Annotated in this window: 48 protein-coding genes and 4 pseudogenes (2 of these 52 running past the window's edge); 34 read left to right on the forward strand and 18 right to left on the reverse strand. The window is 70.4% G+C overall.

Features of this window, described 5'->3' with window-relative positions:
* Window positions 1-835, forward strand: partial view of a SulP family inorganic anion transporter gene (locus ACLJTM_RS20410; RefSeq protein ID WP_411105091.1) — the 3' portion only. It extends 629 nt beyond the left edge of the window; only the last 835 of its 1,464 coding nucleotides appear in the window; its start codon lies off the left edge, out of view; the stop codon is at window positions 833-835.
* A gap of 384 nt (window positions 836-1,219) precedes the next feature.
* Here ACLJTM_RS20410 and ACLJTM_RS20415 read toward each other — a convergent pair whose 3' ends face one another.
* Window positions 1,220-2,224: an NADP-dependent oxidoreductase gene (locus tag ACLJTM_RS20415; RefSeq protein ID WP_411105092.1), complete on the reverse strand. Its 1,005-nt coding sequence runs from the start codon at window positions 2,222-2,224 to the stop codon at window positions 1,220-1,222.
* A 582-nt stretch (window positions 2,225-2,806) separates the two neighbouring features.
* Window positions 2,807-3,499, reverse strand: coding sequence for an SDR family oxidoreductase (locus ACLJTM_RS20420; RefSeq protein ID WP_411105093.1), 693 nt, complete (start codon window positions 3,497-3,499; stop codon window positions 2,807-2,809).
* 125 nt (window positions 3,500-3,624) lie between these two features.
* On the opposite strand from ACLJTM_RS20420, the gene ACLJTM_RS20425 reads away from it, so the two are divergent.
* Complete coding sequence (locus ACLJTM_RS20425; RefSeq protein ID WP_411105094.1) at window positions 3,625-4,236, forward strand: TetR/AcrR family transcriptional regulator; 612 nt, start codon at window positions 3,625-3,627, stop codon at window positions 4,234-4,236.
* Between the two features lie 879 nt (window positions 4,237-5,115).
* Window positions 5,116-5,829, forward strand: a complete 714-nt coding sequence (locus ACLJTM_RS20430; RefSeq protein ID WP_411105095.1) for a hypothetical protein — start codon at window positions 5,116-5,118, stop codon at window positions 5,827-5,829.
* A gap of 520 nt (window positions 5,830-6,349) precedes the next feature.
* Here ACLJTM_RS20430 and ACLJTM_RS20435 read toward each other — a convergent pair.
* Complete coding sequence (locus ACLJTM_RS20435) at window positions 6,350-6,784, reverse strand: DUF6892 domain-containing protein (RefSeq protein ID WP_411105096.1); 435 nt, start codon at window positions 6,782-6,784, stop codon at window positions 6,350-6,352.
* A gap of 595 nt (window positions 6,785-7,379) precedes the next feature.
* Between ACLJTM_RS20435 and ACLJTM_RS20440 the strand changes: the two genes are divergently transcribed.
* A complete protein-coding gene (locus ACLJTM_RS20440) occupies window positions 7,380-8,390 on the forward strand; it encodes a quinone oxidoreductase family protein (protein ID WP_411105097.1) in 1,011 nt (336 codons plus the stop codon).
* Window positions 8,391-8,993: 603 nt separating this feature from the next.
* Complete coding sequence (locus ACLJTM_RS20445) at window positions 8,994-9,410, forward strand: hypothetical protein (RefSeq protein ID WP_411105098.1); 417 nt, start codon at window positions 8,994-8,996, stop codon at window positions 9,408-9,410.
* A 150-nt stretch (window positions 9,411-9,560) separates the two neighbouring features.
* Here ACLJTM_RS20445 and ACLJTM_RS20450 read toward each other — a convergent pair whose 3' ends face one another.
* The 4 genes from ACLJTM_RS20450 to ACLJTM_RS20465 form a co-directional block, all read right to left on the reverse strand.
* On the reverse strand, window positions 9,561-10,145 hold the full coding sequence (locus ACLJTM_RS20450; RefSeq protein WP_411105099.1) for a DinB family protein: 585 nt from the start codon (window positions 10,143-10,145) through the stop codon (window positions 9,561-9,563).
* 137 nt (window positions 10,146-10,282) lie between these two features.
* The gene (locus tag ACLJTM_RS20455; RefSeq protein WP_411105310.1) at window positions 10,283-10,879 is read right to left on the reverse strand and encodes a hypothetical protein; all 597 of its coding nucleotides are present in this window, start codon (window positions 10,877-10,879) and stop codon (window positions 10,283-10,285) included.
* Window positions 10,786-11,406 carry an ATP-binding protein gene (locus tag ACLJTM_RS20460; RefSeq protein ID WP_411105100.1) on the reverse strand — a complete coding sequence of 207 codons (621 nt, stop codon included), beginning with the start codon at window positions 11,404-11,406 and terminating at the stop codon, window positions 10,786-10,788. The genes ACLJTM_RS20455 and ACLJTM_RS20460 overlap by 94 nt, the downstream gene beginning before the upstream one ends.
* A gap of 624 nt (window positions 11,407-12,030) precedes the next feature.
* Window positions 12,031-12,900, reverse strand: a complete 870-nt coding sequence (locus ACLJTM_RS20465) for an alpha/beta fold hydrolase (protein ID WP_411105101.1) — start codon at window positions 12,898-12,900, stop codon at window positions 12,031-12,033.
* 85 nt (window positions 12,901-12,985) lie between these two features.
* Between ACLJTM_RS20465 and ACLJTM_RS20470 the strand changes: the two genes are divergently transcribed.
* The 8 genes and pseudogenes from ACLJTM_RS20470 (at window position 12,986) to ACLJTM_RS20505 (ending at window position 26,008) form a co-directional block, all read left to right on the forward strand.
* Window positions 12,986-13,420, forward strand: a complete 435-nt coding sequence (locus ACLJTM_RS20470; RefSeq protein WP_411105311.1) for a MarR family winged helix-turn-helix transcriptional regulator — start codon at window positions 12,986-12,988, stop codon at window positions 13,418-13,420.
* Between the two features lie 804 nt (window positions 13,421-14,224).
* Window positions 14,225-14,452, forward strand: a complete 228-nt coding sequence (locus ACLJTM_RS20475) for a hypothetical protein (RefSeq protein ID WP_411105102.1) — start codon at window positions 14,225-14,227, stop codon at window positions 14,450-14,452.
* A gap of 82 nt (window positions 14,453-14,534) precedes the next feature.
* Window positions 14,535-16,337 carry an ABC transporter ATP-binding protein gene (locus tag ACLJTM_RS20480; protein ID WP_411105103.1) on the forward strand — a complete coding sequence of 601 codons (1,803 nt, stop codon included), beginning with the start codon at window positions 14,535-14,537 and terminating at the stop codon, window positions 16,335-16,337.
* Window positions 16,338-16,904: 567 nt separating this feature from the next.
* On the forward strand, window positions 16,905-18,515 hold the full coding sequence (locus ACLJTM_RS20485) for a sigma-70 family RNA polymerase sigma factor (protein WP_411105104.1): 1,611 nt from the start codon (window positions 16,905-16,907) through the stop codon (window positions 18,513-18,515).
* A 356-nt stretch (window positions 18,516-18,871) separates the two neighbouring features.
* Window positions 18,872-21,247, forward strand: a complete 2,376-nt coding sequence (locus ACLJTM_RS20490; RefSeq protein WP_411105105.1) for a non-reducing end alpha-L-arabinofuranosidase family hydrolase — start codon at window positions 18,872-18,874, stop codon at window positions 21,245-21,247.
* A 41-nt stretch (window positions 21,248-21,288) separates the two neighbouring features.
* A pseudogene (locus tag ACLJTM_RS20495) lies at window positions 21,289-23,902 on the forward strand (RICIN domain-containing protein).
* Between the two features lie 313 nt (window positions 23,903-24,215).
* The gene (locus ACLJTM_RS20500) at window positions 24,216-24,890 is read left to right on the forward strand and encodes a response regulator (protein ID WP_411105106.1); all 675 of its coding nucleotides are present in this window, start codon (window positions 24,216-24,218) and stop codon (window positions 24,888-24,890) included.
* Window positions 24,887-26,008, forward strand: a complete 1,122-nt coding sequence (locus ACLJTM_RS20505; protein ID WP_411105107.1) for a sensor histidine kinase — start codon at window positions 24,887-24,889, stop codon at window positions 26,006-26,008. Before ACLJTM_RS20500 ends, ACLJTM_RS20505 begins: the two co-directional genes overlap by 4 nt.
* Here the strand turns inward: ACLJTM_RS20505 and ACLJTM_RS20510 are convergent.
* Window positions 25,982-26,131: a transposase gene (locus ACLJTM_RS20510; protein WP_411105108.1), complete on the reverse strand. Its 150-nt coding sequence runs from the start codon at window positions 26,129-26,131 to the stop codon at window positions 25,982-25,984. The two genes, ACLJTM_RS20505 and ACLJTM_RS20510, sit on opposite strands and share 27 nt — an antisense overlap.
* 99 nt (window positions 26,132-26,230) lie before the next feature.
* Here ACLJTM_RS20510 and ACLJTM_RS20515 point away from each other — a divergent pair, with 99 nt between their 5' ends.
* From ACLJTM_RS20515 to ACLJTM_RS20530, 4 genes and pseudogenes are all read left to right on the forward strand, one after another.
* Complete coding sequence (locus ACLJTM_RS20515; RefSeq protein WP_411105110.1) at window positions 26,231-26,638, forward strand: DUF6193 family natural product biosynthesis protein; 408 nt, start codon at window positions 26,231-26,233, stop codon at window positions 26,636-26,638.
* A 637-nt stretch (window positions 26,639-27,275) separates the two neighbouring features.
* Window positions 27,276-27,761 (forward strand): hypothetical protein, encoded by a 486-nt coding sequence (locus tag ACLJTM_RS20520; protein ID WP_411105111.1) that lies wholly within the window; start codon window positions 27,276-27,278, stop codon window positions 27,759-27,761.
* A 22-nt stretch (window positions 27,762-27,783) separates the two neighbouring features.
* Window positions 27,784-28,674 carry a hypothetical protein gene (locus tag ACLJTM_RS20525; RefSeq protein ID WP_411105327.1) on the forward strand — a complete coding sequence of 297 codons (891 nt, stop codon included), beginning with the start codon at window positions 27,784-27,786 and terminating at the stop codon, window positions 28,672-28,674.
* 509 nt (window positions 28,675-29,183) lie between these two features.
* Window positions 29,184-29,704, forward strand: a pseudogene (locus tag ACLJTM_RS20530) (IS5 family transposase); the annotation flags it as partial.
* Here ACLJTM_RS20530 and ACLJTM_RS20535 read toward each other — a convergent pair.
* Window positions 29,631-30,032 (reverse strand): hypothetical protein, encoded by a 402-nt coding sequence (locus tag ACLJTM_RS20535; protein WP_411105112.1) that lies wholly within the window; start codon window positions 30,030-30,032, stop codon window positions 29,631-29,633. The pseudogene ACLJTM_RS20530 and the gene ACLJTM_RS20535 overlap by 74 nt on opposite strands.
* A 507-nt stretch (window positions 30,033-30,539) precedes the next feature.
* On the opposite strand from ACLJTM_RS20535, the gene ACLJTM_RS20540 reads away from it, so the two are divergent.
* The 8 genes from ACLJTM_RS20540 (at window position 30,540) to ACLJTM_RS20575 (ending at window position 42,073) form a co-directional block, all read left to right on the forward strand.
* A complete protein-coding gene (locus tag ACLJTM_RS20540; protein WP_411105113.1) occupies window positions 30,540-30,725 on the forward strand; it encodes a thiazolylpeptide-type bacteriocin in 186 nt (61 codons plus the stop codon).
* A 235-nt stretch (window positions 30,726-30,960) separates the two neighbouring features.
* Window positions 30,961-31,158 (forward strand): thiazolylpeptide-type bacteriocin, encoded by a 198-nt coding sequence (locus ACLJTM_RS20545; protein WP_411105114.1) that lies wholly within the window; start codon window positions 30,961-30,963, stop codon window positions 31,156-31,158.
* Between the two features lie 109 nt (window positions 31,159-31,267).
* Complete coding sequence (locus ACLJTM_RS20550; protein ID WP_411105115.1) at window positions 31,268-34,081, forward strand: lantibiotic dehydratase; 2,814 nt, start codon at window positions 31,268-31,270, stop codon at window positions 34,079-34,081.
* An 89-nt stretch (window positions 34,082-34,170) separates the two neighbouring features.
* Window positions 34,171-35,592 carry a lantibiotic dehydratase C-terminal domain-containing protein gene (locus ACLJTM_RS20555; protein ID WP_411105116.1) on the forward strand — a complete coding sequence of 474 codons (1,422 nt, stop codon included), beginning with the start codon at window positions 34,171-34,173 and terminating at the stop codon, window positions 35,590-35,592.
* On the forward strand, window positions 35,589-37,379 hold the full coding sequence (locus tag ACLJTM_RS20560) for a hypothetical protein (protein ID WP_411105117.1): 1,791 nt from the start codon (window positions 35,589-35,591) through the stop codon (window positions 37,377-37,379). Before ACLJTM_RS20555 ends, ACLJTM_RS20560 begins: the two co-directional genes overlap by 4 nt.
* Window positions 37,376-39,511: a TOMM precursor leader peptide-binding protein gene (locus ACLJTM_RS20565; RefSeq protein WP_411105118.1), complete on the forward strand. Its 2,136-nt coding sequence runs from the start codon at window positions 37,376-37,378 to the stop codon at window positions 39,509-39,511. Before ACLJTM_RS20560 ends, ACLJTM_RS20565 begins: the two co-directional genes overlap by 4 nt.
* Before the next feature lie 16 nt (window positions 39,512-39,527).
* On the forward strand, window positions 39,528-41,306 hold the full coding sequence (locus tag ACLJTM_RS20570; protein WP_411105119.1) for a thiopeptide-type bacteriocin biosynthesis protein: 1,779 nt from the start codon (window positions 39,528-39,530) through the stop codon (window positions 41,304-41,306).
* A 422-nt stretch (window positions 41,307-41,728) separates the two neighbouring features.
* Entirely contained in the window at window positions 41,729-42,073 is a 345-nt protein-coding gene (locus tag ACLJTM_RS20575; protein ID WP_411105120.1) for a hypothetical protein, read from the forward strand.
* 486 nt (window positions 42,074-42,559) lie between these two features.
* Here ACLJTM_RS20575 and ACLJTM_RS20580 read toward each other — a convergent pair whose 3' ends face one another.
* From ACLJTM_RS20580 to ACLJTM_RS20590, 3 genes are all read right to left on the reverse strand, one after another.
* Complete coding sequence (locus ACLJTM_RS20580) at window positions 42,560-43,486, reverse strand: ribosome-inactivating family protein (protein ID WP_411105121.1); 927 nt, start codon at window positions 43,484-43,486, stop codon at window positions 42,560-42,562.
* A gap of 616 nt (window positions 43,487-44,102) precedes the next feature.
* Window positions 44,103-44,414 (reverse strand): hypothetical protein, encoded by a 312-nt coding sequence (locus ACLJTM_RS20585; protein ID WP_411105122.1) that lies wholly within the window; start codon window positions 44,412-44,414, stop codon window positions 44,103-44,105.
* The gene (locus ACLJTM_RS20590; RefSeq protein WP_411105123.1) at window positions 44,411-44,716 is read right to left on the reverse strand and encodes a hypothetical protein; all 306 of its coding nucleotides are present in this window, start codon (window positions 44,714-44,716) and stop codon (window positions 44,411-44,413) included. Before ACLJTM_RS20590 ends, ACLJTM_RS20585 begins: the two co-directional genes overlap by 4 nt.
* 364 nt (window positions 44,717-45,080) lie before the next feature.
* On the opposite strand from ACLJTM_RS20590, the gene ACLJTM_RS20595 reads away from it, so the two are divergent.
* Entirely contained in the window at window positions 45,081-46,196 is a 1,116-nt protein-coding gene (locus ACLJTM_RS20595; protein ID WP_411105125.1) for a hypothetical protein, read from the forward strand.
* Window positions 46,197-46,623: 427 nt separating this feature from the next.
* Here the strand turns inward: ACLJTM_RS20595 and ACLJTM_RS20600 are convergent.
* Together ACLJTM_RS20600 and ACLJTM_RS20605 are read right to left on the reverse strand one after the other, a co-directional pair.
* Window positions 46,624-47,414: pseudogene (locus ACLJTM_RS20600) on the reverse strand (Helicase associated domain protein); the annotation flags it as partial.
* 463 nt (window positions 47,415-47,877) lie between these two features.
* Window positions 47,878-48,324: a DUF4352 domain-containing protein gene (locus tag ACLJTM_RS20605; protein WP_411105126.1), complete on the reverse strand. Its 447-nt coding sequence runs from the start codon at window positions 48,322-48,324 to the stop codon at window positions 47,878-47,880.
* Between the two features lie 730 nt (window positions 48,325-49,054).
* On the opposite strand from ACLJTM_RS20605, the gene ACLJTM_RS20610 reads away from it, so the two are divergent.
* The 7 genes and pseudogenes from ACLJTM_RS20610 to ACLJTM_RS20640 form a co-directional block, all read left to right on the forward strand.
* The gene (locus ACLJTM_RS20610) at window positions 49,055-49,591 is read left to right on the forward strand and encodes a hypothetical protein (protein ID WP_411105127.1); all 537 of its coding nucleotides are present in this window, start codon (window positions 49,055-49,057) and stop codon (window positions 49,589-49,591) included.
* A gap of 292 nt (window positions 49,592-49,883) precedes the next feature.
* A complete protein-coding gene (locus ACLJTM_RS20615; RefSeq protein WP_411105312.1) occupies window positions 49,884-50,438 on the forward strand; it encodes a DUF6193 family natural product biosynthesis protein in 555 nt (184 codons plus the stop codon).
* Window positions 50,439-51,108: 670 nt separating this feature from the next.
* Complete coding sequence (locus ACLJTM_RS20620; RefSeq protein WP_411105128.1) at window positions 51,109-51,237, forward strand: hypothetical protein; 129 nt, start codon at window positions 51,109-51,111, stop codon at window positions 51,235-51,237.
* 104 nt (window positions 51,238-51,341) lie between these two features.
* Entirely contained in the window at window positions 51,342-51,542 is a 201-nt protein-coding gene (locus tag ACLJTM_RS20625; protein WP_411105129.1) for a hypothetical protein, read from the forward strand.
* A gap of 105 nt (window positions 51,543-51,647) precedes the next feature.
* Window positions 51,648-52,265, forward strand: coding sequence for a hypothetical protein (locus ACLJTM_RS20630; protein WP_411105130.1), 618 nt, complete (start codon window positions 51,648-51,650; stop codon window positions 52,263-52,265).
* Window positions 52,266-52,616: 351 nt separating this feature from the next.
* Entirely contained in the window at window positions 52,617-52,973 is a 357-nt protein-coding gene (locus tag ACLJTM_RS20635) for an STAS domain-containing protein (protein WP_411105131.1), read from the forward strand.
* 197 nt (window positions 52,974-53,170) lie between these two features.
* Window positions 53,171-53,509: pseudogene (locus ACLJTM_RS20640) on the forward strand (transposase); the annotation flags it as partial.
* A gap of 319 nt (window positions 53,510-53,828) precedes the next feature.
* Here ACLJTM_RS20640 and ACLJTM_RS20645 read toward each other — a convergent pair.
* The gene (locus ACLJTM_RS20645) at window positions 53,829-54,380 is read right to left on the reverse strand and encodes a hypothetical protein (protein WP_411105313.1); all 552 of its coding nucleotides are present in this window, start codon (window positions 54,378-54,380) and stop codon (window positions 53,829-53,831) included.
* A 308-nt stretch (window positions 54,381-54,688) separates the two neighbouring features.
* Window positions 54,689-55,057, reverse strand: coding sequence for a hypothetical protein (locus ACLJTM_RS20650; RefSeq protein WP_411105132.1), 369 nt, complete (start codon window positions 55,055-55,057; stop codon window positions 54,689-54,691).
* 142 nt (window positions 55,058-55,199) lie between these two features.
* On the opposite strand from ACLJTM_RS20650, the gene ACLJTM_RS20655 reads away from it, so the two are divergent.
* A complete protein-coding gene (locus ACLJTM_RS20655; protein WP_411105133.1) occupies window positions 55,200-55,820 on the forward strand; it encodes a DUF4262 domain-containing protein in 621 nt (206 codons plus the stop codon).
* A gap of 60 nt (window positions 55,821-55,880) precedes the next feature.
* Here ACLJTM_RS20655 and ACLJTM_RS20660 read toward each other — a convergent pair whose 3' ends face one another.
* Together ACLJTM_RS20660 and ACLJTM_RS20665 are read right to left on the reverse strand one after the other, a co-directional pair.
* Window positions 55,881-57,212, reverse strand: coding sequence for a lanthionine synthetase C family protein (locus ACLJTM_RS20660; protein WP_411105134.1), 1,332 nt, complete (start codon window positions 57,210-57,212; stop codon window positions 55,881-55,883).
* Window positions 57,213-57,217: 5 nt separating this feature from the next.
* Window positions 57,218-57,529, reverse strand: the 3' end of a protein-coding gene (locus tag ACLJTM_RS20665; protein ID WP_411105135.1) for a lantibiotic dehydratase. It continues 2,748 nt past the right edge of the window; only the last 312 of its 3,060 coding nucleotides appear in the window; its start codon lies beyond the right edge, outside the window; it ends in the stop codon at window positions 57,218-57,220.

A 57,529-nucleotide genomic window follows, 5' to 3' on the forward strand; every position in this document is an offset into this window, starting at 1 on the left:
GCTGCCGGTGGCCACGGTGCAGGTGCAGGGATTGCTCGGCGCGATCCAGCCGCCTGGAGCCGACGCCTTCGCCCGACTGGCCCAGCCGGCCGTCCTGGGCACGATTCTCGCGTTCGCGTTGATCTCCTCCGCCGAAAGCCTCTTCAGCGCGGCTGCCGTAGACCGGCTGCACGACGGACCGCGCACCGAGTACGACAAGGAACTCATGGCGCAGGGCGCCGGCAACACCGTGTGCGGCCTACTCGGCGCGCTGCCGATGACCGCCGTGATCGTGCGCAGCTCCGCCAACGTCCAGGCGGGCGCGAAGACCAAAACCTCTCGTGTGCTGCACGGAGTGTGGCTGCTCCTGTTCGCGGCCTTCCTGCCGTCCGTCCTTGAACTGATCCCGCTGCCCGCTCTCGCCGGCATCCTCATATACGCGGGCTGGAAGCTGATCCCCTTCCGGCAGGTCGTGCTGCTGTGGACGGCGTACCGCGGTGAGGCCGTGATCCTCGTGACCACGGCCGTGGCGATCGTCGCCGTCAACATGTTCGAAGGTGTGCTCATCGGTCTGGCACTGGCCGTCGCCAAAACGGCCTGGCAGGCCTCGCACGTCAATCTGGAGGTCATCGACAAAGGCGTCGGCCCCGTCCAAGCGCGCCTGTCCGGCAACGCGACCTTCCTGCGGCTGCCCAAGATCCTCGACAGTCTGCAGGCGCTGCCCCAGAACCGCCCGGTGGAGCTGGACCTCTCCGGACTGCACCACGTCGACCACGCGTGCCGCACGGCGCTGGAAAGCTGGGCCGAGCGGCACAGCGCGGCCGACACGGAACCGGTAAGAGTCACGGCACCGTAGGCACGCGCCGCCCGCCTCTGAGGCTGTCGGCCCGGCCGCCTCCTCGACCTCGGCCGCCCCATGTGGGGCGGTGATACAGGAGGGCGGGTTCCTGGGCCGATGCCCCCTGCCTGCACAGGTCGGCGCCCTGTACAAGGAACAGCGCAGGAGCAGGGGCACGTGACAAGAGCGCCTCCCGAACGGTACCGGTGTCGGTCCCAGAGTCCGATCTTCAGCAGAGCCGATCCAGGAAGACCCGGCTTTATTGGGTGAGGCGGCCGCGACGGCCGCGGGCGCGTTCACCCCGCGCGGCCCGCCCTGGGCGCCTCAAACCAGACACTATGACAACAAACGGGATCCGTGACCGAGGACTTTTTTGGTGTCCGGCGGGCCCGTTGCCCTGGTTCACGCCATGGAGACGACGACCTTGCCGGCCTTCGCGCGGCCTTTCTCGACGTACTCCATGGCCCGAAGGGTCTCGTCGAAGGGGAAGACCTGGTCGACGACGGGGCGGATCTTCCCGGCGTCGATGAGGGGGGTGAGCTCGCGCAGCTGGTCGCCACTGGCCTTCATGAACAGGAAGGAGTACGTGACACCGAAACGCTTGGCCTGGCGCCGGATCTTGGCGCTGAGCGCGGCGATGCCCAGGCGGAGTACCAGGTTCGAGCCGAGTTCGCGGGCGGTGGCCGTGTCGGGCGGGCCCGCGACGGAGATGGCCAGGCCGCCGGGTTTGAGGACACGCAGGGACTTGGCGAGGTTCTCGCCACCGAGGGAGTCCAGGACGAGGTCGTAGCCGGTGAGGAGTTCGGAGAAGTCCTGGGTGCGGTAGTCGATGACCTCGTCCGCGCCGAGGTCCTTGACGAGGTCGACCTTGGCGGTGCTCGCGGTGGCGGCCACGTGCGCGCCCAGTGCCTTGGCCAGTTGGATGGTGATGGATCCCAGGCCCCCGGCGCCCGCGTGGATGAGGACCTTCTGGCCCGGCTGGACGTTCGCCCGCTCGACCAGGGCCTGCCAGGCGGTCAGCGCGACCAGGGGGAGGGAGGCGGCCTCGGTCATGGTGAGCGTGGCGGGCTTGGGCGCCAGGTCGTCCTGATGGACGGCGAGGAGTTCGGCGAAGGTGCCGATGCGGTCCTTGTCGGGCCGCGCCCAGACCTCGTCACCCACCGAGAAGCGGGTAACGGACGATCCGACGCGGACGACGGTCCCGGCGAGGTCGTTGCCCAGGACGAGCGGGAGACGGTAGGGCAGGATCTGCTTGAGGTCACCGTCGCGGATCTTCATGTCCAGTGGGTTGACACTCGCCGCGTCGATCCTGACCAGGACGTCGTCGGCGCCCACCTGGGGGTCGGGTATCTCGGCGGCACGCATGGTGGACGCGTCACCGTACTTCTCAAGCATGAAGGCCTTCACGTCATCTCCGTTCGTGTGGTCTCCCGTCCAAGCGGGAGGGGTGCTCTGTCCGTGAGGGGTTCATCTCGGAACGAAACAGTTTGTGGTGTCTTCTGCTCCGCGTGCTCCGCGTGCTCCGCGTCGGTACGGCGGTGGCCATTGCCTCGCGGAGAGCCCTGCGGCGGCCGTGTTTCCGGGCTCGGGCCACCGGCACAGCACGGGGCGATGACGCTGCCCGCGTCGCCGCCCTGGAGGGGGCCCCGCGAGCCCGCGACGTCCTCGTGCGGTACGCCGAGCGGCATGGCGCTGACCTTGTCTAGGCGCGTGTACTTCTCCTCGGTGTGCTGGACGTCGAGGGCTGCAAGGTGGCTGTCAGCGCTGTCAAGGAAGGTGTCTCCGGCCTCGGCGAACCGGTCGAAGATCCGGCGGGTCTCGTCGGGCTCGGCGCCGGCGCCCTAGCCGAACCCGAAATTCGGGGTGCCGAGCGCGTACGCGGAGACGCGCAGTCCGGTCCTGTGGCCGAGGGCCGACTCACGCAGGAGAAGTCCTTGCGTAAGGGAGCGAGCCTGGAAGGCCGTCGTGCGGTGGTGGAGGGGGTGAGCGTCAGCCCGCGTTCGGCTGGGGCGCCGCGGACAAGCTCTGCTTGACGTACCTGCTGGTGTCGTCGGCGAGGATCTCGGACAGGCCGGTCTCGATGCCGTCCAGGGCCTGAGCTGCGACGTCGGCGGCGGCGACCTTCTGATCGGCGGGCACGGCGGCGGCCATGTCGGTGTCCATGTAGCCGACGTGCAGCGCCGAGACGGTGATCCCTCGGGGCGCCAGTTCCTCGCGGCTCGCGTCGCTCAGCGCCCAGGCCGCGGCCTTGGAAGCCGCGTAGGAGCCGAGGCCTGCCGGGTGGAACCAGGACAGGGCGGACAGGACGTTGAGTACGGCGCCGCCGCCGTTGCCCTCGATGACGGGCGCGAAGGCCCGTGTGGCGAGGAGCGGGCCGAAGAAGTTGGTCTCCATCTCGCGATGTACTTCGTCCAGGTCGCCGCCGACCAGCGTCGCGCCGGTGGAGATGCCCGCGTTGTTGATCAGAAGCGTCGCATCGGAGGCGATGCGGGCGGCCTCCCGTACCGACTTCTGGTCCGTCACGTCGAGGCGCAGTGGGGTGACGCCCGGCAGGTCGACCGTCTCGGGACGGCGGGCCGCCGCGTAGACCTTGGCGCCACGCTCGACGAGCTGGGCGGCCAGGTGTCGCCCGAGGCCCCGGTTGGCGCCGGTGACCACCGCGACCGCGTTCTTGAGTTCCATGCTCGCTCCTGTCCTTCGCAGGTGCCGTCGGAGCACCCGCTTCTAATAGATTGCGACCCCAATCTAAACATGCGACTAGGATAGATGCCAATCGACATCCAAGCTGGTTCGTGCAGGAGGTGGCCATGGGTCGCGTATCGCAGGCGCAGGCGGAGGAAAATCGCAGGCGGGTGGTGGACACCGCGTCCCGGCTGTTCCGTGAGCAGGGCACCCACGTCAGCGTCGCCGATCTCATGAAGGCGGCCGGCCTCACCCACGGCGCCTTCTACAAACAGTTCGCCTCCAAGGAAGCGCTCGTCGACGAGGTCACCGCCCACGTCTTCGATGAGATCGCACGGAGCAATGCGGCCGGGCTCGAACGGCACGACGGGCGGCGGGACACCGCTCAGCGTGCCCTGATCGACGCCTACCTCTCCGTCGAACACCGTGACAACGCGGCGGACGGCTGCCCGGTGGCGGCTCTCGCCACCGATATCGCGCGCGGACCCGAAGGCCGCGAGGCGCGCCGTACCTACGCGGAGGGCGTGGCCGACTTCGCCGCGTTCCTCGCTCCCGCCGAGGCCGTCGCGGGTGGCGAGGGCGTCGGGGGCGGCGAGGGCGTCGGGGGCGCCGAGGACGGCCTCGCCCGGCTGTGCACCCTGGTCGGTGCTCTGGTCCTGTCCCGGGCCACCCTGGGCTCCCCGCTCTCCGAGGATCTCCTCGCCGCCGCGCACGCGGCCCTGACGGAAGCAGGCTGACCGAGGGTCCGGCATCAGGCGCCGCGAGGCGTGTGTGCACCGGCCGCACCCGCCAGGTGCCGCGGGGGTCCGAGGCTTCCGTGCTCGCGGCCTGACCGGCATGGCGTAGTTCCGTGCTGCCTAGAGCAGTTGTCGTGCGAATGCGACACCTGAGGTGCTCAGGCTCATCACGACACAGCGTTACCGAAGCAAGATCCGCCAATTACTGCGCCCGTCCGCCAAGTAGAAATCTCGGTCGCAGGATCTTCCGGGACGCTTGTGGCACGGCTCGGCACGGCACGGCACGGCTCGGCACGGCGGTCGGGCAGTGCGGTGTGGGATTGGGGTGCGTTTCGTGGCGCGTTCGGTACGTGAGGACTACGACGAGTACGCGGCTGCGGGCAGGTTGCGGTACCGGTGGCAGCCTTGCGGTGGGCGGGTTCGGGCCTGGTCCCGCCGGCGGGCTTCGGTCCGGTGCGGTGGTCGCGGGCGGTGGCGGAGGCCGCCGACCCCGAGGCCGTGCGCGCGGTGCTGGGGCCCGATGGATGCCGGGGTGGCGGCGAGCCAGCTCAGGAGGCCTGGGGCGTGCCGCTCCCGATTCTCGGGCCGAGGGTGACGGCCTCGGCGGTGGGCCGCCTCGTCAAAGCCGGTCTCCTGGTCTACCTCAGTGGGGAGTTGGAGTTCCCGAGATCCACCCGGGCCAGGTGGCCGCCCTCGCCGCCGCCGGGACCTGCCCGCCCCCCTCGACTGGTACGTCCCCCTGGGCCCAGACCAGGCCGCGGTGCGCCTCGGCGTGCGCCGCAGCAACTTCGACCAGGCGGCGGCCGGACTCCATTTGATGATCCTCGGGGGCAGCTGCCAGGATCATCTGATGGTGTACCAGCTTGATGGGTTGGTCCGATGAGCCAGGGGGAGCGGGAGATGCAGTTGAGGTCCGGCATTGGTTCGATGGCGGTGGCTGTGATGGCGCTGGCAGCTTTCGCCACCGCGTGTGGAGGCGGTGGTTCTGAGCCGACTGGCGAGAAGCCGCCGACCAACGACAAGTCGGCACCAGGTACGAACGCAGGTACGGGAGGGGGTTCGGGCAAGTCGAAGGGCGCCACGTCGGACTTCGACACCGTGTTCAACACGGAGGACCGAATCCGGCAGGCGCTCCCTGACCCGGGGGCGATGAAGGGCTGGAAACCGAAGACCGGCCGCGCGGATATAGAAGAGCAGCCCAAGTCCCCGGCGGAGTGCGGTCCGGACACGCATTGGGACTGCACCGGCATCGCGGACGGCTCGGTGAAGTTCGAGGCGGCCGGCGAGAACGCTTACTTCGACATCCAGGCCTATGCCGACAAGAAGGCCGCCGAGGATGCGTGCAGCAAGGAAAAGGACTGGTCGGCCAAACATGCCAAAGCGGAGATGCCTCCTGTCCCTGGAGTTGAGAGCCATGCGTACTACCGCAACGCCGGCAGCTTGGACGGCCTCGACCTCACCATGTGCCTGGGAACGGTCATTGCCCAGGTAAGGCTGGAAGATGGGGGAGGCAGCTCCCTGGACCCGGCCACCGTCCACACCTTGGCCCAGCTCTTCGTCCCCCGTATCCAGAAGGCTGCCGCAGCCTCCTGAATCGCGTCGAGGGTGCACGAGAGAGGTTCGGCGTCCGCCGCCGCGTGCTGGTGGCGGACACAACCAAGCGGACCTCCGGAGCGACGCCTGAGTCGGCGACTTGCGCTCGATCTCCCGGATCCTCAGGCCACCGCGGTGGTCCCGACGGATCGCCGCATACAGCGCGACCTTCGACATCTGCGGCATGACCAGGCCCATTCATCAGGAGCATCCCGGTCCTGCCCTGGCAGGAACTCTGGTGATTTCAGACCTGGCGACCCCCCGAGCATGGATCGCGGCGTCTCCCAAACCCATGAACAACGGGCTTCACAACCCGGTTCTGGCACACATTCCGTGAAAACGATCAGCTGGTAGACGAGCGCTGACAGCAGCCGTCCTGCCAAGCCGTTCCACCCCCTGGCCGCGTCCTGGAGGGTAGCTCGCGCGGGTTGCCCTCTCCACCACCGAGAGCGGCCGCGCCGCTGGTTTGTCGCCTACGTAGCCTCGGCCAAGGCGACGTACGACGGACGGGCGCCGTGGCTCAGTCGGTGTCGATGCCGGACGCGGCGAAGGTATCTGCCGCGTCCGGGACGGCCAGGACGCCGTCTTCCACGAAGGTGACCTTCCGCAGGTTGGGCAGCAGGGCGAGGTCGTCGAGCGAGCGGACGTCGAACAGATCGTCCTCGCCGTCCCAGGCAGGGGCGCAGTGCCGGAAGACTTCCGCCCCGGCGTCGAAGCACAGCTCCTCGACGCGGGCGAGCAGCTCGTCCGGGATCTCGAGGGTCTCGAAATGGACCCGGGACTCCGGCAGTACCTCCGTGTGGAGGCCGTTGTCTAGGACGTAGGACGCGGGGTCGCCGATTCCCCGCTCGGCCAGCCGCGCGGGCAGGTCGTAGAGCGGCAGGAGCTGCTCGGGGCCGTACATGAGCTCCTCGATGACGAGCAGCTTGAAGTTGAAATCGCGGAACTGGCTCATGGCACATCAGTACCACGCCGGTACGAATGGTCGGATCGGTGGTCTCAGGTGGCGGGGGCGGGGGCGGAGGCGGTCCGCGTGGCGGTGCACGGTTGCTCCCTGCGCCACCAGTTGCGGGACGAAGTTTGACAACCACCGATGGGAGAACGCCGCCGTCTCCTCGGAGCCGAGGCACCGACGTCGTGCGAGCCGCGCGAGGCCAAGACGGTCGCGGCCGCGGATCAGGCCGGAGCGCGACCGCGTCGCCGGCCGGTGCCCGCGACCAGGGCAGCTCCCCAGGCGAGGGCCAGTCCTGCACCGCCGAGGGCCCATGCGGTGGCCGGGTCGGCTCCGGTTGCGGCGAGCTTGCCGCCGGCGGGGGAGGATGCCCGTGCCCGTGCCTGTCCATTGCCGGTGCCGATCGGGGTCGCGCTGCCGTCGGACTTGGGCTGTTGAGAGTGCTGCCGGTACCGCCGGAGTTCCCGCTTCCGGTGCTTCTGCCGATACCGCCGCCGCGCGTCTCAGCTCTTGGTGGGGGCGGCGGGCTGGTCTGCATGCCGGGAATCGGATCGCCGCCAACGGGGTTGGTGGGGGGACGAGCCGTTATTGGAGGGTCATGCGAGCGATTCAGGTGTACGAAGTGGGCGGTCCCGAGGTGCTGCACGAGGCCGAGGTGGACCAGCCGCGGCCGGGTCCGGGCGAGGCGGTCGTGGAGGTCGCCGCATCAGGGGTGAACTTCCTCGACGTCTACCACCGCGAAGGCCGGTACAGCCTCCCGCTGCCCTTCACCCCGGGCGCTGAGGGCGCCGGCGTGGTCGTCGAAGTCGGACCCGGCGTCGCTGACGTCGCAGTCGGGGACCGGGTCGGTTGGGTGGAGATTCCCGGCACGTATGCCGAGCGGGCCGTCGTGGACTCCTCCCGGCTGGTGCCGCTGCCCGACGATATCGACTTCGAGACAGCCGCCGCCGTGCTCCTGCAAGGTATGACCGCGCACTATCTCGTCAAGGACGCCTACCCGGTTCAGGGAGGCGACACGGTGCTCGTGCATGCGGCTGCCGGTGGCATGGGGCTGCTCTTGACCCAGCTCGTCACCCATCTCGGCGGCAGGGTGATCGGCACGACGTCGACCACGGCGAAGGCCGAGCTGGCGAAGCGTGCCGGGGCTGCTGAGGTGATCCTTTCGTCCGCAGTCGACGATCTCGCAGCCGAGGTGAGGCGGCTCAACGGCGGTCAGGGACTGCCGGTTGTCTTCGACGGCGTCGGCGCGCGCACCTTCTATGCGAGCCTCGGCAGCCTGCGATCCCGCGGCCATCTCGTGCTCTTCGGCGCGGCAAGTGGTGCCGTGCCGCCGTTTGATCCGATGCGGCTCGCCCGCGGCGGTTCGCTGACCCTGATCCGGCCCAGCCTCGGGGACTTCATCGCCGATCGGTCCGAATTGCTCCGACGGGCCGCCGATGTGTTCGATTGGGTGCGCTCCAAGGCGCTTGAGGTCACCGTAACGGGCCGCTACGCATTGTCCGAGGCCGCCCAGGCCCACAGCGATCTGGAGGCTCGGCGTACCACCGGCAAGCTGCTCGTCGTACCCCCTGCGGCCGCTGTTGGACGCCGCGAGGAGACGCAGAGCTGATCACGGGTGACGAGGTCGGGATCCTGGAGCTGAGATGTCGAGGGCATGGCCGACCTGACCGTCATCGCCGTGGGTCCCCCCCTTCAAGATCCCCCAGCCGAGACCTGGCGCACCCGTCCCCAACCGCCCGGCACGAACAGCCAAGGTCTCCGGCCTCACGGATCGGCGTCGGGCCCAAAGGCGCGCGGATGGGGGCCGGTCACGATGAGGCCCTGCCCGTGTGCTCGGCGTCGTGCAGTGCTCGGGCAGGGGCCGGGGCTGGGTCTGGGGCTGGGCCCAGTAAATCTTCAAAGCACGAGTAAGCACGGCTTCAGGGCCGGTGCCAGCCGTCGGCCAGGTGTAGGACATCGGTCCCGGCCTGCTCGATCAGGTCCGCCCACATCGCGCCCACATCGCGCAGGGCACGGGCGTCCACTTGTCCGCCTACGAGCAGTGGTGCTGCGCGATGACCCAGCCTCGGCCGGCGTGGGATCGCTGTCGAACGCAGCTCGAACTTGGGACTCGGGGCTCGATGTGGCTGGATAGCTTGTGGACGTAGCGGTTGCCCCTGGTCAGGCTGGAAGCGCTTCCTCTGTGTTTCCGCTTCTCTGTCTGGGAGACCGTATGCGCCGTATGAAGATGGCTGCCGGCCTTGGCACCGCGACTCTGACGGTTGGCGTGCTCCTCGGGCTGCCGGCGACGAGCGCGCAGGCAGTCGACTACCCCACCACCCCGGGGATCCATGTCCCTTACGGTGCCACCTACACCATGGGCACGGCCACCTGGTACAACCGGTCGGTCACTCTGGCCGGTGAGCACCGAGCCATCAGCTCCAGCGGATGCCGGGCGACCTGGATGTACACCTATGACGCCAACGGCAAGCAATTGGGCAGCCGCGGCACGCCCGTCATCTGCAACCAGACGTCCGGCTTCACTCTCAACGTTGCCGCCGATGTTCCGGGCGGGGCTGCCAAGATCAAGGTCTGCCTGGATGACGGCAACTACGCGGACCTGGCTTGCAAGGTCTACTACAGGCCCTGACCATGATCCGGCGGCATGTTGCGAGCTGAGATCGGTGGCGAGGACGGCGCCGATGCCGTTGTAAGCGAGCGAGTTCCCTGCGACTGAACACCGCCCGCTCTCACGGCCGCCAACATGCCGCTCGAACATCAAGTCACGTGGCACAACCCTCTATGCCTTCGCCGCCGCGGCCGATCTGGCGGCCTGCTCGATCTTCGCGTAGTAGGCGTCGCGGGTTTCCTCATCGATCTGCATTTCATGTTCGAGGCGCAGCCCGGTTCGGCCGTCGACGCCTTCGCGCAGGATGTCGGCGTGCCCGGCATGTCGGTTGGTCTCGCCGAGGACGTGGACCATGACGGCAAATAGGTTCGTGTTGGAATGAGGCTCCGGCCACCACGGCACATGGCCGGGGGCATCCAGGGGAAGCTCGTTGATCCTCGCGTCCGAGTGTTCCCATGTGCGCTGGTAGAACTCGATGATCTGATCGCGCGTCTCGTCCTCAGTCGCCCACAGATCGCTGCCGTCGTGGTCCTGCCACCGGGGCAGCGGTTCCGGGGAAGGGTAGTTGAAGACTTCGCCGAAGTACCTGGCCTCGACGCCGGCTACATGTTTGACCAGGCCGAGGAGGTTGCTCCCGGTCACTGTCAACGGTCGGCGGGTGTCGTATTCGGACAAGCCGTCGAGCTTCCAGACCAGCGCCTTGCGGTCCCGGCGCAGTCTCCCGTGCAGGTGGTCCTTCGCGAATTCATCGATCATGCGGCATGAGCCTGTCATGGCTCCTCGTGGCCTCAAAATCCCGTGCGTGGACCGCAACGACGCAGGGCGGAGCTGGTCGGCGTGAGCGGGGTCGCGCTGGGGCGGAGGCTGGAGGTCCTTCGTTGCTCCTTCGCACGTCAGGTGGAGGCGCTGAGAATGCGGTGGATGATGGTTGCGGCTTCATTAGGGTGGTGGTCGAACCAGTGTGTGAGGTGTTCGCGGACGACCTCGTGGACGTATGTGTCTGCTTCGGGATTGCTGAGCTTGGTCCGGTCGGCACCTTCGAAGACGGGATGGGCGAGCTTCACGGATACGACCGCAGTCAGGCCCTCATAGATGGCTTCGGTGGTGATGTCCTCGTCCTCCGCGCACAGATGCCGTTGACGGCGCGCGTAGTCATTGACGATGTCGCTGAGTGCGCCACGAAAGCCCCGCTCGTGTGCACTGCCCTCATGAGTGCGGGTGCTGTTTGCGAAAGAGCGGAACTCTCCCGAGGGCCAGGTGTTCCACTGCGTGGCGACCTGTACGAAGATCGTCGCATCTTCGTCCTCTGACTCGAAGGCGGTGGCGGTGGAGTGAACGAGATTCGGAGGGTAAAGGTTGTCCCGTAAATGATCTTTGAGTCGCCGTGCGGTGGTCGTCAGCGACGTTCGTCGGTCAGTGAGACGGCCAGGCCCCCGTTGAGGAAGGCCAGCTCCTGGAGACGCTGGGACAGCGTGGCGAACGAGTGGCAGGTGGTCTCGAAGATGTCAGGGTCGGGCGAGAACACGATCGTGGTGCCGTGTTCGCTCGTCTTCTCGTTCCTCGTCAAGGGAGTGATGGGGGCGCCCCTTTCGTACTCCTGGGTCCAACGATGGCCATCACGGTGAACCTCGACCGCGAGACGACTCGACAGCGCGTTGACCACGCACAGGCCCAGGCCGTTGATGCCACCGGACATCCAGTAGCCGGTGCGGGGCTTGGGGCCGAAGGACAGCTCCGTCAGTGCGCACTCGACGGCCGACTTACCGGTGGCCTCCTCCACCTCCACGGGCAGACCCCGCCCGTTGTCCGCGACCCGAATGCCGCCGCCCGCGGTGATCGTGACGCCGACCGTGTCGGCGTGGCCGGCAAGGTACTCGTCGATGGCATACGAAACGACCTCGTACACCATTTGATGCAAGCCGCGCTCCCCGGTCGAGCCGATGTACATGTCGGGGCGCCTGCGTATCGCCTCGCGGCCCTCAAGTACCTGGATGTGACTGGCGCTGTACTCGTGCATGGTCGCGGGCTGACTGGGGTTGCCGGACTCGGTCATAAAGATCCCTCCCGGGGCGTCCTGAGCATGTGTGAGCGGATGTCGCCGAACCAGCGGAAGCTACGTTCACGTGGTCACCGGTGCAGGTACATACTAGGTTTCTGGAGGTAAATTGGCAGGTCAGAGCCTGTGTAGTGAGGTTCCAGGTTGTCACGTCCCGCGCTGCGCCGAGGCCACCGTCCCGGAGTGCCGCTGCTGGGAGCGGAGATGCGCGAATGTCCCTCCGGAGGAGCGAGGGGGGCGTTCCCGCCCGTGCTTAAGGTGCCTTTTCCTTCGGATTTCCGGCTGGGTGAGACTGGCTACTGCGTATCGTTCACGTCCCGCTTCGCGAGGGCGGCGAGTTGGTCGACGGTGAGCTTGTCGCGACGGTCCCAGTGTTGGAGACCCATACGCCCAGCCCCACGATCACCGGCTGCGCCTCGCCCTCGACCGCGATCTCGTCCCCGTGGGTCCTTGGGGCCGGCCGGCCAGCACCTTCCCGCACAACCTGATACGTAAGAGCGGGCCAGGTCTCGATGGAGTGCCTGACGCCGCTCGTCCCGACCCTTGCTGAATGGTCTCAGCGCAGTCCGCCCCGCTTTCTTTCCTTCAAACGGCTCCCGGGGCGGCTTGCTTCTCCTGGTTGTCCGCCAGGAAGTCGGTGATCCGATGGTTCGTCTGGGTGGACAGGGCGGTGGGCATGGCGAAGTGGGTGAGTTCGGCCAGGATCTCGATCCGGGCGTCCGGTACGGCTTTGCGGGCGCGGGCTGCGACTCTGGCGGCGTCATGGGCGTCGCTGCGGCCGGCGAGAAGAACCAGGAGCGGGACGCTCAGTGCCGAGGGGTCCGGGCGGCGGCCCACGACCAGTTTCCGGTTCGCGAAGCCCGAGACCGCCAAGGCGTAGAGCTGCTTCCAGCCCAGGTCGGTGTCGGTCCCTGCTGTCTCGCGGTCCAGGTAGGCGTGTGCGCGGGCGCGCGTCGGACGGAGCAGTATCGGCAGCGAACGCAGCAGGAAACCCGGACGGAAGTTGGCGAAGCACTGGGTCGGGTCGAGCAGTACCAGCCGATCGACCCGCCGCGCGGCGTGCAGGGCATAGGTCAGGGCGATCCAGCCGCCGTAGGAATGGCCCAGCAGGTGCGTGCGGGACACGGCGAGGCCGTCGAGCAGTGCGTCCAGCCAGGCCATCAGGTCGGTGGTTGTGCGCAGCGGGCGTCCGCCGGGGACGCTGTGTCCCGCATCGCCCAGGATGTCGACGGCCAGCACCCGGTGGTGCGTGCCAAGAGCTGGGGCATTGGCGAACCAGACCGCGCCGGTGGAACCGCCGCCGTGCAGAAGGAGGACTGGAGTGGCGTCGGCGGGGCCGTAGGCGTGGACACGGGTGGTCCCGTACGGGGTGGGGATGTCGAGTTCGGCGGTACCGGTGGGCCAGCGGGCGAGCAGTGCGTCGTAAGCCGCGAAGAACTCTTGAGCTGAGGACACGGTGAACCCCCGGGGAATCGTCTCGTTGACCGAGTATCTCGCTTGCCGAGATAGTAGCCCGGTGAGTGATGACATCAACCCCGCGATGCGGCTGGTCCATCTACTGCGCGCAGTGACCGTGGAACTCGATCTGCGCGGCGCCGAGTTCGCCGCGCGCAACGGTCTGCACCCGACCGATCTCCGGGCCCTGATCCATCTGCTCGACGCCGATCGGGCGGGTACCGACGTCACCCCGGGACGACTCGGCGCGGCGCTGCGGCTCAACTCGGCCGGCACCACCGCCCTGCTGGACCGGCTGGAGCGCCTGGGGCTCGTCCGCCGCAGGCGCGATGAAAACGACCGACGACGCGTCGTGCTGACGGTTGAGCAGAAAGCCGTGGAGCTGGGGCGGTCCTTCTTCGGCCCGCTCATCGCCAACCTGGTCGAGGTGGCTGAGGGCTTCACCCCGGGCGAACTGGACAGCGTTCACCGCTACCTGACCGCCGCCCTTGGAGCAGCCGCGTCCGAGCCGTCATCGTAGAGCTGCCCCGTGAACCAGTCACCGTCGTCCCTCACGAGGCACAACTCGTGGAACGCAAGAATCGCATCAGGCCGGAGCGGTTCGTAGTCGCCCTGGCCGGCCTCCTCAGGGACTGCGAGCCGATCGAAGGAGAGCGACACGGCGCTTGGGTCTTCGGAGAGAGCGCGCACGCGCTCGCTCGTCCATCCGGCGGGAAGTCCTGAGTTCACCAGGGCATGGTCTCGGGAGGGCGCCCGTGACAGCCATTCGTCATGTCGTCAAGGACTGCCACCAGCAGCACGGTTGCCTCGCAGCGGACGGCGCGCCTGTCGTAGCGCGTGGCGACAGGCGATGTCTCTTGAGGCGGTTGATGCCGCACTCGACCGCGTGGCGCTGGCGGTAGTCGGCCGGGTCTGAATGCGGCGGCCGGCCGCCGCGGGAGCCGAGCTTGTGGCGATTGCGTGCCTGGTCGGCCTCGTGGGGGATGGCGCGGCGGATCTCGCGGCGGATCCCGCGGCGGCGTAGACAGGAACGATTCCGCGGGAGGCGTACGCCTTGTCAGCGCGGACCCGATCGGGGCGGACACGTGGTCGGCCCGGCCCGATGCGGGGCACCCGGACCTTCCCCGGCACGGTTTCGAACTGCGGCGAGTCCCCGCGCTGCCCGGCCGTGATCACCATCGACATGGGGTTCCGGCCTTGGTGGGCCGGTTTGAGGACCGGAACGCGGCGACGGTCCGGCACAGGGGGGTCCAGCCACTTGGCGGGGGTGCACCCGACGATCGCCGGATGGCCGACAGACGGCCTGGGCTCCCAGGCTGGTGGCATGACACAGCGTGCGCAGGAGCCGGAGCTCGACACTCACGGCTCCCTGCTCCGTCCGCCGGCCGGAGCAGGGAGCCGTGGGAACGCCGGGCGGCGAAGGAGCGCGCTCTGGGAGTTCCTCGGCATGGCCTTGGTGGCGAGCGGCCTCTGTCTGGCCGTCGTCAGCCCTGACCTCCGCGATGCCGTGGTGCACACGCTCGCCGCGACGGCCGTCGAGCTGGCCCGCTGAGCCGAGGGTCACTGCCCCGTCGGGGGCCGGTGCCCACCGCCGCTGACGCGGCGGGCGGCAGACCACGTAGGAAAGGAATCTTGTGAACACCGCATCCGCCCCGGAGACGACGGGTGCCGACTCCCTGCGCGTCCGTGAGACGCTCAAGGCGCTGTACGGGTACGTCCGCCCGCACCGAGGGGCCGTCGTACTCGGTCTGCTGTTGGCGCTGGCGGGGAGCGCGGGAGGGCTGCTGCAGCCACTGGCCACCAAGGCGCTGGTCGACCGGCTCTCGTCCGGCGGCACGATCGCCACCATCCTGCTGGCCCTGACCGTACTGGTGCTGCTGAGCACCGTTGCCGAGGCATTCGGCGCCTATGTGCTGGAGCGGACGGCGGAGTCGGTGGTCCTGGCCGCTCGCCGGAGCCTCATCGGCCGGCTGCTGCGGCTTCGGCTCGCGGCGGTCGACCGGATGCAGCCGGGTGATCTGATGTCACGGGTGACCTCCGACACCACGCTGCTGCGCGCCGTCAGCACCCGGGCGGTGGTCAACGCCGCGACCGGGACGCTGACGCTGATCGCGGCGATCGTGGTGATGGCCTTCCTGGACCTCGTCCTGCTCGGCGTCGCCCTCCTCGTGGTCGCGGTCGTCGCCGCGACTGCTGCCCTGGTCATGCCGAGAATCGGACAGGCCGCCGAGCGCGCGCAGGAGGCTGTCGGGGAGATGTCCACCGGCCTGGAGCGGGTCTTCGGCGCGTTCCGTACGGTGAAGGCGTCCGGCGCCGAGGAACAGGAGACCGCTCGCGTCGAGGAGTCGGCCCGGCGGGCGTGGCGCCACGGCGTGCGCGGCGCGAAGTGGGAGGCCCTGCTGGGAACGGCGGACAACCTCGCCGTCCAGCTGGCGTTCCTCGCCGTGCTCGCGGTCGGCGGGGCGCGGGTGGCGTCCGGGGACATCCCCGTCTCCACACTCGTCGCCTTGCTGCTGTACCTCTTCTACCTGATGGAGCCGGTGTACAAGCTGGTCGAGGCCGCCACCGCATACCAGGAGGGCGCGGCCGCGATCTCCCGGATCGAGGAGGTGGACCGCCTGGCGGCAGAGCCGCCGGCCACGCAGCAGCCCGTGCGGGCCCAGTCCTCGGAAGCCGGGCGGGGTCCGGCTTCGGTCCGCTTCGAGGGTGTGTCCTTCCGCTGCGCCCCCGGGCTGCCCCTCATCCACCAGCAGGTGGATTTCGAGGTGCCGGGCGCCGGGATGACGGCCTTCGTCGGGCCTTCGGGTGCGGGCAAGTCGACGGTCTTCTCGCTCATCGAGCGGTTCTACGAGACGACCGGCGGCCGGATCCTGGTCGACGGCGAGGACATACGCCGGTGGCCGCTGTCCGAGTTGCGGTCCGTCATCGGGTACGTCGAGCAGGACGCACCGGTGCTGGCCGGCACGCTGAGGGAGAACCTGGTCTTCGCCGCGCCCCGCGCGACCGACGACGACGTTCGCGAGGTCCTCGCGCGGACCAGGCTCGACACCCTCGTCGAACGTCTCCCGCACGGCCTGGACACCCTGGTCGGGCACCGCGGCTCGAAGCTGTCCGGCGGCGAGCGCCAGCGCGTCGCGATCGCCCGCGCGCTCCTGCGCAGACCTCGGCTGCTGCTCTTGGACGAGGCGACCTCGCAGCTCGATGCCGTCAACGAGCTGGCGCTGCGGGAGGCCATCGCCGAGACGGCACACCAGACCACTGTCCTGGTGGTGGCGCATCGCCTGTCGACGGTCACGGACGCGGACCGCATCGTCGTCATGGACGCCGGCAGGGTCCGCGCGATCGGCACCCACGACCAGCTGGTGGACCGGGACGAGCTGTACGCACAGCTCGCCGCGACCCAGCTCCTGCTCCCGGCGGGGCGCCCCGCCGGGTGAGCCCGACCGGCTGTCCCCGCCGCACGGCGGGGGCAGCCCGGCTACGTGACGGGGTGGCGCCGGACATCCGCCGGATACCGGTGCACCACACGACGCGTGAGGCTGAGGGCAGGGCCGCGTAGCCGCGAGCGACGTTCCCGGTGACGCCCCCGCCCCATTCGACCGGCCGTCGGGTGGACCGTCCCGCAGAAGGCCGCGCCTCTCGCGTACCGTCGCAGTTGGTGTCGTCGCCTTCGGTGGCTCTTTCCTGGATGTGTGGTGGCCGCAGGGGTCTCGGAGCCCCGTCGGATGGCGGGGTGTACGGCGGCCACCTGGCGGGGTGCGGCCGGACACCTGACGGATTCAGGCCGGGTGTCCAGCGTGCCGAGCGGCCGGGCCCCCCGCCGACCGGTCGGGACCGCCCCGCCGACCGGTCGGGACCGCTCCGCCGACCGGTCGGGACCGCCCCGCCGACCGGCGGGCCGGGGCGGATGATCTCGCGGCCCGACGTACCCGGGGCGAGGCACGGGCTTTGGCCGCACACCTTCGCGGGCGTTAGGGTCTGACGCCGTATCGAGGAGGGTGGGCATGGGGCTCATGGACGCGGACCACGCGGGCCTGGTCATCGCGGCGCAGGCCGGCGACGACCGGGCGCGCGAAGAGCTGGTCGCCGCCTGCCTGCCGTTGATCTACAACATCGTCCGGCGAGCCCTGAGCGGACATGCCGACGTCGACGACGTCGTCCAGGAGACGCTGTTGCGCGTGGTGCGCGATCTGCCTGCCCTGCGCGCTCCCGACAGCTTCCGCCCCTGGCTGGTGTCGATCACGCTCCGCCAGATACAGACGCATTGGCAGCGGCAGCGCGTCTTCACCGACCGGACAGCGGTCATCGACGAGGCACTCCACCTACCGGACGCCGGCCCCCAACCCGAGGACGCGACGATCCTGCGTCTCCGCGTGTCGGACGAGCGCCGTCAGATCGCCGAAGCCGGCCGGTGGCTCGACCCGGACCACCGGGTGCTCCTCTCCCTGTGGTGGCAGGAGCGCGCCGGACTGCTGAGCCGTGAGGACATCGCCACCGCGACGGGCCTCACCGTCGCCCACGCCGGCGTGCGCCTGCAACGCATGCGCGAGCAGCTGGAACTGAGCCGGACGATCGTCGCTGCGCTGGCGGCCCACCCGCGATGCCGGCAGCTGGGGGAGACCGTCGCCGGATGGGACGGTCTGCGTACGTCGGTGTGGCGGAAGCGGATCGCGCGGCACACCCGCGACTGCCCGGTGTGCACGGCGACGGAGACGAACCGGGTCCCCGCCGAGCTGCTGCTCCTCAGCCTCGCGCCCCTGGCCGTCCCTGCCGGACTCATCGCCGCGCTGACCGCCAAGGGCCTGCTGCCGGGTGCGGCCGCGAGCGCCGCCGGGACGGCGATGGTCCCCGTGGCCGCCGGCGCGGCGGTGAAGGGAGGCGGTCTGCACGGCGCGGTGGCCGGCAAACTCCACGCACTGACCACCCATCAGCTGGCGGGCTTCGCCGTCGGCGCGGTGCTCGTCACGGGGGCCGCCACCTACGCGACCTTGCCGGAACCGGCGCCCCGGGTGCCCGACGTCAGCGCCGCTCCCGCGGTCGGTCCCACGGCGGTCGGTCCCACGGCCGGCGGTCCCACGGCGGGCGGTCCCACGGCGGGTGGTCCCACACCGATCCCGTCGGGCACGCCCACGCCGGCCGGACCTCCGCCCGCGAGCCCGTCCGCCGTCGCAGCAGGCACTGTTCCGCTCGGCGCACAGTCCCTGGAGTCCGTGGACCAGCCCGACCTCTACCTGACGTATTCCGGTGACTTCGCGACGCTGGGCCCGGTCTCCGCGTCCGGCAGCGCGCCGGCTCGGCAACGCGTCACGTTCACGGTGGTCCGGGGACTGGCCGACACACGGTGCGTCACCTTCCGTGCGGCCGACGGGCGTTATCTTCGGCACCATTACCTTCGGCTGCGGCTGAGCACCGACGACGGCAGCGAACTGTTCCGCAAGGACGCCACCTTCTGTCCGCGCCCCGGGGTGGTCGCGGGGTCGGTGACCCTGTATGCCCACAACTACCCGGAATCGGTCATCCGCCACCGCGACGGCGGCATCTTCCTCGACGGCTCCGACGGCACCCGGGCCTTCGCCGGCCAGGCCTCCTTCGTCGTCCGCGAGGCCCGGTCCTGAGCACCGCTCGCTGAGCAACAGGCCGACCGCCGGCCGGTGCCCCTGCGAACAGCACCGTAGAGGGGCACGGCCTCCCCTTCCCCATGGACGACCGGACCCACGGGCCGGACGTAACACTTTTCTCCAGCGAGATGCATCACGGGTCGATCGTCACCATCGCGCGCCTTTTTCGTTACGCGGTCCCGCGTTCGGAAGCCTCCACTTCGTGGGGTTCTTTCCGCCGCTCACCCTGCGAGCCGGCGTGACGGGTGCCTCACCACCCATCGGTACATCCCCGGAAGAAGGCGCCCCATGACGCGAGATACCCGTGAACGCCGCACGCCCTGCACGCAGGAGCGAGACCACCGAGGAGCAGCATGAAGGGCCTGCACCGGCGCGGTCGGCGTCGCCGGACACTGACGATCGGACTGTCGGCCGCGGCGCTGGTGGCCGGTGTCCTGACGCTGCTCCCCGGCTCTGCCGGAGCCGCAACCCCCTTGGGCACGCAGGCGGCGTCCTCGGGCAGGTACTTCGGCACCGCCGTGGCCGCCGGCAGGCTCGGCGACCCGAGGTACGCCGCCATCTTGGACCGGGAGTTCAACATGATCACCCCGGAGAACGAGATGAAGTGGGACGCCATCGAACCGTCCCGCGGCACTTTCACGTTCGGCCCGGCCGATCAGGTCGTCGGCCACGCCGCGGCGCACGGTCAGCGCCTGCGCGGCCACACCGCCGTCTGGCACTCGCAGCTCCCGTCCTGGGTCAGCTCGATCGGTGACGCGAACACGCTGCGCGGTGTGATGAACAACCACATCACCACGTTGATGACCCGCTACAAGGGCAAGATCCACTCCTGGGACGTGGTCAACGAGGCGTTCGCCGACGGCTCCACCCAGCACCGCAGCTCGGTGTTCCAGAACGTGCTGGGCAACGGCTTCATCGAGGAAGCGTTCCGCACCGCCCGGGCGACCGACTCCTCCGCCAAGCTCTGCTACAACGACTACAACATCGAGAACTGGTCGGACGCCAAGACCCAGGGCGTCTACAACATGGTCAGGGACTTCACGTCACGTGGCGTGCCGATCGACTGCGTCGGGTTCCAGAGCCACTTCGGCGCCGGCGGCCCCCCGGCGGGCTTCCAGACCACCCTGGCCAACTTCGCCGCACTGGGCGTCGACGTCCAGATCACCGAGCTGGACATCGCCCAGGCGTCGCCGGCCCACTACACCAACGCCGTGAAAGCCTGCCTCTCCGTGGCTCGGTGTACCGGCATCACGGTCTGGGGGATCCGCGACAGCGACTCCTGGCGCAAGGGTGAGAACCCCCTGCTGTTCGACGGCAACGGCAACCCCAAGGCCGCCCACACCGCCGTCGTGAACGCCTTCAAGACGGCCCCCGGTACCACCTCCGGGACCGGCACCGGCACGATCAAGGGCGTCGCTTCCGGCCGCTGCATCGACATCAAGGGCTCCACCACGGCCCATGGGACCCAGGCGCAGCTGTGGGACTGCCACGGACGGGCCAACCAGCGCTGGACCCTCACCTCCGGCAAGCAGCTGATGGTCTACGGCAGCAAGTGCCTGGCCGCCAAGGACAAGGGCACCGGCAACGGCACCGCGGTGGTCATCGAAGACTGCAACGGCGGCGCCGGCCAGCAGTGGAACGTCAACACCGACGGCACGATCTCCGGGGTCCAGTCCGGGCTGTGCCTCGACGCCGTCGGCGCGGCCACCGCCAACCGCACCGGAATCCAGCTGTACTCCTGCTGGTCCGGCGGCAACCAGAAGTGGACCCGCCCGGCCGAGGCCCCGGCCCCGGCAACTCCCGCGCCGTCGGGCACGTGTGCTCTGCCCTCGACGTACCGGTGGACGTCGACGGGTGCGCTGGCGCAGCCGGCGAACGGGTGGGCCTCCCTGAAGGACTTCACCCACGTGACGTACAACGGCAAGCACCTGGTCTACGGGTCGAACTTCTCGGGCTCTTCGTACGGCTCCATGATGTCCGGGCCCTTCACGAACTGGTCGGACATGGCGTCGGCCCGCCAGACCGGGATGAGCCAGGCCGCGGTGGCTCCCACGCTGTTCTACTTCGCGCCCAAAAAGATCTGGGTGCTGGCGTACCAGTGGGGGGCGTGGCCCTTCGTCTACCGCACGTCGAGCGACCCGGCCAACCCCGACGGCTGGTCCGCGCCGCAGCCGCTGTTCACCGGCAGCATCCCCCGCACCGACTCCGCCACCGGCCCGATCGACCAGACCCTGATCGCCGACGACCGGAACATGTACCTCTTCTTCGCCGGTGACAACGGCAAGATCTACCGGTCGAGCATGCCGATCGGGAACTTCCCGGGCACCTTCGGCTCCTCGTACACGACGGTCATGAGCGACACGCCCGACAAGCTGTTCGAGGCCCCGCAGGTCTACAAGGTCCAGGGCCAGAACCAGTACCTCATGATCGTCGAGGCGAGGGGCGCGAACGAGGCCCGCTACTTCCGCTCGTTCACGTCCTCCAGCCTGAACGGTCCGTGGACCCCGCAGGCCGCCGCCGAGAACACCCCCTTCGCGGGCAGCGCGAACAGCGGTGCCACCTGGACCAACGACATCAGCCACGGTGACCTGGTCCGCGACAACCCCGACCAGACGATGACCATCGACCCCTGCAACCTGCGGTTCCTGTACCAGGGCAAGGCGCCCGCGGCAGGCGGCCCCTACGACCGGCTGCCGTACCGGCCGGGCCTCCTCACCCTGCAGCGCTGACCCGCCCCGATCCACAGAAACGCGCAAGGAGAACCACCCCCATGAAGAACCCCCCGAACGCTGGGCGCCGCGGACGCCACCGCCGTCGCTGGACCGGGACCGGACTGCTGCTCGGTGTGCCCGCCGTCCTCGTGCCGTACCTCCTCTACGTGCAGGACGACTCGCAGGCCGCGACGGTCGACGGCAACGCCTACTACCGGCTGGTCTCCGTACGCAGCGGCAAGGCGTTGGACGTCAACGCCTTCTCCACCGCCGACGGCGGCCGCATCCAGCAGTGGACCGACCAGAACACCGCCAACCAGCAGTGGAGACTGCGGGCCACCGGAGACGGCTACTACGAGCTGGTGAACCGCAACAGCGGCAAAGTCCTGGGCATGGCCGGCGACTCGACCGCCCAGGCGGCCGCCGCCGAGCAGCAGACCGACAGCTCTTCCACCTCCCAGGAATGGCGGATGGACGAGGTGAGCGGTTCCGACGCCGTCGTCCTCACCTCCCGCAGGAGCGGCCAGGTCCTGGACGTATCCGGTGGCTCCACGGCCGACGGCGCGGCAGTCATCCAGTACCGCGCCCACGGCAGCACCAACCAGCAGTGGAAGCTGGTGAGGACGGCCGAGACCAAGGCGCCCGGATCCGGACCGTACACCTGGCGGAACGCCCAGGTGGTGGGCGGCGGTTACGTCACCGGGCTGGTGTTCAACCCGCGGGAGAAGGGCCTGCTGTACGCGCGTACCGACATGGGCGGCGCCTACCGCTGGGACACCGGGGCCGAGCAGTGGATCCCGCTGACCGACTGGCTCGGCGAGAAGGACTGGAACCTGCTGGGCATCGACGCGCTGGCCACCGATCCGGCCGACCCCGACCGGCCGGCACCTACACCAACGACTGGGCAGGCAACGGAGCGATCCTGCGCTCCACCGACCGGGGCCGCACCTTCCAGCGCACCGACCTGCCCTTCAAGCTGGGCGGTAACGAGGACGGCCGGGGGGCGGGCGAACGGCTGGCGGTCGACCCCGCGGACAACGGCACCCTGCTGCTGGGCACGCGCAAGAACGGCCTGTGGCGCAGCGGCGACCACGGCGCGACCTGGAGCCAGGTCTCGTCGTTCCCCGTCAAGGACGGAGCGGGCAGCGGCGCGGGCATCTCCTTCGTGACGTACGGCCCGGCCGGCAGCAAGACGATCTACGTCGGCGTCGCCGACCGGTCCACCTCCCTCTACCGCTCCACCGACGGCGGCAGCACCTGGCAGGCCGTCCCCGGTCAGCCCACCGGACAGATACCGCAGCACGGCGTTCTCGCCGGTGACGGCTCCCTGTACCTGACCTACACCAACGCCCCCGGCCCCAACGGCGTGACCGGGGGCTCCGTGTGGAAGCACACGCCGACGGCCGGGGCGTGGAAGAACATCTCCCCCTCCCAGGGCAACTACGGGTTCTCCGGACTGGCCGTCGACCCGCGCAAGCCCTCCACGGTGATGGTCACCACCCTCAACCGTTGGTGGCCGGAGGACGAGATCTACCGGACCACCGACGGCGGCACGACATGGAAGGCCCTGGCCGACAAGTCGGTGCGGGACGCCTCCGCCGCCCCGTACGTGGGAACCGGCACCGGGCACTGGATGACCTCCCTGGCCATCGATCCCTTCGACTCCGGGCACGTGCTGTACGGCACCGGCAGCGGCATCCTGCGCAGCAAGGACGCCGACGCCTCCGACAGCGGCGGCACCAGCCACTGGAGCGTGGGCGCCCGCGGGCTGGAGGAGACCGCCCTGCTGGACGCGATCGCCCCGCCCGGCGGCGCCCACGTCATCACGGCCATGGGCGACCTCGGCGGATTCCGCCACGACTCCCTCACCGAGGTGCCCCCCGGGCGGCTGAAGAACCCGATGATGAGCAACAGCACGTCCATCGACTTCGCACAGTCCAACCCCTCGATGATGGTCCGCGTCGGCCGGGGCGGCGCGCAGGACGGCGCCTGGTCCACCGACGGCGGCCGCAGCTGGAACGGCTTCGCGTCCGAACCGGTGGCCGGCGCCGACAGCGGCCGCGTGGCGCTCTCCGCCGACGGCTCGGCCATCGTCTGGACGCAGGCCGGGCAGGCCCCGTACCGCTCGGCCGACAAGGGAGCGACCTGGTCCAAGGTCAGCGGCCTGGGCACCGGAGCCGTCGTCGTCGCCGACCGCTCCTCGGCCGGGACGTTCTACTCCCTGGCCGGCGGCACCCTGTACGCCAGCACCGACGGCGGGGCCACCTTCACCGCCCGCGCCGCCAACCTTCCCGCCGACGGCCGGCTCAAGGCCGTCCCCGGAGTCGCGGGGGACCTGTGGATCGCCGGCGGTGCCATGGGCTCCTGCAATCCACCGACGGTGGCCGCACCTTCACCCGGCTCGCCGCGGTGCAGTCCGTCTCCGCCCTCGGCTTCGGCAAGGCCGCGCCGGGCGCCTCCTACCAGGCCCTGTACCTGATCGGCACCGTCAAGGACGTCACCGGAGTCTTCCGCTCCACCGACCAGGGCGCCACCTGGCTCCGCGTCAACGACGACGCGCACCAGTGGGGCGGCATCGGCGGCACCGGCGTCATCACCGGTGACCCCGACGTCTTCGGCCGCGTGTACGTCGGCACCAACGGCCGCGGCCTCCAATACGGCGACCCGTCCTGACCCCTGCGCCCGGGCCGGGGAGCTGGGGCCCCAGGGACGAGACCGTGGCCGCGGACGACCGCAGGCACCATCCGCCGAGCCTCGCCCTCGTCGCCCCGTCGCCCCGCCGACCGGCCGACCGGCCGGAGCGCACCCCCCGAACGGCTGGAGCCGACCCGCTAGGCGTCCGGAGCGCGGGGGCGATCACGCCACCGCATACCCTGCCGGGCGTACGGTCGACGTCAGGCAGCACCGTACGGGCGTGCGGAGCACCCGGGTGTACGGGTCGCCGAGAAGCGGGTCAGAGCAGACGAGAGCGTGAGGCGGAAAACCGGTGATCCGGGTAGTGGTGGTGGACGACGAGGCCCTGGTGCGGTCAGGCTTCCAGATGATCCTGAACGCCTCCGACGGCATCGAGGTCGTGGCGACCGCGGAGGGGGCGCCGGCCGCCGAGGTCATCCGGCGCGAACGGCCGGACGTCGTGCTCCTCGACATCCGCATGCCGGACGTGGACGGCCTGACGGTCCTGCGGCAGATCCAGGAACTCCCCGAACCGCCGCACGTGGCCATGCTGACCACCTTCGACACCGACGAGTACATCCTCACCGCCCTGCGCTCGGGAGCCTCCGGCTTCCTGCTCAAGGACACTGAGCCCGAACAGCTCGCCCAACTGGTGCGCACCCTGGCCGCGGGCGGGGTGGTGATGTCCCCGAAGGCATCACGCGCGCTGCTGCGCAGTCACCCGGGAGTGGGGGCGCCCCCGGACGCGGACGTCGCACGCGTGGGCCTCCTCAGCGACCGGGAACGCGAGGTCCTCGTCCTGATCGCCGAAGGGCTGTCCAACGCCGACATCGGCACCCGTATCCACCTGAGCCAGGGCACCGTGAAGGACCACGTCAGCTCGATCCTGACCAAACTGCGGGTCACCAGCCGCGTCCAGGCCGCACTCCTGGCCGAGCGCGCCGGACTGCTCACCCACGACGACACGATCCGGGACGACGGACGATGAGCACGGGCCGGACACCGTGGCGGCGCGTGCCGCCCTGGGCCGTCGACGCGGGCCTCGTCGCACTGGCCGCGCTCGACGCATGGATCAACCTCTTCGGCGACGCGACCCCTCTGATGTGGACCTGCGCCGCCGTGGGCTCGGCCGGACTGTTCCTGCGCAGACGCTTCCCGCTTGCCGTCTTCCTGCTGACCCTGCCCATGACCCTGTTCATGGACGTGGCGGTCGCTCCGATCGCAGCCTTGTACACACTGGCCGCGTCCACTCGCAACCGCCCCCTGCCGGCCGGCTGCGCCCTGCTGAACGCGGCCGCGGACAGCCTCGCCTGGCCCCTGTCCGACACGTTCGTGGGCGACCGGACGTGGACGCTCGTCCAGTTCGTCTACACGCTGGCCACGGCCGTCGCTCCCGTCCTGTTCGGCCAACTCGTGCAGGCCAGGCGCGACGTGGCCCGCCGGCTCGTCGAAGTCAAAGAGGCCCGGGAACACGAAGGCGTCCTGTACGCCCAGACCGTCCTCGCCCATGAACGGGCCCAACTGGCCCGCGAGATGCACGACGTCGTCTCCCACCAGGTCAGCCTCATCGCCGTCCAGGCCGGAGCCCTCCAGGTCGCCGCCAAGGACCCCGACGCCCGCGAGGCCGCCCGCACCATCCGCACCCTCAGCGCGAACACCCTCGACGAACTCCGCCACATGGTCACCCTGCTGCGCGCCTCCGGCGGCAAGGCGACCGAACTCACCCCCCAACCCACCCTCGCCGACCTCCAGCAGCTCATCGCCCACAGCGGCATCAAGACCACCCTGACCGGAGAGCTCCCTCCCGGCATCAGCACTACCGCCCAGCGCACCGTCTACCGTACGGTGCAAGAAGCCCTCACCAACGTCCGCAAGCACGCCCCCGGCGCCCGCGCCGACGTCCACCTGTGGCACAACGCCCACCACTTCGGCGTCACCGTCACCAACACGGCCCCCACCCGCACGACCGTCGCCCTGCCCAGCGCCCGCCACGGCCTCATCGGCCTGAAGGAACGCGCCGAACTGCTGCACGGCACGCTCACCGCCGAACCTACCCCCGAGGGCGGCTACATGATCGAACTACGCGCCCCCACCCGTCCCGCCTGACCGCACGCCCACGTCACGCCACGGTAGGCCGGTGCGGATCTTCTGGAGCATCCCGTTGATGACCTGCCGGTCGTTCGCCCTCGGTCGGCCAGTCACGGCCTGTGGTGTGAGCGGAGCGGGCAAGTCCTACTCCTGGTCGGTGAGTTCATGTCGGTGCATCCGACCGTGATCCGCCAGTAGGTGATCTTCGACGATGGGCCTCAGGACCTGCACAATCACAGCATGACCACCACTGTCGAAGCAGCCTGGCACAAGATCCTCACCACTGCCGGCGAACCCCGCCGGCCAGCGGAATCGCCGCTGCTGGCTCCGTTTGCCGAGCTGGTGCTGGCGGCGCATGCCGAGCCGCTCCTTCGTCAGCTGTACCCCTGGACCGGTATGTGGGAGCTGCACTTCAGCAGGTGCACGGAGATTCGCCACACCTGGGACGTTCCCTACATCGGCACACTGAAAGACGGACGGTACTACGTGGAAGGGCCGAGCCGAAGCAGTCCGCGGATCGCCGAGACCGACAGTGCACAAGCTGCGGTCGCGATGGTCATCGATCGCCTGCCACCCCACTGCGGCGCGGCCTTCATCGGCAATGCAGAGGAACTGGCCGCCCACGAGAAGGCGCGGGGCAACAGCTAGAAGCGGCCCGTCGACTTCGCGGAAGCAGCTCCAGAAGCAGCTTTGAAGACGAGCCCTCCTGGCCGACGGGTGGTAGGGACCACCGCTCAGTGCGGCGTGAGAAGGACCGGCGTGTGCTCGGCATGGGGCGGGGTTGGCGCCGCTTCGGAGCGGCCGAACCTCATCAGCTCAGCGTCCCCCGGCAACGGCACGCTGCTGCGCTATGCAGGCGGCGGGTCTGTGAGCCGACCGGCGTCGTGGGCGCGGCGCGTTGTGTGCGTTCTTGTCTCGTCGTAGAGCTCGGCGGCTGTCGCGGCCAAGGTCCAGTCGGGGGGCCGGCCAGGCGGGCGGCCACCACCCGCAGGGCCAGCGGCAGCCCACCGCAGAGCTTGGCCAGCTCCAGCGGCGGCCGGCTCGGCGCCCACCCGGTCGGGGCCGAGGACTTGGGCCAAGGGCGCGGTGGCGTCCTGGGACGGCCGTTGCTACCGCGGCGGGTACGCCGGCACTTCGGGACCCCGCCGCCTGGACCGAGCGTGGCCAGGTCATGTTCCGCGTCTCTGTCACCGGCACGACGGTCACTGGTTCAGCGGGGGGCCCTATCTCCTTGGTCAAGAGAAACGGGGCTGCGCTGGACCGTGGCGCCGGGCAGCATGGCGGTGTGGCTGATCTGCTATGGGATGACGTGAGGTGTTTCTTCAACCCGGACCTCATGGGGTCGCTGCCTGATCTGCGGGTCCCGAATGCTTCGGTGGAGGACTGGCAGGCGGTCCTCGACCTTGTCGAGGCGAGGGGGTGGAAGTGCCAGTACTCCGAAGGCGAGACGGTGCTTCCGGTCCCTCGGGCCGAAAGCGTGCTGTCCCGCCCGGCCGATGCTGAGTGCGCGGACCTGCGGGTCTGGCCGACTGCCGATGTGCTGGCGATCTTCCGTTTCCATCACGACGAGGCCATCGACTTCGACGTTGACCTGCGGGAATTGCAGGGTCAGGAGCGCCTCGATGTGTTCTGCGGCTTCTTGCGGGAGATCGGGCGCCGACTGGGCAAGCCGGTCCTGATGGATCCGGAGGGCGACTACGGCCATCCGGTGCTCGGATTCGAAGTTGTGGCCGACCGAGTCGTCCTCCTTGCTGAGCCGCTGGTCATGTGATCGCGGCCGTGGGCCGGGATTCGTGGAAGGTACCGTCGCGGAGTATCGCGAAGAGGACGTCTGCCCTTCGCCGGGCGAGGCAGAGCAGAGCCTGCGTGTGCTGCTTCCCTGGGTCAAGAACGCGGTGCGTTCCCGCTCCATCCGCAGCAACCAGGCCGCGCCCGTCGAGGCAGACGTCGCGGTCCGGCGCTGCGCCGGGCCATTCGCACACACCCTCGGTCTTGTGGAGAAGGGAATGCGGGCAACCGCGCTGTGCAGCGCCGCGGGGAGGCCTAGCATCGGACCGTTCCAGATGTTCTCAGGGGATGCCATGGAAGGTGAGTTGTCGATGCGTCACGCCCCCATCCGCCGGCCTCTGATAGCCGCGGTTGTTCTCGCGGTGTCCGTGGCATGCGCTTCTCCGGCGTCCGAGGCCGGCTCCGGCAGTGAAGGACCGCCGAAGGCACAGGTGCCGACGATCGTGGACACCTCGACGGGATGTCCGGACGCCGATGTGCTGGAACCAGTCCTCGGCCGGCCGCCATTCCAACTGGTGCGCCATCAGGCGTGGCGGGACGGCGGATGGCACTGCCGGTACGAGCCCGCGGCGCGGAACCCGCTCGGCGTCCGCCTCGACGTCTTCGCCAGGGCGAAGGACGCCACCATGGGTAAACCCGGGACGGCATCGGGCTTGGGGGCCCTGCCCGAATTCGGCCAGGAGGCCGTGTTCCACACCAGCTGTCCCGACGATCCTGGCACCGGTCGTCTGAGCGCCGCCTTCGCCCGCAAAGGGGGACAACCAGCCAACACGCAGGAACTCGTCCTCGAGGCGGCAGGAGAAGTGATCCACGACTGCCACCGTCAGCTCTCCTTGATGAAGGCCCTCGTCAAGGTGTTCTACGACCACCAGATCGCTCCGCCCGCGCAGGGTTGAAGGGCGGACGGCTCGAGGGGCGCCAAGGCGAGTGGCGCGCGCCCATGGAGTGCGGAGGCCGCTGCCCGGTGCTTCAGGTCCTGCTGCACCGCCAGCCGTGCCCAAAAGGCATGCCGAGGCGCCGGGGTCACGACGTCCCGGAGCAGGCCCATCTCCGGCTGTTCGTGACCGCTTCACGGAAGTCGTGCCAGAACCCGAGAACAGGCGGCGGAGGTACACCGGTTTGGGAGGCAGCCCCCACCCGGGGGAATTGAAACGTTCACATGCTTCGACAGCAGGATGAGCGCGGAGGGGTTGCTGCTGGGTGCGATGGCCGGCGCTACTGCGGACTCCCCGCCCATCCGGCGTGTCCGGGGTCCCCGCGGACGTACGCGCCTCGAACCGTCCGGGTGAACGGATGGCCGGGGGCGAGTGTGACGCGGCAGGATGCTCCGCATGACCTTGCCCACCCCTGAACTGCACACCGGCCGCCTACGACTGCGGTACGCGCTGCAAGGGGGCTTCGCAGCCCGGCACTGGGCCGGTCCCGGGGCGGCCTGACCAGCAAGATCCACCTGGCCTGCGACGGGGCCGACCGCCCGCTGGCGTTCGTGCGGACCGGCGGGAACACCAACGATTGCACCCAGTTCGCGGCTCTCGTGAGGCGGTACGGGTACCCCGCCGCGGTCCGGGCAGGCCGCGAATCAGGCCCGACCACGTCATCGGCGACAAGGGCTACAGCTCGACGGCGATCCGTACCTGGCTTCGCCGTCACGGCATCGCCCACACCATTCCCAAGCGGTCCGGCCAGGTCTGCAACCGTACCCGGCGAGGCAGCCTTGGCGGCCGCCCGCCGGCCTTCGACAAGCAGATCTACAAACGCCGCAACGTCGTGGAACGCTGCTTCGACCGGCTCAGGCGGTGGCGTTCCATCGCCACCAGGTACGACAAGACCGCCCAGTCCTACCAAGCAGCCGTCACCCTCGCACCGCTCCCGCCGCGCGTACGGCGGTGGTCGGGGTGTCGGAGTCCAGCCGGGGCGGCCCTGTGACGGCGCTGCCGTCCACGGGGCCGGTCGCGGGCAGGATGCGACCGCCGGGCTGCCAGGAGCCGGCCCACAGGTTCAGCGCGTGATCGTCGCGGAACGCCCCGGGAGCGACGGCGAGTGCCCGCTGCCTGGCGTCCGACCAGGCCGTGCCGGGCTTCAGGAGGCGGGGGGAGGTCATCGGTGCGCATCTGCGCTCGGGCGGGCCGGTGGGGGAGGAGGCGGGCCGGGAGCCGGGTGGCGAGTACGTGCGGTACGACCGTACGGAGACGGCGCCCGGCACCCCGGCCCGTGAGCGCCAGCGGCGCATCGCGCGGGTCTCCGGCGTGCGCACGCGAATTCCTCGGCCGCACGTGTGGGGGAAATGTGGATCGGCCGTACTGAAAACGTATGGGACCGAGATGTATCGGTGTGGGGAACCCTCCCGCACTGACCTGCGACTGACCGTGCGCTGACCCTCCGTTGATTGCGCACTGACCATCGACTGATCGCGTACTGACCTTTTGGTGACACGTTACTGACTTCGCCCTTGAGTCGTGCTTTCTGCGTTATTTCGTCACCTTGGATTGCTTTCCTCTTCATGGCCTCCGACCTGCTGAGATGAGAGACGCCGGTCAGGTGGGGTCGAGGGTGTGTGCCAGGGATCCTTGTGGTGCCGTGGAGGGGGTGTATAAAGTGCGGATCCGGACGATCGAGAGATATCTATTCCATGGCCCGGATACCGATCATTCATTGTTCGTCGATGTGCGGTATTCGATTTTTCGGGTCATGCCGAATGTGCTCGATCGGCCGATGTGCATTCGGCCTTCTCATCCATCCCCTTCCACCTCGGGAGACACCCATGTCCGATGAAGACCGCTCCCTCGCCTTCGACCTCGACGACCTGGCGCTCGACCTGGGCGACCTGACGGTCACCTCGATGCGGGACACCGCCGCGCTGCCCGAGGGCGGCGCGTCCTGGGGTTCCTGCTCCTGCCAGGGCTCCTCGTCCTGCGCGCAGCCGCAGCAGGAGACCTCCGGCTTCTAGGCCTCCGAGGGTTCGGGCGGGACCCGCACGCCCCGCCCGTCCCGTCCGGCCCGCCCCACACGTCCTACCCGCCCACCCGTCCGCCCGTCCGACGCGTCCCATCGGGCGCACGCATCCCATTGGGCCCACGGGTCCCATCAAGCCCACGCGTCCCATCAAGCCCACGCGTCCCATCGGGCCCACGCGTCCCACCGGGCGCGGGCATCCTTCGCACCCGTCATTCGAGGAGACACCCATGACCCGACCCGAACCCACCACGGCCGCCACCTCGGCCTTCGACCTCGACGACCTGGCACTCGACCTGGGCGACCTGACGGTCACCTCCATGCGGGACACCGCCGCGCTGCCCGAGGGCGGCGCGTCCTCGGGCTCCTGCTCCTGCCAGGCCTCCTCGTCCTGCGCGCAGCCCACCATGACCGACCCGACGGTGTAACACCGCCACCCCGCAAGCCGTACGACCCCACCGGATCCCTCCCGCCGCGCCGCGCGTGCGGGGGGAGGGACCCCGGACCACCAGCCACCCAGGACCGGGACGGACCGCCATGCCGCAGACCAGGCCGACGCCGCGACCGACGGCGACCCCGCAGCCGCCCGGGACCGGCGGCGACGGCTACCGCGTGCGCTCCGCGCCCTACGCGTTGGTCCGCGCCACCGTCCTCGCCCATCCCGCCCAGCAGCCGGACCCCGCACGGTTCCGCGCCCTGCTCGCGCGCCTCCACGGGATCGACACCGCACTGGCCCGGGCCACCGGCCCGCTCTGCGACGAGCTGCACGACAGCAGGGAGGGCCACCCGGCCGCCTTCCACCGCGAGGTCGTCCTCCCGCTGCGCCGCGCCCTGCACAACGGCCGCGAACCCAGAGCGGCGCTCCTCGCCAGGCTCGGGGACCTGCCCGCCCGCGCGCCCCGGCTCGCCGCGTGGGTCGACCTGTGCGCCCGCCGCGCAGCCCTCCTCCCGCTGATCGACGCCGCCGTCGAACCGGCCCTCGCCGCCGAACGGGCCGCCCTGTCGGCCCTGTGTCGCGAACCGGCCCTCGCCAAAGCGGTCGCCCTGACCAGCGCCGACCTGCTGCGCGGCGTACAGCGTGCGGGCTCGACCCCGTCCGACCGCAGGACCCGCAAAGAGGAAGCCACCGTCCTGCGCTACGCCCTGCGGGCCAGCACCAAGACGAGCCCGCTGTCCTGGTTCACCGCCGTCGGCTGGGGCGTCCTGCCCCCGGAGCCGACCCGCGCCCACGCCGTCTGGGGTGCCCCGCCCCTCTTCCCGACGCCCCCGCGCGCGGTGGTCAAGGTCAACCGCACCCTCACGGCCGCCCTCACCCTCGCCCTCCTGGACGCCCCGCACCGGCGCGCCGCCCTCCCGTACCGCATCACCAGCACCGCCCGCGTCGAGAGCGAGCGGGCCGCGTACGTCCGGGAACGGGCCGCCTTCGCCGGGGGGCGCTACCTCGTCCCCGAGGAGGACGAGGTCGAACTGCCCCTCGGCGGCCCCCTCTCCCTGGTCACCCAGTACGCCCAAGACCCCGTGCCACTCGACGAGTTGACCGCCCTCCTGGACGCGGCCCGGGGGCCGGCGGCGAGCACCGGCGCCGGGCCCCGGGCCGCCGGCGCCGGGCCCCGGGCCGCCGGCGCCGGGCCCCGGGCCGCAGTCGCCGGCTTCCTCGACCGGCTCGTCGACCACGGCCTCCTGGTGCCCGGGGATCCCGTCCCGCCCCAGGCCGCCGACCCCTTGTCCGCCCTCGCCGGCTGGCTCCGCCCCCACCCCCCGCTGCCCTCCACGACACCCGCCCCGCAGCCGGACCCGGCAGCGCCCGCCGTGGACGACCGTCCCGGCGCCGAGGACGCGGCCCGGGCCGAGCGCATCCTGAGGATCGGGCGGGACACCGCCGCCTTCGCGGACACGGACGCCGGCGAACGCCCCGCGCTGCTCGCGGCGCTCTCACGCCGCTGGGCCGAGGAGCTGGCCGCCGCCGGGCGTCCCGTACCAGGCGGGTCCGCACCGCTGTCCGTCCTCTCCGAGGACGTGATCGCCCCCGACCCGCTCCCGCTCGACGGGTTCCTCGGACCCGCCGACCACGAGGCGCTCGGGGAGGCCACCGCGCTGGCCGAACTCCACGACCTGGGCCACCTGGTGCGCCGCGTCGTCCGCGACCGCTTCGTCCGGCGCTACGGCCCCGGCGGGACCTGCCCGCGCCCGTGGGAGTTCGGCGCCGAGTTCGCCGAGGCCTGGGAGAGCGCCGCAGCCCTCGACCTCCACGACCCCGACGCCCGCGCCGGCCTGCCCGACGGGCTCCCGCAGTGGGCGGCCCTGCGGAGCCGGGTCGCCGAAGCGGCCCGCGAGGCCGGGGCCGGGTCGGGGACCGACGCCGACCGCGACGAGATCGTCCTGCCGGCCGACCTCGTACGGACCCTCGGCGACCGGCTGCCGGGCTGGGCCACCCAACGGCCCCTCAGCTACGCCTACTTCCTCCAACGAGACCCCGAACAGGGCCTGCTCTGCGTGAACCACGTGTACGGCGGCTGGGGACGCTTCACCAGCCGCTTCCTGGACTCCCTCGACCCGCGCGCCGCCGCCGCCGTGTCCCGGCAGGTCCGCTCCGGCCTCGCCCCCGGGGCGCGAGCCGCGCAGATCCGCCCCGTCGGCGGCTTCAACGCCAACCTGCACCCGCTGCTCGTACCGGACGAGATCGGCCCCGACCACAGCCGGACCTCCCTGTCCGAAAGCGACCTCGACCTCGTCCACGACGAGGCCACCGACCAGGTCCGCTTCCGGGTCCGCGCCGGCGGCGAACTCCTCGACGTGCTCTATCCGGGCTTCCTCGCCCCCGTCCTCCTGCCCCGCCGCATCGGCGCCCACCTCGGCGACCACCCCCACGGCGCCGTCGACCTCCGGCCGCTCACACCCCGACGCCACCTGACCGTACCGGGCGGCCGCGCCCTCCTCACCCCGAGGCTGCGCCACCGCCACGTCGTACTGCGCCGCCGCCGCTGGACGTTGCCGCCCGGCGTGGTCGGGGAACTGCGCGCCGACCTCCTCGCGGGCGGCCCCGTACCGGCGCGGGCGGCGGCCCGGTGGCGCGCCCTGCTGGACCTCCCCGAGCAGGTGTTCCTGCACCCCACCGGGTCCGTGCCCGCCGGCCGGCCGGCCGGGGACTTCCTCCAGGCACTCGGCCGGCCGAAACCGCAGTTCGTGGACCTCGGCAACGCCCTCCACCTGCGCTGCCTCGCCAAGTGGCTCTCCCGGCACGCCGACGGCGCCGTCCTGGAAGAGGCACTGCCCGCACCCGGCGGCCTGGACGCCCCGACCCACGCGGTCGAGCTGGTCCTGGAGGTCTACCGAGCCGGCCGCGCCCGATGAGCGCCCGCCCCGCACCGCCCGGCCCGCACCACACCCCGCCCACCCCCATGCCCTCGCGGCACGAAGAGATCGACGGAGAGGCAGGAGCCGTGACAGCACCGCACGCGCAAGACGCCGGCGCCGCCCCGCACACCGGGCAGGCGCGGGGCCCCCGTGACACCGCGGCCTCGGCCGCCCGTGACAGGGACGTCAGGCCCTCGGACACGAGGCCCTCGGACGCGAGGCCTTCGGACGGCGGTCCCCTGGACGCGAGGCCTTCGGACGGCGGTCCCCTGGACGTGATCGCCCTGGACGCGGGCGCCCTGGACGTGATCGCCCCGGACGCGGACGCCCTGGACGTGATCGCCTACTACCGGGACCCCGTCAAGGCACCCCTGCTGCGTGCCGTCATGCTTCCGCTCGCCGCGGACGCCGCAGCCGAGGGGCTGGCCGCCCACCTGGAACGGCACTGGCTGCACGGCCCGCACGTACGGCTGCGCCTCCAGGGGCCGTCCGGGCGGGTGCGCGCCTTCGCCGCGTCCGCCGCGTCCCGAATCCGGGACCGACTGCGCGAGCACCCCTCGCGCGATGACCTCACCGATGCCCAACTCCTGGCCTCGGCGGCCGAGTCGGGACGCACCGAGCTCATCGCCCCGCCCTACGGGCCCCTCGTCCCGGACAACACCGTCCGCGTGGCCCCCGTGGACCGAGGGCCCGTGCGCGAACTCCTCGGGGACAGCGGCACGGCCCTGCGCGAGGACCTCCTGCGCGCCGGGCTGCCCGCCCTGAGGGCCGGCGCCGACTTCCTCGGGGAACGCGGCGACGCCGCGCCGGCCCGACTGCACCTCGCGGTGACCGCCCTCGCCGCGCACGCGGCGGCCCACCCGGACGGCCTCGCGGGCGCCCACTACTCGTACGTATCCCACCTGGAGGACTTCCTCGTCCACGAGGACCCCGACGGCAGGCTGAGAGCGGCCTTCGACCGCCAGTGGGACCGCGCCGGCGACGCGACGACCGCCCTCGTCGCCCGACTGACCGAAGGCACCGCCCTGGGCGGGGAGCGGGCCTGGACGGCCTACTGCGCCGAGGCCTGGCGGTTGACCCGGAAACGGTACGAGGCGGGCGAGGACCTCCACGGCGTGCCCGCCGCCTACCGCGACCGTGCCGCCGCCACCGGAGACCTGGCGGCCGCCACCCGCTGGAACCCCGAACTGCGCACCCGCTACAGCGAGTTCCACCGGCTGCTGAGCAGCTCCGACCCACACGGAACGATGTGGAGCCGCCCCGACTACCTGATCCACCGGGCCACCACCAACGCCCTCTACCGGCTCCTCGCACTGTGCGACGTCCGGCCGCTGGAACGGTACGTGGCCGCCCACCTGGTCATCCGCACCGTTCCCGACCTGACCGGCTGCGACTGGCGCACGGAGGTCCGCGCGGCCGCCGACGCGGCGCGTACCGACGCGGTGCGTACCGGCGCGGCGGTACGCACCGAGGCGCTGCGCGCCGTCGTGGCCGAGGGGGCGGCATGAGCGGGCCGAGGCTGCGCCCGGGGGTCGCCGTGACCCCGCTGCGCGAAGGGCTGCACCTGCGCGGCCGGCACGGCACCCTCACCCTGGAGGGCAGCGCCGCCCTGCCCGCGCTGTGGCGGTCGCTGGAGGGGCCGCTGCGGGCGGGCCGGGTCGACGAACTGCTGGCCGGTGTCGCTCCGACCTCGGCCCTGCGCGGTGCCGTCGACACGCTGATCGCCCAACTTGAGGCACACGACCTGCTCCTGGCCGGCGCGCCCGACGGTGCCGGCGCGCCGGACGCGGCCGACGCGCCCGACGGGGCCGAGATGGCGGTGGCGGCGGCCGGAGCGGTGGTGGAGTGGGCCGAGGCGAGCGCCGGCCCCCGGGCCACCGAGGCGGGCGCCCGCGCCGTCGCCGCCACCCTCGCTGCGGGACGGGCCGAGGTGGTGGCGGCGGATCCGGACCACCCCCTCGCCCGTGCCGCGGGCCGGGCGCTGGAGCGGGGCGGCCTGAGCGTCACCCGTACCGCCGACCCGACCCTGCCGGCGCACCGGGTCCTGCTCCACGCCCGCGCCGGGACCTCGCAGCGGGCCCTCGCGTTGGGATTCCGGGGCCCGACCGGCTACGCGACCGCCCCGGGCACCCCCCGCCAAGCCCGAGCCGACGCCCGGGCCCTGGAATCCCGCCTGGTCCGCCCCGCCCCCGAGCGCGATCCCGACCCCGCAGGGGAAGTAGGCTCGGCAGGGGAGGAGTTCGGGGCTTCGGGGGTGTCCGTGGCCCTGTTGGGCGGGGCCGCCGCGCAACGGTTGATGTGCGTGCTCGGCGGGCTGCCCGACCCGGCGTTCGAGGAGGTCGAGGGGACCCTGCCGGCCGGGCTGCCCGTGGTGCTCCTCGCCGATGCCCGCCCGCCCCGCGCCCGGTACCACGCCTGGATCGGACCCCGGCGCCATGACCCCGACCGGCGGGCCGCTCTGGCGCCCGCCGACACCCTCGGCTCCGCCCTGCGCAGGGTGGCCGCCCTCGGGGACGAACGCTGCGGGGCCCTCCCGCTCCCGCTCCCCGGTGACCTGCGCCAGCTCCCCGTTCCCCTCGCCGGATGCGTCCTCGCGGACCCGGACGGGCCGGACGTATCGCTGACCGGCGGCGCGCCCCGACTGGACCTGGCCCGCCTGGAACTGTTCTGCCGGGCCGCCGAAATCCGCCTGGGCGACGCCCGGTTCACGGTGGGAGCCCATCCCGGGCACGCCCGGGGACGGGCCCTGCGGCGGGCTGCCGCGCGCCGCACCGGCCGCGCCGCCGGGGAGTCGCCCGTACCCGCCGAGCAGTGGTCGAGGCACCCGCAGGCCCGCCACTGGTGGACGACGCTGACCGTACGACTCGACGTGTCCGCCCGCCTGGACGTCACCCGGGTCGCCCCGGGGGAGGAGGTGTACCGCGCCGTCGTGCGCTCGGCGGGGCCCGGTGGCCGGCTGCTCGGCGAGGCCGTCGAGGCGGCCCCGGCCGATGCCGCCGCCTTCGCCTGCCTCGCCGCCGTCGCGGCCGTCTGCGCCCCCTCCGACCGTCCCGCCCGCCCCTCGGGCGCTGCCGTCGCACCGCTGGCCGCGGCCGGGGCCCGGACGGCCCCCTGGGAAGGCCTCGGCGGGACGGGGCGCTGGTCGGCCGACCTCGCGGACCGCGAGCAGCGCCTCCAGGGCGCGCTGCGCCGACTGACCGGGGAGCCGCTCCGCCCCGCACCGCCGGGCGAACTCACCGACCTGCTGACGGCGTTCGGGTTCACCGTCCTGCACACCCCGGAGGAACCGACATGACCACCACCTCCGCACGGCCGACCCCGCCCGTTCCCCTGGACGCCCTTGCCCCCGCACTGGCCGCCACCCTGGCCACCCCGGGGTCGACGCCCGTCCCGGTGGTCGACGAGGCCTGCGCGACCACCGTCACCTCCGGCCCGGCTGTGGTCCTGCTGACCCGGTGGACCCCGGGCCTCGCCGAGGAGCTGAGCCGGCACGCCCTGAACCACCCCGTGGCCCTGGTCCCCGTACGCCTCGACGGGCCCCTCGCGATCATCGGCCCCGTCCTGCGCCCCGGGGCGGCCGCCTGCCTGGGGTGCACCGAACAGCAACGCCTGGCCACGGCAGGCGGACGGGTTCCCTGGCGCGACAAGGGACTGGCCCTGGGCGGCGTGCCCTCCCCGGCGCTCGTCGCATCCCTCGGAGCCCTCGCCCTCGACCTCCTCGCCCCCGACGAGGACGCACCCGTCGGTGCGACCGCCACCGCGGCCGAAGGCGGAACAGGGTCCCCCGCGACCGCGACCGCCACCGTCCACCTCGTACACCAGGGCCGCGGCACCTGGTCCACCCACCGCGTCCGCCCCGTCGGCGGCTGCGCGGTGTGCTCGCCGCTGCCGGCGGACTCGGCGTCCGCGCCCTCCCCCCTGCCGTCGCAGCCGCGCCCGCTGCCCGACCCGTATCGACTGCGCCAGCCCAACCCACGCACCACGGGGACGCAGTTGAGGGACGTCCTGCATGACGAGCGCTTCGGTCCGGTGCGCCGTCTCATGCGCTCCGAGGAGTCCGCGTTCTGCCTCACCACCGCGCACGTCACGGACGGCCGCCCCCTCGACGACGGGGGATACGGCCGCGCCCACGACTTCCCCGACAGCGAACGGATCGCCTTCTTCGAGGCCGTCGAACGGTACGCGGGCATGCGTCCCACCGGGCGCCGCACCGACCTGCGCGCCTCCTACGCCGAACTCGGACCCGACCGGGCGCTGGACCCCGTCCGGCTCGGCCTCCCCGACCTCGCCCACCTCCCCGACCTCGCCCACCTTCCCGATGCCCACGGCCCCGATGCCCACGGCCCCGATGCCCACGGCCCCGATGCCCACGGCCCCGATGCCCACGGCCCCGACGCCCACCGCCCCGATACCCATCGCCCCGTCCGCCCGGCGTCCACGACCGTTCCGTACACCCCCGAACTGCGCATGGACTGGGTACGGGCCTGGTCGCTCACCCGGCGGCGGGAGATCGCCGTCCCCGAACACGCCGCCTACTGGGACGTGCCGGGTCCCGGCCGGCCGCGCGTGGTCTACGAGTCCTCCAACGGGTGCGGACTCGGCAACAGCCCCGAAGAGGCGGCCCTCTACGGCCTCTTCGAGATCGCGGAACGCGACGCCTTCCTGATGGCCTGGTACGCGGCCACCCCCCTGCGGCGGCTGGAGATGCCGCCCGACGACCCCGACACCACTCTCCTCGCCGACCGAGCGACCCTCGCCGGCTACCGTCTCGAACTCCACGACGCCACCAATGACTTCGGCATCCCGGCCGTCATCGCCACCTGCCGGTACGAGGGGGCGCACCCCGACGCGCCCCGCATGTTCCTGGCGGCCGGAGCCCACCACGATCCGCGCGCGGCGATCCGCTCCGCCGTCGCCGAGGTCGTCACCAACGTCCTGGACGCACCGCACCGCTCGCTCGCCGAGGGCCGCCCGCGCGACCCGCTCCGCCTGCGCCCCATGCTGGAGCGGCCCGACCTGGTCGAGACCCTCGACGACCACGTCGGACTCAACACCCTCCCCGAAGCCGCCCCCCGCCTGGCCTTCCTCCTCGCCGACACCCCGCCCGTCCCGCTCGCGCGGGCGTTCCCCGGCGCACCCACCCCCGTGGACGACCTCTCCGCGCTCCTCACCCGGACGGTGGAACGCCTGGCCGGAGCGGGCCTGGAGGTGATCACCGTGGATCAGAGCGAGCCGGGCCTGCGGGCCCGACTGGGCCTGCACTGCGTCAAGGTCATCGTCCCCGGCGCCCTCCCGATGACCTTCGGGCACGTCAACCGCCGCACGGTCGGGCTGCCCCGGCTGTGGGAGGTGCCCCACCGGCTCGGGCGCACGGACCGTCCCCTGCGCCACGCGGACCTGCCGCTCCACCCGCACCCCTTCCCCTGACGCCCGAGGACCCCACATGAGCACCCGACAGCCCGCCGTCACCACCACCGCACCCACCACCGCCATCCCCGTGGCCGCACCCGCCACCACCGCCATCCCTGTGACCGCGCCGCAGGCCGACACCTGGCAGGGCTTCCACGTCTTCCTGCACTCCGGCGCCGAGGACGCCGACGCGTTCCTGACCGGCTTCGCGGCCCCCCTCCTCGACGGCCTGGTCGCCGCCGGCGAGGCCTCCGCCTGGTTCTTCATCCGCTACGCCGAAGGCGGCCCCCACCTGCGCCTGCGCGTGCGCGGCCTCGATGCGGAAGCCGCCGCCCGCCTCCCCGCGCAGCTCGCCAGGGCGGCGGCCGAGGTCCCCGCCGTCCCCGGGCCGTGGCCCTCGCGACACGCGGAGGTCCGTACGGTGCCCTACGTGCCCGAGACCGACCGCTACGGAGGCCCCCGCGCCCTCCCCCTCGCCGAAGAGGTCTTCGCCCACTCCACCCAGGCCGCTCTCGGAGCCCTGCGCGAGCCGGCCCTGTCCGCCGCCGGGCCCGCGGAGGTCGCCGCCGCCCGGCTGCTGCTCGGCGTCGACCTCGTCCATGCCACCACGTACGCACTCGGACTGGACCGGCTCACGGCGGCCCGCCGGCTGCGCTCCCACGCGTCGGGCTGGCGTTGGGTCACCGAGGTGGAACTCCTGCCCGGTGCCTCCGTCCACAGCCGGGTCAACTCCGTCTACGCCGCACGGCGCACGGGCCTCGCCGACCGCGCCCGGACCGCACGGCAACAGCTCGCGGACGGCAGCGCGCAGCCTTGGCTGGTTCGTTGGGTCGACCGGGTGCGCGCGAGCGAAGACCGGCTGCGGTCACCCGACGGGGCCGGCCTCTCCGAGGCGGAGTCGGCCCGGGTGTGGGGCTCCCAGCTGCACATGCTGCTCAACCGGCTCGGCGTCACCCCCGACGAGGAGCGGGCCGTGTGCCGACTGGCCGCCCGGACCCTGCTGGAGACGGAGGAGGCGCCCCACTTCTTCCCGGTGGGCCACACCGCGGCCGACATCCAATACCTGGAGCGGAGCAAGTTTCAGATCGGCCGGGGCGAGGACACGGCCCTGCGCGTCCTGCCGCCCGGGGCGACGGGCCCCGCCGCGACCGCGACGGCTCCCGGCACGGACCGCTCACCCTCCGAACTGCCCCTGCCCGAAAGCCCGCTGCCCGACGTGTCGCTGGGTGAGGTCCTCGCGGGGCGCTCCTGCCTGCGCGGCCCACTGACCGGTCCCCTCGACGCCGCGACCCTGGGCTCCCTGCTGTGGAACTCCCTCTCCCCGACCGGCACCCACCGGCCCTACCCGAGCGCCGGCGCCCTGCACACCGCACGGGTGCGCCTGCTGGTCTTCGACGTCGACGGGGTCCCCGCCGGCACGTACGCGTGCGAGCCCGAACGGCGGACCCTGCGCCCCGTCGGACCGCCCCCGCCCCTCGCGGCCGTCCAGGCGCTTTCCACCTACTTGTCCCGGCCCGCCGAGGACCCCGTCGCCATCGGCATCGACGCCGCCCCGGTCGTGCTCGCCCTCTACGCCGACCTCGGGCTGTTGCGCCGCCGCTACGGCCTGCGCGCCCTGCGCCTGGCCCTCCTGGAGACCGGCCACATGGCCCAGACCCTCCTGCTGACCGCCTCGGCGCTCGGGCTGGGCGGGACCCCGTTGGGCGGCTTCCACGACGACCTGGCCCACGAACTGCTCGGCCTGGACGACCTGGCCCAACCGCTCCAGTACCTCATCCCATTGGGCCGCCGCCCGCTCGTCCGCGCCGGCTGAAAAGTGGGGGGGTGTGGTGGCGGGGCGTGGGCGTCATCGGTGAGGGATGGATTCCGGCCCGGTAGCAGCAGGGTTCCTGGCGGCACGCGCAGGTACGGGGCCCAGCCGCCGCACCCCGACAACCCCCGCTTCCTCAGCGAACAGCTCCCCCTGAAAGCCGCCGATCTCATCACAGCGGCCGACCCGACGAGGACTGGCACTGCTCCGACCCCAAGATTTTCCCCGACACCGCGCGAGCCGCAGCCGACATCCAGCGAGCCGTACGCGAGGGGACGTACCGCTACCAGCCCGGTGGAGCGTTCGGCGAGGCCGTCCACGAGTCCCGCGAGCATGCCCGTTGGGGCGACACCGATACCGCCTGCCGCGTCCTGCGTACCGCGATCCCCTCGTGGGCGCCACTCGGCCCGGGCCACCTCGCACCGGTGGGCCTGCTCGCCGACCCCCTGCTGGCCCCGGTCCTGACCACCAAACGGCGCCTCGAGCTCCTGCAGAGCCCACGCGGCGGCGAGCGCGGCCCGGCCCCGGCCCCCGCCGGCGACCGGAACCCCGACGGGCTGTCCTGGCTCGTCCAACCCGGCGGGCTGCGCCCCGGGCAGACATCATTAAGCGACTACCGGATGATCCTCGTGCAAGGCGTAGCCCCGGACGAGCTGCCCGCGCTGCTCGGCTCAGAGCCCGGCACGGTGCTCTCCCCGCCCCTGCGGCAGTGGGATGTTACGCGGCACCACAGACCCGACCAGCACGTCTTCTCAAGCTACGACGACTAGGCACTGCTCAGCGTCGGCCGGGCCGGACCGGGCTGGAGCTTCGCCTTCGAACAAGGCCCTTCCGCCGCATTCGACACAGCACGCTTCGTCTCCCCCGCGGCGGCCGCTTCGACCGGGCTTGTCTTAGCTCGGGGATTTCGTGACTTCGGTTGTCCGGTGCTGGTGATCTTGGCTGTCATGGAGTGCCCAAGCGGCTGCCATGAGGTGGCCAGCACGGTCGTGTGTGGCTGTCACGGGTTTGCCTATTCCTGCAGACCGACTCCGGCCTGGGCGGGTGCTGCTGCGATCTCTCGGTTTCGGGGCAGCGGAGTGACAGACAGTGGTGAGGCAGCACATTGCCGCAGGTCAACCCGGTTTTCCTCCATGAGTGCACTGTCATAGGTATGAGAGATCGCGGCGATTTCGCTGTCATGGGGCCATACCTGTGCAGGTGGCGCACTGACATGAAACCGAGGGATCGCACCCCGGCCGGAACGGCGCTGCGGATCAGACGCCCTTACCGAGAATGCCGATGAAGGGGGCGATGCGGGGACCGGCGCTCCCGTTCACGAACTGCCTGAAGTCGCGGTAATCGCGCCCGTCGATGCGCACCGGAGCGACGTTGGGGCGTCCTTGGAGGGTCTGGTGGGCCAGTACAGACAGGGGGTCCCAGGCGTTCTGGAGGTCGGTGCCGAAAGCGCCGAGGTGCACCGGGCGATTGGAGTCGCTCGGGTCATATCCTCGCACGATGACGCTGGCGATGCGTTCCTCGATCCAGCCGTAACGGGCGGCCTCGGAGGTGGCGCCGATGAAGAAGGCGAGCGCCCGACCCACATCTTGGGAATTCATGTTGTACTCGGTGACGTTTTCCAGGGTTCGCAGGTGGGACTGGAAGTTGTACGTCGAGTATGCCTGGTTTCCCCGCCACTCGGCCGGAGCGTGCATCGTGGCGTAGCGCCCGGTGGAATGCATCACCCTGACCAAGGGAGGATTCTCACCGAAGCGGCGACCGATGCTCCGCGACAGGTGACTGAAAGAGGCGTCGTCGAAGCGGTAGTGGTGGCCGTGCGAGCTGAAACCCATCAGGTACAGGTTGTCGACGTTGAAGTACAGCGCAACGTGGGCCTCGCCGCGGGGGTTCCAGAGCAAGATCCGGATGACGCGTTCAGAGGGGTTTTCGGCCCCACGCCTTGTCGTGTCAAGAAAATTGGGATTGCCCTGGGCACTCATCATCGGCTGGGTGGTGAGGTTACGCAGCCCGCGCACCAGAAGCTGGTACTGCGACCCCTGCCGGGCGGCGTCCATGGTTCCGCGCTCACCGTCATAGCCCGTCATGCGCCAGTCCATGTCGGACCACAGGTGATTGGTATCTGCGTGGGCATGCGGAGCGGCCACGCCATGCAGCGCCCCCAGTGCGGGGAGTGCCAGCGCCATAGCACCGATCCTCGTGAAGGACCGTCGGGACAAATCTCGTTCGCTCATGAGCGCACCTCTCCAAGTCGTGGAACGGGGACGGCAGCGCGAAGCGGCACATCAGAACCGGAGCTTCCCCCTGGTCTGCGGCGCGCCGGCCACGCTGCTTCACACCCCGGTCGGCAAACACAACGTGACGCATCACTGAAGCCTGCCAGCGACGCGTATCTCGGCTCCGGTTCTGCCTGCCGTGTCCTTGAGTCAACTGGGCCCTGCCGAGGCGCACCAGGCAATTCCACCCGCAAAAGTAGTGCGATGTGCCGGCTTCATGAGAGTGAGGCGTGAATGGGCGCGGCAGTGGCACCGGGTGGGCGTCAGCCGCGGTGGTACCGGTGTTTGCAGGCCAGGCTAGGCAGGCGTAATGATCATGGCTGTCATGGGGTGACCAGGCTGCTGCTGTCGGATGCCGATCGTGAGGATGATTGGCTGCCGTGGGTGTGCCTGTTCACATGCTGGCCGGCAGGGGCTGTGAGGTTCGCCCTGCCCGTGGAGTCGGTGGTGTCCGGGATGATCCCGCCCTTAAGGCTCGGCGGTCCGGGATGCACAGCGTGGTGCTTCGATCCGGACTGGGCGAGGGCTACTGCCAGAAGACGGTTTCGATGATGATCTGGGGTTCGGCGGTGCGGTGGATGAAGGTGTAGCGCAGCCAGCCGCGGTTGTGGTCGAAGTTGAGGATGTGGGCGCCGCGGGGTTGGGTGGAGCGGGCGGGTTCGATGCTGATCTTGGTGATGTCCAGGCCGTCGTCGCGGTAGGGGTGGCGGGACGACAGCAGTTCGACGACCGCGTCGACGATCAGGTCCCTGACCGTGAGGGGGAGGCTGTCGCGGTACTCGGAGGCGATCTTGGTCCAGTCGACGGCCCAGGGCGGTCCGGTGAACTCCTCGCTCACTCGCCCGGTCCGAGTCGGGCGGCACGCTGGTGAATAGCGGCCGCTTCCTCCAAGAACGCCTTGGCCTTGTCTGGGTCCGTGGACTGCGCAGCACGCTCTTCCAGGTCGCGGACGTGCCGGTCGAGCTCGGGGTCGCGGGCAAGACCGTACTCGGCCCACCACCGGGCCAGGAACGCCGGGGCCGCGCCGATATCGTAGGTATCAGCTACTTTGGCCCGCCACCCGGCCTCGAAATCGGCAAGGAGGTCAGGAGCGTGCGCTGCGATCGCGGCGCGCAGGGCGGGAATGCTGCGCTCGGGCATGGGGGGGACACCGTAGGGGTGTCCCGGAGCGGATGTCACGGTGGTCCCTCCAGAGGTCGGCAGCCCCACGATAGTGCGCCGCCACCCGTGTCGGGGCCGCGATGGGCACAGGGCCCGGTCGAGGACGACACCGGAGGCTCGGGCGCGTGGGGACGCTCACGCTTCGTCGGCGCGCTGGGTGTACAGGGCCAGCGCCCGCTCGGGAGATCCTGGCGGCGCTGTCAGCCGTACTTCGTACGATGCAGCCCTGTCCTACGCTTCGACTCGCGATCTTCCCTCGTTTCTGGAATCAGAACGGCAGCTGCAGGCTCTGCGCCTGTTCGCATGGCCCAGGAGAGCAGGGATCAAGGCGATCGAACGGCAGATGCGGGAGCTCGCCGAGACCGTCGATGCCTTCTACGACCTGCTCAGCGACAAGCACTGGATCTTCCACGATCACTTGTCACTGACAGTGGTGCGCGCGCTCCTTACCGAAGCGCCCGAGGATCCGGACCAGGCCGAGAAGATGCTCATCGACCACTACAACGACAGCAAGCACCTGCGTCTCATGCTCGTGCCGCTGCGAAACCTGCCCGCGATGCGCCGCCGGTTGCCCTTGGTCGAGAAGGCTCAGGAGGACTACTTCGCCGGCCGCCTCTACTCCTGCGTCCACGTCCTGTTGAGCGTCATGGACGGGTTCGTCAACGAGTTCGAGACCGTACGCCGCAGCCTGCACGCACGGGCGCCGGAGGAACTGCACGCCTGGGACAGCGTCGTGGGTCACCACCGCGGCCTGCAGCACGCCCACCGAACCTTCACCAAGGGGCGCACGGCTACGCGGGAAGAACCGGTCCACGAGCTGTACCGCAACGGCATCGTGCACGGCAGCATCCTCAACTACGACAACATCGTCGTCGCCACGAAGGCATGGAACCGGCTGTTCGCCGTCGCCGACTGGGCACGCGCAAGGGAGAAGGGACAGCAGCAGGAAGCCGCCGAACCTCCTACCTGGCCGGCACTGAGGAAACAGCTCAGGGACACTCTCGGGCAGTTGGTGGATCAAGCCCAGATCAACCGGCTCACCGAGCAGTGGTCACCGCACGAGTTCCTTCCCGACAGCGAGGCGTTCACCGCTCACCCGGCCCACGAACTCTCCGAGCGTCTGTTGACGTACTGGATACGCGGCAACTTCGGATCCATGAGCGACCTCATCAGCCGTGACCTACACACCAAGCATGGCAATAAGGCACGCAGCGAACTACGCCGCGCCTACCAGGACCTTCCACTCACCGCATTCGAGATCGTCGCTGTCGGGCACGACATGCCCGCAGCGTGCACAGTGACCGCCCGCCTGACCCACCCCGACGGCCGAACAGTAACCGCCGGACTGAGATGGATCAGGGAAGACGACCACGCTCTCCCGCGCCCCGATCCGTGGCCCGGGCAGTGGCGACTGTCCAACTGGGAGCCTCGGCACCTGACAGCCCGCGCAGAGAGGTGACAACCCGAGGCCCTCCACAGGCGGCCTGGGTCCTCCGCCGTAAGCGCAACACAACTGAGCGCGATCGACAGGGACTGTAACTGCCCCAGGCCACTCGGCTGGCAGCGGCAGTACCGCGTGCTCGCGGACCTGGTCGACATCGACGGCGTCCTGCCCCACATCGCGCCGGGTGTCGTCTTCGACGGCGACGACATCGGGCGGTGGCTCCGGCAACGGAAGCAGCCGGCCATCTGGGCGCGGCTCCTGCCCCAGCGGCAGGAACGGTTGACCAAGCTCGGCGTAACCCGACCGCACACTCTCCCCGCCCCTGCAGCCAACCGCGGGACGAGGAGACCAAGCAAGGCACAGCAGGCATTCCGGCGCGGACTGACAGCCCTCACACAATGGGTAGAACGGGAAGGCCCCCACCGGCCGGTCCCCCGCGGCGCAGTTTGGCCTCCCATCCCTCTTCGCCGGACTCCCACACCATCCCGGCCTCCGGGGCGTTCAGCAGGGTCCTGCGTCGGTCCTCCAACTCCCCGGCCCGCAGGGCCTTGCGCTGCTGGTGCACCCACCGCCCCAGAGGAACCGCTTTGGTGACTCCGACTTCGGTCGGTGTCGTACGGGACGGCGTAGAGACCGGTGATCTCGTTCTCCGACCGCTCGCCAGCGCAGCAGAGCTTGGTAGCCCTCCGGCCACGACAGGGCCTCGGGCCGGTAGACGCGGGTGCGTGGGAACGCGGCGATGGTGGCTGCATCGCGTGGGCTGGAGAAGTGGAGCAGCGCCGATTGGGCTGCGGCGTAGGCGCCGTCCTCCTGGTCCTCGCCCTCGCCGCCGGTGCCGACGATCCGCCCGTCCTTGTCGCGCCGGAGGTTGATCTTGCGCTGGCCCTGGGTGAGGGCGCGGGAGGCGAACTGCTCGACGAGGCGGTCGTCATGACTGCGGAGGCCCTGAAGGACCGCTACAAGCGGCTGTAGCCAGCGGAGCCGACCATGTCGGTCGGGTCCTCACCCGGCTCCAGGAATACCGGCAGGATGATGCGGGCGACCTTGGTGCTGCCGTCGCGGTTGAGACGCAGTGCGCGGCCGATGTTCTGGACGATCTCGACCTGGGAGCCGCGGGTGCCGGCGAAGCAGATCGCCTCCACGCCGCGTTCGCGGGTGATGTCGACGCCTTCGCCGAGGGACGCGTACGGAGGCGAGGAACGCCCGGTGCACGCGGTGGCCGGTGGCTGCGATCTCCCGGGTTGGTGACAGCGTCGTGAGAGACAGCGGGCTCTGATGTGTTCGGCGCTCTCGACGGTCACGGTGGTGACGGGCAGGCCGCAGTCCGCGGTGACCAGTTCCGGGCTGAGGAAGGAGACCGGTACCGGGGCGGGTGCGAGAGGGCGAGCAGGCGCAGGACGGGCCGGGCGAAGGCGTTGCCGCTGGCGGTGAACTGGTCGAGGGAGAGTTCCCAGGTGCAGCGGACCAGGCGGCGCGCGGCATCGGGATCCGCCCCGCCCGGTCGAGGGATGTGGTGCCCCAGCGCCATGCGCTTTCCGATCTTGCTGACTAGCGTCCGTGGGCTACGCATATTCAGGTCCGTCTCGGATGGGCACGAAGGTAAGCAAGTCTAGGGAACCTTGGAGCGTGGGGTGGGGAAGTACAACGCGGGCAGCCCGGGCTGGTGGTGCGCGGCCGCGGTGTCCTCAGGGGTCGGTCAGGGCACGTTCCACTGGCCGGTGTTCGAGGAGTATCCGCTGTTCATCGCGAACTGCACTTTGGCGATCTTGGAGGCGTTGGGCACCTCGAAGGTGAGGAACCCCAGTCCTGTGTCGCCCGGCGCGACGGTGATGCTTCCGGGGAAGCTCGCACCGGCGTTGCTGTCGTCGAATGAGGTATCGAACTGCTGGCCAAGGGTGTCCACGACCTTGGACCCGTTGCCGGGGGAGTCCTGGTAGACGGCGATGCCGGTGTTCTTCAGACGGAACTGGACGGCCACGAAGCGGGTGCCGGCCTGCGGGGTGGAGTACTCGCTCTTCGCACCTGCCGGGTCAACCACCTTCACGAGGGTGACCGCGAGCTTCTCCCCGTCCCGGATGCCGGTGAGGTCGATGGTGTCGCCCACCGCGGCGGACGCGGTTGCAGAGGGGGATGGCGATGGCATGGGGCTCGCCGATTGTGTGGCGTTCACCGCCTCCGGGGACGCGGTGCCGCTCCCGGGGGTGGTGGTGACGCTGGTCCCCCCTGCGCAGGCCACCGCGCCGGCGAACAGCCCGGAAAGTATCAGGGCGAGTGCACGGTGCATCGCGCCTCCGTGTTAACGGGCTCCGCAGATCGCGGAACGAAGGGACATATCGCATGATCCTCCTCAAGGCTGCGGCGCGCACGCGGGGGCTGGCGCGGTCACGGGTCCTGTTCCCGGCCGCCGCGCCGGTTAGGACCGGCCACTGGAGTTGCGTGAGTGTCGGCGGGGGCGAGTGTGGCGCGGCTGGGGTCGCGCCAGCCGTGCCGCGATGGTGTGCTCCGAGGCGGTCACCCGCTCGACCGCCGCCAGCCCGACGGCCTCGTACGGCGTCCGGGCGAGCACGTGCGTACGGGCTTGAGCCCGTGATTGCGCCGCGGCGGCTCCGCGTTTGTTGCCGGTAGTGTCCCTTCTGTACATGTCAGCGGGAGGGGTCGGTATGCAAGGGCGGAACCGTCGGACGGTTGCGGCAATGGGGTGGGTTCCGTTGGCCGCGGTCGCCGTTCTGGGATGTGGAGCGGACTCGGCCGGCCAGGATGCCCCGCTCGGAGGCAGGGCCCCGACCCATGGGGCCGGAGCTCGGGTTTCCAGCAGTCCCGTTCCGAGTTCGGCGCCGACTCCGGCGGCCGGTCCGCTGACCGGGGCGCAGACGGTGGCCGCGGTGCTCGCCCCGGGCGATCTCCGCGGCGCTTGGAAGACCACGAGCGAAGACCTGTCTCCGGACGTCAAGGAGCGTGACCACGGCGTCTACGGCGTGGACGGGGACGCGGCGTGCGATGAGGTGGTCGCTGGCTCGTTCCGCAGTGCCAAGGCGACCGCCGTGGCCACCAGGACGATGCGGGAGAGCAACCAGCAGACCGTGGTGGGAGTGAGTGTCGACGCATTTGCCAGCGTTGAGGGCGCGACGCAGAAGGTGGAGTTGATGCGTCAGATGCGGCAGAAGTGCTCGGGCGCCGCCGTGGGGACGTACACCGTCGAATACGGCGTGCTGAGCACACCGCCGCGCGGGGACGAGTCCTACGGCGTACAAATACGTGCGAATGGTCAGCGATTCGACGAGATCGTGATGCGCGTCGGAGCCACCACCGTCACGGTCACCTTTGCCGAGTCGGCCGGTGACGACACCGAGTTCGTCGATGCCACCACTGCCCAGGCAGTGGAGAAGCTCCGTAAGGCAGCTCTGCGGTAGCGCGAACCGGAAGGTGAACGTGACCTCCTCAGGCAGGGCGGCCGCAGGTCGGTATCGTGCTCAGGCCGGTACGCCAGTCGGAAGGTGGCGGTCGTCAGGTCGGGGTGACTCGGCCACACTGCTGAGATGAACTTCGGGGTGGGGTTTGGCGAGGGGTGGCTGGGACGAGGACGGAGCTCTCCGGGCTGCGCTAGGGCGAACGGCTGAAGGGCTCGGGCTTGCCCTGCCCGAGTCGGGCAGGAAGCTGCTTCGCCTCGCAGAGTACGTCGGCGCGAGGAGCGGTCGGAGCGTGATGGTGTACCCGCCCGGCGAGAAGCGTCGGACTTTCCAGGTGAGCCTCAAGGACAACGGCACACCCTTGGCCTGGGGGTGGACCGCAGACCTGGCCGAAGTGGTCAGGGCGACGGCTGCGTGGACGGGCGGCGCGGGCCTCGAGGAGACCAAGGCACGCACCCCATTCCTCCGCTTCAGCCCCTGGGCCCTCGTCCACGAGCGGGAGCCGTTCGGTGTCGTCGAGTTGACGTGGCGCGTCAAGCTCGACCGCATCCACATGCCGCCATACGACCGGCACCCGCGTCCCCATGCGGTGCTGGCGGCGGCCTACGCCCAGCCGGTGCTCCGCCAGCTGATGCCGGTCCACAGTCACTTCAACCTCGGGTTCTCCGCCACTGTCGAGGAGTTCTGGAAGACGCGGGTCGGGCACACCATCTGGCCGTACGACGAGGGGCTGTACGGGGTGCGGAACGAAGGCAGGCTGGTCGCACGCACCGAGACGCCGGCGGAAGCCGTCGCTCTCGTGGTGGCCGCCCTCCCCGGAGGGGGTTCGGGCCGGCGAGCTGAGGCTTGAGGACCGCGGGCAGCGCGCGGGGACCTCTGCAGTAGCCGAGCGGGAGCCAACACCCAATCCTGGGTGAGGCTGCTGGTGTGCGGCGGGACCGTGCAGAGAGGAGGCGCCCGGGGTGGCCGACTGAGCCGGGCTGGCCGTCAGCATCGCCATGACGGCTGCCGCCATGGCGGCTCCAAGTGAGGTGCGCATGCCCGGTCCAAGACCTGCGGCAACCGGTATGACACGGCCGGGAAAGGGTGCTCACCTGTACGGACGACGGCTTGGGGCGGTCCCCTCCGCCCACGGAAAGGACTTTGCATCAGCGGTAGGTCTGGTGGCGTAACGACGCGATGGCGGGCTGGTGACGCCTTGGGCCGCGCGGCACAGCTGCCGCATGCCTGTCGCGCCCGTCCCGCGTGCGGATCGGACGGGCCCGGTGCGGGGCCCGGGGCCTTCGGCCGCGTCTTCGCCCTGGCCCAGGACCCTCGACAGGCGGCATCAAGGTCGCGAAGCGCCGTCCCGCTGAGCGGAGCGAAACGGTTCGTTGGCACAGAGCGGCGCCAGGGGCTTTCATCCTTCGAACCTTCCTGTCTAGGCTGACAGTTGTCTGCACTCCTCCTGGTCTCGGGGGCAGGCCGCAGGGGCGTACTACGGCCCTGCGGCCCGAACCCCCAACCGAAGGAGTGCAGGTATGGGTAATGACAAGAAGTCGACCCGGTGGGTAGGGCCGGTTGCCGAGGCGGCGAAGCGGATTGCTGTCGCATTGAGCGCACGTGCTCTCTGGGCGTTGATTGCCGAGCTGATGCACGGCGAAGGCTGAGCCCGGAAAAGGGCGCGCGAACCCCTGTGGGGTTCGCGCGCCCCTTTTTGGTGGCCGGTCCGCTCGAGGCCTCGGGGAGTAGTGATGGGGATATTGCATGTCGTATGGCAAGGGCGGTGCTGGGCACGTGGGGCGTGCTGATCGCCCTCTTTATCGCGCCGATGCCGTTGCCGGAGCCGTGGCGTTATTACCTCTACTCACCTGCCAGTGTGGGTCTGTGGATGATGGCCATGCTGGTCTCGCCCTTCGTGATCTGCATAGTCAAGTGGGAGTGGATCAAGAACGGGAAAGCTGACGACCGATAGCGGCAGGCGGCTGGCACGGCGTACAGAAGGGACTCACTCCCCTGCCCGCTACCCCTCCCGCCGGACCCAATCGACGCCGAGTTCGGTGAACGCGGCCAGTTGTCGATGACGCCGCTGCAGACTCGCCGCGGCACGCTGGTGCAACAGGCGTTCCCCGATCTCGTCGCCGCGGCCGAGGATCAGTTGCCGGACGGCCTGGTCCTCGATGGCGAAGTCCTCGCGTGGGACGCGGAGGCCGGCACCCTGTCCTTCGAGGGCGTACAACGCAGGGCCGCTGCCCGCCCCCGTCCCATGCCCGTCCTGATGGCCCGCTGGCCTGCGCTCTACGTCGCTTTCGACATCCTGCAGGCGGACGGCATCGAGCTGGTCGCGCTGCCGGATGATGAGGGGCAGCGCCGCTTGGAGGAGCTGTTCGCCGCCCGGGCGCTGACCTCCCGGTGGACGCTGTGTCCCATGACCACCGACATCGATGCGGCCCGGGACTGGCTCGACTCCTGGACCGATGTAGCCGGTATCGAAAGCGTGATCGCCAAGCCCCTCGGATCGCCGTACCAAGCCGGCCGCCGCGGCTGGACCAAGATCAAAAGGCGGGACACCACCGAGGCTCTGGTCGGCGCGATCACCGGCACCCTCACCCGCCCGCAAGCCCTGGTCCTGGGCCGCTACGACCAGCAGGAGCGTCTGCGGATGGTCGGGCGCGCGGTCGCCCTCCGCCCGGAGTAGGCCCGCCAGCTCGCGGATCACCTGGCCCCAGCCGGTCCGGGGCATCCATGGGAGGGTGCTCGCTTCTCTGCCGCGTGGAGGTCCCGCGACGTCCTGGACGTGACACTGGTCCGCCCCCAGCTGATCGCGGGAGGTCAGTGTGGACCGGGCTGTGGACCGCGGAGGCGTCTTCCGCCACGCGGTCCGCTTCCAGCGCCTGCGCATGGATATGGCGGTGCAGGACGTTCCGGGGGTTCGGGCAGGGGAGCACTGCTGCGGGGTGGAGTGCCCCGGGAGCGGGAGCGGGAGCGGGAGCGGGAGCGGGAGGTGGCGGGGCGGGCTATCGGCCTGTGCTGCCGGGCTCGTAGGGTCGTGAGCAAGTTTCCGGGTGCGGTGGGAGTGGGGTCGGTGCTGGAGCAGCCGAGGGTGAGGGTGCGACCCGAGCCGGGCAACGGGTGCACGGTGGTGTGCTCGGGAGACTTCGACATGGACACGGTCGGGCTACTGGCGTACGCCTGCGACCGCCAAGCGCCGGACGCGGAAGTCCTGGTCTTGGACGTGAGCGGGGTGTCGTTCGCCGACTCCACGTTCCTGAGCGTCCTGGTCCGCCTGAACCAGGAACGCCGGCTACGGCTCGCAGGACTATTGCCCGAGCAGCTGCTGAGGCTGTCGGAGATGACGGGTGTGCTGGCCGTGTTCGAGATCGGTGCAGCAACCGAGCCGGGCTGACGTGCCAGGCAGGGAAGGAGCGGCGGGGTGTCCGGGCAAGGGTTCCCCGCCGCCGAGACCGCGGGCGGTGAGGGGAGACAAAATCGGTGGACCAGTTACTACATCGTCCTCTACTCCGACGACGGGCCGACTCACCTGGGAATCTTCGGATTCTCAGAGACTAGGACTGACTCTTGCTGCTGATCGTTCTTATGGACATGGGACGGGGCGATCTGACGGATGCCGAGTGGGAAAGGCTGCGGCCGTTTCCTGCCGGTCAGCAACGGGCGTTGTGACTGGTGACGGGATCGCCGGCAGGTGATCGACGGGATTCCGCACCGGGTGCGGACCGGCGTGACCTGCCCGAACGGTTCGGTCCGTGGAAGACGGTCTACGAACGCCATCGCTTGTGGTCAGCCGACGGGACCTGGGAACGGCTGCTCCAACAGGTGCAGGCCGGGGCCGATGCGGCCGGTGACGTCGTCTGGGACATCTCGGTCGACTCCACCATCGCGCGAGCACATCAGCACGCGGCTGGCGCCGCCACCGAACCGCCGCCGACCCCCGCCTCAAAAGGGGACGCAGCGGCAGAAAACCAGCACGAGACGACGTGGTGGGGTCTCGCCGCCCGCCTGGCTCTTCTCCATCATGGCGATGAACTGCGTGCAGTCCGCCCGCTGACCTGGGCTAACAATCAGAGACAGCGGGCGGCAGCGGCCGTCCGCGCCCAGGTGGAGCTCGGTGGTGAACCCGCCGCGCAAGCGGCCCAGGCCCTCACCTCCTGCACCAACTCCACTCACCGGACGGGCCAAATAGAGCGGTGAGTCACAGGTGTGACTGAGCGCCGGGGTTGGCCCGTCCGGCCAACCCCGGCGCTCAGCCCAGGTGGCGTGTGGTGCGGCTCAGCGCAGCACGCAACCGTTCCCGGCCGGCTGTGACGCTCATGTCCCAGAGGGAACCGCCGCCGTCGCTCATAGAGAGCGCCTGAAGGCGCTGCTCCTCCTCCAGGAACCTGGCGCCCGTGATGTTCTGGTCCAGCATCCCCATCGCGGTCAGCGAGGCGTGGCCGCAAGACACCGCCGCCTCTCCGTCGCTGGTGCCGTTCGCCACGAACGCATAGCGCAGGGCAAGGACGGCGAAGAACGCGTAGGTATCCGCGACACCGGTGATCCCTTCCTCGCTGGGTTCGAGTTCTGGAAACTGCTCCAGCAGACGCACTCGGTCAGCAGCATCGGTCAGCGGCTGGTCGGTGAACCAGAGGTCTCGCACGGACGCCACGTAGAAGTCCACGTCAGCCTCCCGACCCGTCATCCCAGCCCGTAGACCGATGAACAGCGGTGCCATGCGCTCAGAGCACGCCGCGACGTACAGGCGGAGCATCGCCCTGTCGCCATCACGCAACATCGCCGCAACGGCATCGTCGACCATCGTCTCCACGCCCTCGCCCCTCTCCTACCTCACAGCAGCGGCGGGACAACACCCGCCACCAGGCATTAACGCAGTTCAGCGCAGTTCCTACACCAGCAGGGGCCATCTGGAACGCGCTAGGTGCAAAACCGCTCAGGGGCTTCCCAATGGGGAAGTCCAACCGGAACCGACTCCTACCGCCTCGCCAGCACACGAGCCCGCGCCGAAGCCGCGGCCGGCTAGCTCCTGCCAGGGCCGTCGGCCACCTCTCCATCCTCACGGGGAGTTGGCCAGCGGCCCATCAGCGCGAAGAGCGGTCCGTTACTCGCCTACTCACCGGGGGACGCAGGTTCTGGGTCAGGTACGAGCTGGCCGACGTCGGATGACCAACTAGGGCGGAAGCGTTCGACCAAGGCTGTGAAGTCGTTCCGCAGATACCGAGAATCGCACGGCATCAGCCGGATCTGTTGGCGGCCGTCAGCCCACCAGACCTTGAAATCGGCAACCGTGCCTTCCGCTGGCCAGTCCTCGATCTCGCCCGAAAGCCACAGGGCGTCGACAAACCCTCCGACGCTCAGGTCGATGTCCACGAAGATCCCGATCGTACCGGGCCGGGGAACCAGCACCACGGTGCCTTCGAATACCTGCCCGAAGCGCAGGCCCCTTCGAATCCGAGTCCACTCGGCATCTGTCACCACCAACAGATCATCGCACCTTCGTCCGGGACGCCGGTTCTGGCACAGATCTTGGGGAGTCGTCGCGGAGCGTGACGGTGCCGTTCGAATGAGGGGTCCAAACCCCGGTGGATCGACGTGAGGGCTCACCTCGTCCCCTCCGCACATGACTGATGATCCGTTCCAGTGCCACTGTGTCCTCTGCCATGACTACGGCGACCGGGACGAAGCGGACCGCATGGATCTAACGGTCATCGAGCATGTGCGGCAGCACGGATGGCACGTCGTGATGGTTCCCGAAGACGAGATCGGTCCTGGATTCGCCTACACGGTCGGTCTCGCGCACACGCACGGCGGACCTGAACCCGCCATGTTCGGGCTTGATGTCCACGCCATGCACCGCATGCTCCACACACTCGGAGCGAAGTCCGCCGTGGGCGAAGCACTGGCGGACGGCCAGAGCCATCCTGATGCTGTCGCCGGTCATCAAGTCGCGCTCAGGCCGGTTGACCGCGGCTGGTACCGAACCTTCTTCGGGCAGGCCATCGGGTTCTACCGGCGGCCGCCTCTTCCCGTGCTGCAAGTCGCGTGGCCTGATGCCGAGGGCCGTTTCCACTGGGATGAGCAGGCTGACGAGAGGCATCGCGCATCACAGCCTCAGTTGTGGCTGCCTCCGAGTGACCATCCTGTCGGAATCTGGACGACCGAACTCGTAATGCTCCGCGACGACTCCCCAAGATCTGTGGCAGAACCCCTCGATCGTCGACATAGCCATTCACCCGTGTAGCAAGATGGAAGAAGGGGTGTGAGCACGGCATCGCGCTCACACCCCTGGGTCGGAACGGCGTCAGGCGAGGAGAAGACTCGCCTGCCAGGAGCGGTCGGCCATGGGATGCGCGTAGCTCTCCAGGGCCAGGACGATGCCGGCCGCCCCGGTCAGCAGTCCCGGGTAGTCGGCGACCCCGTCCACCCCACCATTTCCGAGTCCGAGCTTCACGGGAGCCTGAAATCCGAAGGCGTGCTCCTCGCTGTAGCCGGACACGATGATCCCGGCGATGTCGTCGATGGCCGCCGCGACCCGCTCGTCCTTCATTTCGGAGTTCAGCGTCTGGAGCGTGACGAGGTTCCCCGCCCAGCCGTGGCACAGTCCCGAGTCCACGACACCCCACTCCTCATAGGGAATCCGCAGGAGGGAGAGGAGAGACTCGCGCGAGAGGGCGCACCACTCCGGCCGGTCGAGGGCGAGGCCCGCGAGCTGGAGGGCCCGTGTGACTCCTGGAGTGCCGTAGCACCATCCCGGCCGCTGGCGCTTCGGATTCAGCAGGGCCCCGGAGGCCCAGTCGTCGAGTGCGACCGCGATCGGCCAGTAGTATCCCTGCTCGTCCTCCGCCCGCCAGCGCACCAGGAGCGAGGCGATCTCCTCGATGGCCTGCTCCTGTCCCGGAACCCTGACGCCGGCGGCCCATGCGGTGGATAGAAGGGCGAGCGGGCCGGCGATGCCATGGGCCATTCCCAGGTTCAGGTGCCCGTGCTCGTACTGGGGCAGGGGCCCCGCGTCGAGCACCGGAGGCCCCTCGACCCACAGCCCGGGGACGGACTGGCCGGCGTGCGACACCGGCCGCGTCAGGCCCACGAGGTGGGTGAGTACCTGCCGGAGCACCGGCAAGGAGTCGTCTCCACGGGCCAACAGGTAGCGTCCGAGTCCGGTCAGACCGCTGGTGACGTCGTACTCGCCCATGTAGTGCGCAGGCGCGCCCGGCGTCGAGAGGCCCATCATGACGCCGACCTCGGTGTGGACCTTCTCGTCGAGCGAGTCGAGGGCACCCCGGTACCCGCCGGTGGCCCCGTAAGCGACCGAGGTGGCGAACGCCAGGGCGCCCACCCCGAAGTACAGCCCGCCCATGGTCTGCTTGCGGCCCTTGCACTCCTGGACCATCTCGGTGAGGTATCGGTGCGCGTGGTGGAGTCGGGCCGGGTCCTCGGATGCGCTGCTGTGGAACATCACGGCGATGCCGGCAAGCCCTCGGTCCAGGGTCAGTGGAGCCCACGCTGGGAAGCCCATCTCGTTGAACGGTCTGCCCTCCAGATCCCATCCGGCGGACTTGTCCCGTGTCGTCGACGGGTCGGTCAGCAGGCGCATGACCTGCGTTGCCGTGTCACGGGCAGCCTTCTCGAACACTGCTCTCACCTCTCCTGCGACATGCGGTACATGTGGTCCTTCGCCAATCCGGCCAAGATGGAGTAGCTCGTCTTCTCCTTCTCCCGGTCGATGCCGAACAGGCGGTTGTGATGCATGTGCAGCAGCCCCATCAGCGCCTGGTCCCGGGAAACCGCGTCCGGGACGTCGCTGGAGAGCAGGGCTGACCCGTACTTCTGCACCTCGGGCGAGTTCCGCCACAGTGCCGCCACGTGCTCCGCACCCGTCGCCGCCGCGAAGCCCGCCGCCACGCGGCCCGGGCGGATGATCCCCGCGATGTCCCGGCGGTGCGCCCGGTA

It is taken from the genome of Streptomyces sp. cmx-4-9, from assembly GCF_046548835.1.
Lineage (GTDB): Bacteria > Actinomycetota > Actinomycetes > Streptomycetales > Streptomycetaceae > Streptomyces.

Excerpts from the sequence above, each read along its gene's own strand:
- ACLJTM_RS20435 (WP_411105096.1), bottom strand. The coding sequence starts at position 6,784 with ATGAGCCAGTTCCGCGATTTCAACTTCAAGCTGCTCGTCATCGAGGAG.
- ACLJTM_RS20625 (WP_411105129.1), top strand. The coding sequence starts at position 51,342 with ATGGCAAGGGCGGTGCTGGGCACGTGGGGCGTGCTGATCGCCCTCTTT.
- ACLJTM_RS20420 (WP_411105093.1), bottom strand. The coding sequence starts at position 3,499 with ATGGAACTCAAGAACGCGGTCGCGGTGGTCACCGGCGCCAACCGGGGC.
- ACLJTM_RS20545 (WP_411105114.1), top strand. The coding sequence starts at position 30,961 with ATGACCCGACCCGAACCCACCACGGCCGCCACCTCGGCCTTCGACCTC.
- ACLJTM_RS20645 (WP_411105313.1), bottom strand. The coding sequence starts at position 54,380 with ATGGTCGACGATGCCGTTGCGGCGATGTTGCGTGATGGCGACAGGGCG.
- ACLJTM_RS20655 (WP_411105133.1), top strand. The coding sequence starts at position 55,200 with ATGACTGATGATCCGTTCCAGTGCCACTGTGTCCTCTGCCATGACTAC.
- ACLJTM_RS20605 (WP_411105126.1), bottom strand. The coding sequence starts at position 48,324 with ATGCCATCGCCATCCCCCTCTGCAACCGCGTCCGCCGCGGTGGGCGAC.
- ACLJTM_RS20540 (WP_411105113.1), top strand. The coding sequence starts at position 30,540 with ATGTCCGATGAAGACCGCTCCCTCGCCTTCGACCTCGACGACCTGGCG.
- ACLJTM_RS20425 (WP_411105094.1), top strand. The coding sequence starts at position 3,625 with ATGGGTCGCGTATCGCAGGCGCAGGCGGAGGAAAATCGCAGGCGGGTG.
- ACLJTM_RS20440 (WP_411105097.1), top strand. The coding sequence starts at position 7,380 with ATGCGAGCGATTCAGGTGTACGAAGTGGGCGGTCCCGAGGTGCTGCAC.
- ACLJTM_RS20620 (WP_411105128.1), top strand. The coding sequence starts at position 51,109 with ATGGGTAATGACAAGAAGTCGACCCGGTGGGTAGGGCCGGTTGCCGAG.
- ACLJTM_RS20580 (WP_411105121.1), bottom strand. The coding sequence starts at position 43,486 with ATGGCGCTGGCACTCCCCGCACTGGGGGCGCTGCATGGCGTGGCCGCT.
- ACLJTM_RS20515 (WP_411105110.1), top strand. The coding sequence starts at position 26,231 with ATGACCACCACTGTCGAAGCAGCCTGGCACAAGATCCTCACCACTGCC.
- ACLJTM_RS20595 (WP_411105125.1), top strand. The coding sequence starts at position 45,081 with ATGCGGGAGCTCGCCGAGACCGTCGATGCCTTCTACGACCTGCTCAGC.
- ACLJTM_RS20565 (WP_411105118.1), top strand. The coding sequence starts at position 37,376 with ATGACCACCACCTCCGCACGGCCGACCCCGCCCGTTCCCCTGGACGCC.
- ACLJTM_RS20550 (WP_411105115.1), top strand. The coding sequence starts at position 31,268 with ATGCCGCAGACCAGGCCGACGCCGCGACCGACGGCGACCCCGCAGCCG.
- ACLJTM_RS20590 (WP_411105123.1), bottom strand. The coding sequence starts at position 44,716 with ATGCCCGAGCGCAGCATTCCCGCCCTGCGCGCCGCGATCGCAGCGCAC.
- ACLJTM_RS20630 (WP_411105130.1), top strand. The coding sequence starts at position 51,648 with ATGACGCCGCTGCAGACTCGCCGCGGCACGCTGGTGCAACAGGCGTTC.
- ACLJTM_RS20430 (WP_411105095.1), top strand. The coding sequence starts at position 5,116 with ATGAGCCAGGGGGAGCGGGAGATGCAGTTGAGGTCCGGCATTGGTTCG.
- ACLJTM_RS20485 (WP_411105104.1), top strand. The coding sequence starts at position 16,905 with ATGGGGCTCATGGACGCGGACCACGCGGGCCTGGTCATCGCGGCGCAG.
- ACLJTM_RS20450 (WP_411105099.1), bottom strand. The coding sequence starts at position 10,145 with ATGATCGATGAATTCGCGAAGGACCACCTGCACGGGAGACTGCGCCGG.
- ACLJTM_RS20445 (WP_411105098.1), top strand. The coding sequence starts at position 8,994 with ATGCGCCGTATGAAGATGGCTGCCGGCCTTGGCACCGCGACTCTGACG.
- ACLJTM_RS20460 (WP_411105100.1), bottom strand. The coding sequence starts at position 11,406 with ATGCACGAGTACAGCGCCAGTCACATCCAGGTACTTGAGGGCCGCGAG.
- ACLJTM_RS20570 (WP_411105119.1), top strand. The coding sequence starts at position 39,528 with ATGAGCACCCGACAGCCCGCCGTCACCACCACCGCACCCACCACCGCC.
- ACLJTM_RS20475 (WP_411105102.1), top strand. The coding sequence starts at position 14,225 with ATGACACAGCGTGCGCAGGAGCCGGAGCTCGACACTCACGGCTCCCTG.
- ACLJTM_RS20490 (WP_411105105.1), top strand. The coding sequence starts at position 18,872 with ATGAAGGGCCTGCACCGGCGCGGTCGGCGTCGCCGGACACTGACGATC.
- ACLJTM_RS20615 (WP_411105312.1), top strand. The coding sequence starts at position 49,884 with ATGGTGTACCCGCCCGGCGAGAAGCGTCGGACTTTCCAGGTGAGCCTC.
- ACLJTM_RS20505 (WP_411105107.1), top strand. The coding sequence starts at position 24,887 with ATGAGCACGGGCCGGACACCGTGGCGGCGCGTGCCGCCCTGGGCCGTC.
- ACLJTM_RS20470 (WP_411105311.1), top strand. The coding sequence starts at position 12,986 with ATGCGGCTGGTCCATCTACTGCGCGCAGTGACCGTGGAACTCGATCTG.
- ACLJTM_RS20560 (WP_411105117.1), top strand. The coding sequence starts at position 35,589 with ATGAGCGGGCCGAGGCTGCGCCCGGGGGTCGCCGTGACCCCGCTGCGC.